The sequence below is a fragment of the Janthinobacterium sp. genome, assembly GCF_031995485.1.
Taxonomy (GTDB): domain Bacteria; phylum Pseudomonadota; class Gammaproteobacteria; order Burkholderiales; family Burkholderiaceae_D; genus Janthinobacterium.
Genome location: NZ_DAMAGB010000025.1, coordinates 1 through 57671, shown reverse-complemented (window position 1 = coordinate 57671; position 57671 = coordinate 1). Strand labels below are relative to the sequence as shown.

Here is a 57671-nt window from a genome sequence, read left to right as displayed (position 1 = left end):
GCGGGAATGCGAAACGACAGTTCCGCATAGCACAGCGCCGTCAGGCCCGCCGTGATGGCGGCGATCAGGAACGACAGGATCACGGATGGGCCCGCCTTGGGGACGGCCTCGACCATGGTAAAGAAAATGCCCGTGCCGATGGTGGCGCCCACGCCGATCATGGTCAGGGAAAACAGGCCGATGGAACGGCTCAAGCCGCTGCTGCTGAGGCCTTCACCAACTTCGGTCGTGGTATCGATCGGTTTGGTGCGGCAGAGTTTCTGGACCAGGGTTTGGCTCACTAGCAATCCTTTTAGGAGGCGGATCATGACAACTGAAAACGCATGAAAATGGTGCATGGTGCTGACCTGGCAAAACCCGGGAAACGATACAGCCCATTTTCAAAACTAAGCGATTATAGGGCTTTCACCGGTCCAGCCAAACAGATCTTTGATGCAAGGAAACAACGGCGCTGCCAATAAAAAAGCGCGCCGCTGCAGTTGCAGCGGGCGCGCCAGCGTATCGCCACCGTGCTTGACCTTATTTCTTGTTATGCAGATTGATCTCCGCCGGCGGCCAGCCCGCCTCGTAGCCTTGCGGCACGTCATCGCCGCGCTCTTTTGGCGCCAGGCCCAGCGCGTAGTACAGCACCGTCAGCAGGATCAGCCAGGCCGGGCCGATCACCAGCGCCACGCGGGTATCGGGGAAATACGCCATCAGGCCGATCACCAGCGCCAGGAAGGCGAGCGAAATCCACGAACCATACGGCGCGAACGGCATGCGGAAGGCCAGGTTTCTGATCTCCAGCGGGCTCAAGGTCTTGCGGAACTTCAGTTGCGTGACCAGGATGATGCCCCAGGTCCAGACGGCGCCAAAGGTGGAAATCGAGGTGACCCAGATAAACACTTTTTCCGGCACCAGATAGTTCAGCAACACGCCGATCAGCAGCGCGAATACCGACACCATGATGGCGCGGCGCGGCACGCCGCTGGACGTGGTTTCGGCAAACGCCTTCGGCGCCTGGCCCTGCAGCGCCAGGTTGTACAGCATGCGGCCGGTGCTGAAGATGCCGCCGTTACACGATGACAAGGCAGCGGTGAGCACCACGAAGTTGATGATGCCGGCGGCCGTCTTGATGCCCAGGCGCTCGAAAGTCATCACGAACGGGCTGCCGGTAGTGCCGATTTCATTCCACGGATAGATCGACAAAATCACGAACAGCGCGCCGACATAGAAAATCAGGATGCGCCAGAACACGGAATTGATCGCGTCGGGGATCGATTTTTTCGGATTGGCCGCTTCGCCGGCGGTCAGCCCGATCATTTCCACGCCCAGGTAGGCGAACATCACCATCTGCAGCGACATCAGCACGCCCTGCGCGCCGTTCGGGAAGAAGCCGCCATGCGTCCACAGGTTGGAAATGCCGATCGCCACGCCATCGTTGCCGAGGCCAAAGATGATCATGCCGGCGCCGCCGACGATCATCAGGATAATCGTGACGACCTTGATCAGCGCAAACCAGAATTCGAATTCGCCATAGGCTTTCACGGCCAGCAGGTTGACGGCGCCCATGGAGCCGAGGGCGGCCAGCGCCCAGATCCAGCGCGGCACATCGGGGAACCAGATGCCCATGTAGATGGCGACGGCGGTAATTTCCGCCACGCAGGTGACCAGCCATAAAAACCAGTAATTCCAGCCGGTCAGGTAGCCCTGCAGCGGCCCCAGGTAATCCTGCGCATAGCGGCTGAAGGAGCCGGCGACGGGATTGTGCACGGCCATTTCGCCCAGTGCGCGCATGATCAAAAAGATGACCGCGCCACCGATAATATAGGACAGCATGATGCCGGGCCCGGCCATGCGGATCGCATTGCCCGATCCCAGGAACAGGCCGACGCCGATTGCGGCGCCCAAGGCCATCAGGCGTATCTGCCGCTCACCGAGGCCACGGTGCAAGCCTTGTTCATTCGATTTCATTACTTCGTCTCCGTCTTTTTTATGATGCACCGGCCGTCTCTGGAGGCCGGTGCAGTTGATGCTTTTACTGCGCCAATTCGGCGATCAATTCGATTTCGACACACGCGCCCAACGGGATTTGCGCCACGCCAAATGCGGAACGGGCATGCTTGCCGCTGTCGCCGAACACCTCGACCAACAGTTCCGAAGCGCCATTGGTAACCAGGTGCTGCTCGGTGAAGTCAGGCGTGGAATTGACCAGGCTCATCACCTTGACGATGCGCTTGACCTTGTTCAGGTCGCCGCCGCAGGCGTCCTGCAGCGTGGCGATCAGTTCGATGGCGATGCCGCGCGCAGCCAGCTTGCCTTCTTCCGTCGTCGTGTCCTTGCCCAGCTGGCCGACCCAGACCTTGCCGTCTTTCTTGGCCAGGTGGCCGGACAGGAAGACGGTATTGCCGGTGCGTGCATGCATCACATAGGCGGCGGCTGGCGCGGCCACGGTCGGCAATGCGATATTCAGGGCTTTGAGTTTTTCGTAAAACGACATGCTGATTCTCCAGGAAGACAAAATGAACAGTGCTGAATCGGCCAGTGACAATATCACTGTGATAACAACGCCAGATTAAACCCCATCATAGGGGCGAATGGACAGTTTAAGTTCACAAATAGGGCCGGTTATTCAGTGGATTATACCGATAATCAAACTATATTCAGTATCCGTTGTCGATTGCCGGGCTCAGCTTGCAGGTCTTGATATGCGTGCTTGCTCAGCACGGTGACATATGCAGCCCGGGCTCGTCCAAGGCCAGCCGGTCGAGGAAAGCCTGGTCGTGCGACACCACCAGCAGGGCGCCCTGATACTGCGCCAGCATCGCTTCGAGTGCCTGCAGGCTGGCCAGGTCCAGGTGATTGTCGGGCTCGTCCAGCAGCAGCAATTGCGGCGGCGCTTCGGCATACAGCTCGGCCGCCAGCGCCACCTTCATCCGCTCGCCACCGCTGAGCAGAGCGCTGGCCATGGTGGCACGCGCACCGGCAATGCCCAGCAGCGCCAGCCGCGTGCGCAGCTCGCCTTCGCCCAGCTTGCTGTTGCGCTGTTGCAGGCGCTGCACGGCGCTCAGCTCGCCATCGAGCAACCCTGCATGCTGGTCCAGCCAGGCCAGGCGTGCATGGCAGTTGACTTCGCCGCTGGCGGGCGCCAGCAGGCCGGCGATTACGCGCAGCAGGGTCGACTTGCCGCTGCCGTTGTCGCCCGTCACCGCCAGCCGGCGCGCGCCGCACAGGATCAGGTCCAGCGGCTGCGCGCTGCCATGCGGCAGGACGATTCCACGCAATTCCAGCAGCAGCTTGCCATTCGGCACCCGGCTATCGGGTGCCAGCAGCAGCCGTTCGGCATCGGGTGCGCAGCGTTCGCTCGCTTCCCTGATCCGCTCCTGGCGCTGCGCCTGCGCCGCCTGCGCGCGCAGGCGCAGCTTGCCCTGGCTGTCCTGGCTGCTTTCCTTGCGCGCATCGAGCAGCAGCTTGCTTTGATTGGCGTCACGGCCATCGCGCTCGCCGCGCGCCACGTTGCGCTGCTGGCGTTCCGCCTGCTTGTGCGCCTCGCGCTGCTCTCGCCGGGCGCCCGCTTTTTCCGCCTGCAGCGCGGCAAGAAAACCCGCTTGTTCCAGGCTGCGTTGTTCGGCATAGAACGCGTAATTGCCGCCATAACTGCGCAAGCCGTGCGACGACAATTCGACGATCTCGTCGACCTGCGCCAGCAGGCTGCGGTCGTGGCTGAGCAGCAGCAAGCCACCCGGCCAGCGCCGGACCTGCTGCACCAGCCGGGCGCGCTGGCTCGCATCGAGATGGTTGCTCGGTTCGTCAAGAATCAGCCAGTCGGCCTGCGACAGCCAGGCGCCGGCCAGCGCAATCCGCTGGCGCTCGCCGCCGCTCAGCGATGCTGCCGGGGTGTCCGGACGCAAGCGGCCCAAGCCGATTTCGTCGAGCGCCTGTTGCAGCCGCGCCGGCGCGTCCCAGGCGTCGCCCACCAGCGCATAGTCCGCCTCATCGATGGAACCGGCAGCGATGCGCTCCAGCGCAGACAGCGTGCCGTCGACGCCGGCCAGCGCGGCTACCGTGGGAAAAATTCCGGGGTCGAGTTCCTGTGCCACATGATGGATGCGACCATCGCAGCGCACGGCGCCGCTGGCAGGCAGCATGCGGCCGGCCAGCAGGCGCGCCAGCACGCTCTTGCCGATACCATTGGCGCCGACCAGGCCCAGACGGCGCGGCGCAAACGCAAACTGCAGATCGTGGAACAGGGTGGTGCCGTCAGGCAAATGGAAGGACAGATGGTCGAGTTGCAGTAATGCAGGCATAGCGATACTCCTTGGGCAAGGCTGGCAAATTCCGCGTCAGCGGGATGGGCTGGGCCGTGCACAAGCACGGCAGTATCAATGGCGCATGTCGGTATCGTCCTGAAGCAACAAGATGAAGAAGCGCGAGTGTAGCAGAGGATGCCGGTTTTTGCAGCGCGGCACCCCCTTGTACTGCTTAGCGCTGGCCCTGCGTGGTATCGCCGAACAGGTTCTTGAATTCGCGCGGCTGCGAGCGCCAGTATTGCGGCGGAGCCTGCACTTGCGCGCCCAGCCGGGCCGCAGCATGCCATGGCCAGCGCGGATCGAACAGCATCGCGCGCGCCAGCGCCACCATGTCGGACTGGCCGCTGGCGACAATCTCTTCGGCGTGCTGCGCCTCCGTGATCAGGCCCACGCTGATGGTCGGCATGCCGACCTCGGCCTTGATGCGCTCGGCAAACGGCACCTGGTAGCCGGGGCTGAGCGCAATCTGCTGCAGTGGCGATACGCCACCACTGGAGACGTGAATGAAGTCGGCGCCGGCGCGCTTGAGTGCATGGGCGAACTGCACGCTCTGCTCGATCTCCCAGCCGCCTTCGACCCAGTCGGTGGCGGAAATGCGCATGCCGACCGCCACGCTGGCCGGCACGGCGGCGCGCACCGCCTCGTAGACTTCGAGCGGAAAGCGCATGCGGTTTTCCAGGCTGCCGCCATACGCATCCGTGCGCTGGTTGGCCAGCGGCGACAGGAATTGATGCAGCAAATAGCCGTGCGCGCCATGCAGTTCGATGCCTTCGATGCCCAGTGCATGCACGCGTTTGGCGGCGGCGACAAACGCGGCCTTGACCTGCAACAGGCCTTCCGCGTCGAGCGCGATCGGCACGGTGTCACCGGCTGCATGCGGCAATGCCGACGGCGCCACCGTCTGCCAGCCGCCTTCCGACAACTGCACGCAGTTGCCACCCTTCCACGGCGCGCGGCTCGACGCCTTGCGTCCCGCATGGCCCAGCTGCACGATCAGCGGCATGCTGGAGTGGCGGCGGATCGCCTGCACCACCTTGCCCAGCGCTTGCTGGTTGTCGTCGGACCACAGGCCCAGGTCGTCAGCCGAAATGCGTCCCTCGGGCGAGACGGCGGTCGCCTCCGTCATCAGCACGCCGGCGCCTGACAGCGCCATGTGGCCCAGATGAATCATGTGCCAGTCGGTGGCGTTGCCGTGCTCGGCCGAGTACTGGCACATCGGCGCGATGGCGATACGGTTGACCAGCGATAAGGGGCCCAGCTGATATGGCGTGAATAACTGACTCATGGATGACTCCGTCTTGATGAAGCCCCGATGGTACCGCGATCAAAAAAACGCTGCATTACACCTGCTTACGTTTGATACAGCGCAAGGGCTAGCCTGGCGCACCATCCATCGATACTCTGGACACATCAGCAATACCAACCAGTTCCAGGAGACAGACATGAACAGCACCACCACCGGCAACACCAGCAACAGCGCCCGCATCCACCCTCTGCTGGCGGGCGCCGCCGTTTCGTTTACCGTGCTGTGCCTGGTCGGCGCGGCGTCGGTGGCCGGCATCCTGCCCAACTCGCGTGCCACGAACACACCAGCGCCGGCCGTGCCGGCCGATCTGATGGCCAGCAATCTGGCGGCGCCCGTGGCCGCCCCGGTGGCCGCCCCTGTGATTGCTCCGGCGCCGGTGGTGGCCCAGACGGCCCCTGCTCCGGCACCGGCGCCGGTGGTGCACAAACGCGTGGTCCATCATGTGGCGCAGGCGCGTCCGGCCAGCCGCAATGACGATTACGCCTACCGCGAACCGGTGCGCCAGCAGCCGGTACAGGCCCAGGCGCCCGCGCAGCCCAACTACGTGGGCATCGGCACGGGCGCCGTGATCGGCGGCTTGATCGGCAATCAGGTGGGTGGCGGTCGCGGCAAGACGCTGGCGACGGTGGCGGGCGTGATCGGCGGCGGCTTCCTGGGCAATGCGGTGCAGAACCAGGTGCAGCAGCCGCAGCGCTGATCAGTCGTAGGAACCGAGGTAGTCGAGCTTGCCGATGGTCACGCCGTTGTTGCGCAGGATGGCGTGCACCATCGAGACGTGGAAGTAGAAATTCGGCAGCGCAAAGCCGAGCAGGTAGTCGTCGCCGGCAAACGTCTTGCCGCCGTCGATCCAGTTCAGCACCACTTCCCGCTGGGCGCTGCCCGCCATCTGACCGGCGCTCACGCCCTCGACATAGGCGAGGGTGTCGGCTATGCGCTGCTGCAGCTGTTCGAACGAGGTTTCATTGTCTTCGAATTTGGGCGCGGCAATCGTGCTCAGGCGCTGTACCGACAGCTTGGCCGTATCGCTGACGCGCTGCACCTGCGCCGTCAAATTCAGCATGTCGGGCGCCAGCTGCGCGCTCAACAGGATGTCGGGCACGATGCCATCCTGCTCGACATGGGCCTGCGCTTTTTCCAGCAAGGACGAGACGACGCGCAAGCCGCGCGCGAACACGGGAATGGTTGCCTGGTACATGGACACTGACATGGTGACTCCTGGGTAAATGACGATAAGCCAGTGTACCCGAGGCAGCCTGGACAGGTGCGCACGCAGCACAGGCTGACGGCTGGGTCTACTTGTCCAGATTGACCTTGCCGTCCGGCGCATGCAGCGGCTGCTCCGCGGATACCGGCAGCGGCACCGGCGGCGTCTGCTTGCGTTTTCCCGTCAACAATTTCCAGATGGCCGTGCCCGCGCCGAACAGCAGCACCAGCAGCACCTTCTTGAAGGCCAGCAGCAGCGCCACCAGCTTGCCGAACAGGCCCAGCTTGCTGGCCACGCCGCCGGCCACCAGCGCCGCCAGGCCATACTCGGCCACCTTGTCGGTCTTGCTGTCGAAGTCCGTATAGCGGTTGCCTGGCGTGAAGTCGGTAAATGCCGTCACCTGCCGCATCTCCTGGCGGATCGCGTCGATCTGGCCCATGCTGGCGATCGCATTGAGGTTCAGCACGCCTTCGCGGCCCAGCACGCGCACGTTGTAGTTCAGCGAATGTTCGCCGCCGTCCGCCATCAGGTCCTTGGCCCAGTACAGTTTATGGCTGTCCTTGGCATAGCTCGGCTTTTCCGCCCAGCCCATCAGGTGGATGGCGGGATAGCCCTGCTGCTTGCGCTCCTTGTTGTTTTCCTGGACCGAGGCCTGCATGTCTTTCAGCAGCTCGTCGTACTTGATGCTGTCCGCATCGTCGTCCTTGATATGGCCTTCTTTTTCATATGTCACGATCACGCCCCAGCTGTCGCGCTCGAGCACGCTGGTCTGGGCCGGCACGATCATGCCCAGCGATTCAAACCCTGGCGGATTGCCCCAGGCATCAACCAGCACGCGCTCGGCGTCCTTCGGCGACAGATAGCGGAAATTGGCGGGCAGATCCAGGGTGGCGATACCGCCTGGCAAAGTGATTTTGCCACGCTGAAATTGCAGTTGCGCCAGGAATTGATCGGCCGTCATTTCCGGACCGGCCGGCTTGTCGTCGGCATGGGCGACGGCCATCAGGCCGGCGAGGGACAGGCACACAATGGCCAGCAATTTTTTCAACATGGGATATCCGCAATGGTGACGATAAAGGAACAGTTATTTTAAATGAAATAATTGCTCGATGGATAATTATTGCCGTGCGGAACTAGCATAAAAAAAGCGCCAGTGCGGCAATGTCCGCACTGGCGCCATCGGCACGTTGCTACCGGTAGAATCAGGCCACGCGCACCACCATCAGCCCCGCGCGCAAACCCACGCGCACGTCCGGGTTGGGGAACACCACCAGCTCTTCCGCATGCCGCACCGTGTACACCGTCTCGCCATCGCTGGCAATCACGGCATGCTGCGGCAACGACGTGAAGTTCTGCGTGCTGCGGTCGAACGCCATGCGGAATTCATCGCTGTGCTTGATGATTTCCTGCGCCACCTTGAATACATGCGGTGCTGTTTTGGAGGGCCTTGCCGGCAAGCCGCGCAGCAAACCATCAAGTGCCAGCGACACCTCGTCGAACAGCGACAGGTCATTTTGCCCCAGGGTGCCAACGCGGCCCAGTTCGACCGTGCTGGCGGCCGCGCCGCAATGCTCGGCCGAGTAGTAGCTGTAGGTGCCGGCCGACTGCGGGTTCATGACGATGGCGCCAATCGCCGCCTGGCCCAGCCAGGCGATCAGTGCCGCCTTGGCGCCCTCTTCCACCAGGTCCGGCACGATGGCAAAGGTCGGGTAGACCGACGGCCGGATGGCCGTATGCAGATCCAGGTGCCAGCGCACGGGTCCCGCATCGCCGAAGAACGCACGGGTCGCGGCGATCATGTCATCGGCGCGCGCGCTTTCCGCCGCCTGCGCCAGCGAACCGCGCACGGGACGGAACATGCGGTTCAGGTCCGCATCGATAAAACGCTTGCCGGCGCGGATCGCATCGACATTGCCGACACACACCAGCAGATCGACCGCCAAGGAATGCGCGTCGCGCGACAGCGCGTCGAGCAGATGGGCCAGCACCTCGATCGGCCCCGTCTCGTCGCCATGCACGCCGACCGACAGCACCACGCTGGCGCGGCTGGCGTCATGCGCGGCGGCTTTTACCTGCAGCATGCCGGGCGCCGGCAGCGCCACCGCAAAGCCGGCGTCGGCGAACAGCTGCGCCACCGCGCCGAAATCCGCCTGCGCCAGCGCCTGCACGGCCGGCGGCAAGCTGCCCGCCGGCATGGCCATCGTCGCGTCGGCCGTCATTACGCGGCCGCTTCCGCTGGCACGCCCTTGTTGACGGTTTCGGACAGGGTCCAGACATCGAGCATCGCCTGTTCCAGTTCCGTTGCCGCCACATAGGCCGACAGGCCCAAGGCGCCGGTGACCGCATCGACGGCATTGTTCTCACCCTGCTCGGCACGCGCCAGCACCTGCGTCAGCAAACGCTGTTGCGTGCGGCGCAGGGCCTGCTGCGCGTAGCTGCGCAGCTGCTCCTGCGATTTGCCTTGCGCCGCCAGCTTCAGGCCGCGCTCGAGCGTATCGATGCCGGCCTGGCTGCGCAGGGCCAGGCCCACCTGCAGGAACGCCGCCAGGTCCATCGAAGCCGGACGCGGCACCGACAGGGCCGGGAACAGGAAGCCTGCCACCACGTCGAGCGCTACCACCGCATCCCAGGCCTCGGCAAACGCCGGCGTCAAACCGGGCACTTGCGCCGCTTCCGAGGGCGCGCCCACGGCCTGCAGCAGGCCGGACTTGGCTTCCTTGCCAAACAGCTGCGTCAGTTCGGCCAGGCCGGCGCCGCGCAATTGCTCGCCCGGCACCGACAGCACGCCGGCGATCATGGTCTTTTGCAGCGCGCGTGTCTGCGCATCGACCTTGATCGACACCTCGCGCGGAATGATCAAGGCCTCCGCATCGAGCGCATCGAACACCGGCGCCAGGTTCAAGGCCACCCATGCCTGGCCCCAGGCCAGGATCACGGCCGACTCTTCGACGCCGTATTCGGTTGCCAGCTCGCGCAGCATCAGCGGACCGCAGCGGTTGACCACTTCATTGGCCAGCACGGTGGCCAGGATGGCGTTGGCCAGCGGATGGTCGAGCGCGGAGCGCGTTGCCACCAGCAGCGACGGGAAGTACGGTTTCAGGACCGGCTCGGCCCAGCTCGCGTCGACCAGTGGCAACGTTGCCAGGATGCGCTTGTAGCGGTTCTTCACGTTGGCGATCACCACCGCCAGTTCCGGCGTGGTCAGGCCACGGCCGTCCACTTTGCGGCGCGCCAGTTCGGCCACCGCCGGCAGCTGCTCCAGGTCGCGCGACAGGGCGCCCTCTTCTTCCAGGCTGGCGATCAGCGCGGCATAGCCGTCCTGCACCGCGTCCTCGCTTTGCGCCTGCAGTTCGCGCACCAGCAAGTGCGTCTGCTGCGTGTTGTCGCGCAGGACCAGGCGCTCGACGTCGTCCGTCATCGCATACAGCTCGCGGTTGCGTTCCTCTTCGGCCAGCTTGCCGGCATTGACTTCCACGTCCAGCCAGATTTTCACGTTGACTTCATGGTCCGAGCAATCCACGCCGGCCGAGTTGTCGATCGCATCGGTAAAGATGCGGCCGCCGGCCAGCGCGAATTCGATGCGGCCCGCCTGCGTCGCACCCAGGTTGCCGCCTTCGGCCACCACTTTCACGCGCAGCTCGTTGCCGTTGACGCGGATATTGTCGTTGGCGCGGTCTTTTACCTGCGCGTGGGTTTCGGTCGAGGCCTTGATGTAGGTGCCGATGCCGCCGTTGTAGAACAGGTCCACCGGCGCTTTCAATATGCGGTGCATCAGCTCTTCCGGCGGCAAGGACGTTTCCGCGATATCGAGTGCGGCGCGGATCTGCGGCGACAGTTCGATCGTGCGCGCAGTGCGTGGATAGACGCCGCCGCCTTCCGAGATCAGCTCCTTGCTGTAGTCTTCCCACGACGAGCGCGGCAGGGCAAACATGCGGGCGCGTTCGTCGAACGAGACGGCGACATCGGGTGTCGGGTCGAGGAAGATATGGCGGTGGTCGAACGCCGCCACCAGTTTCAGCTGGCGCGACAGCAGCACGCCGTTGCCGAACACGTCGCCCGACATGTCGCCCACGCCGACCATGGTGATCGGAGTGGTGTTCATGTCGTGGTCCATTTCATAGAAATGGCGCTTCACGGCTTCGAACGCACCCTTGGCGGTGATGCCCAGTTTCTTGTGGTCGTAGCCGTTCGAGCCGCCCGAGGCAAACGCGTCGCCGAGCCAGAAGCCGCGCTGCACGGCGATGCTGTTGGCGATGTCGGAGAAGGTGGCCGTGCCCTTGTCGGCGGCCACTACCAGGTAGGGGTCGGCTTCATCGAAGCACACGGTGTCTTGTGGCGGCACGATATTGCCCAGCGAGCGGTTGTCCGTCACTTCCAGCAGGCTGGAGATGAACAGGCGGTACACGGCTTCGCCTTCGGCCGCGATGGTTTCACGCACGGCGTCCTTCGGCATCTGCTTGCAGACAAAACCGCCCTTGGCGCCGGCCGGCACGATGACGGCATTCTTGACCATCTGCGCTTTCACCAGGCCCAGCACTTCGGTGCGGTAGTCTTCCATGCGGTCGGACCAGCGCAGGCCGCCACGGGCGACCGGGCCGCCGCGCAGGTGCACGCCTTCGAAGCGGCGCGAGAACACGAAAATCTCGCGGTACGGACGCGGTTCCGGCACCAGCGCCAGGCTGCTGGTGTCGAACTTGAAGATGATCTTGTCGCCGGCCTGCTTGTTCTGGAAGTAGCTGGTGCGCAGGGTGGCCGCCATCAGGTCGGCCAGCGCGGCCAGGATTTCTTCGGTATCGGCATGGTTGACCGACGCCAGCCCGGCCTTGATGCCGGTGATGGTGGCCAGCGCGGCGGCATGCTGCTCGTCCGACAGCGATGGATCGAAACGCTGCAAAAAGGCGTCGACCAGGGCTTTCACCAGCGCCGGCTGGCGGCGCAGGCTTTCGGCGATATAGCGCACCGAGAAGCGGCTGCCGGTCTGGCGCCAGTAGCTGGTATAGGCGCGCACCAGCTGCACTTCGCGCGTCGACAGGCCGCCTTCGATGACCAGGCCATTGAGGCGGCCGTCTTCGGCCGTATCGTTGAACAGCGCGGCAAACAGCTCCTGCGCCACGCTCACCACTGCCGGCTGCGCCAGCTTGGCGGCGCTGTCGGCGTCGACTGTCAGGCTGGTGACGAAATAGCGCGTGCCTTCCGGCGAGAAGATCGAATACGCCTGCTCGCGGTCGATCGCCACGCCCGCGTTATGCAGCGCCGGCAGGATGGTCGACAGCGACGGCACGCGGTTGGCCGAGTACAAACGGATGGTGGTGACGGGGCCGGTCTCGATGCGCACCGCCACGTTGGCCGGATCGGTATTGCGCAGGATGGTGTCGAGGTCGCGGTAGGCGACGGCTGGCGCGGTGGCGGCCACGTAGTCGAGCGGCAAGGTGGCGCACAGCTTGCGCAGGCTGGCCCGCAGGGCGACGTCCGGCACCGCATCGGCGACGGCCGCAAAGCCGTTGTGCCAGCCATCGAGCACGCCCAAGAGCGGCTGTTCGATATCGGTTTCCAGGTCCAGCGGATAGCGCGCGGCGTGGGCGATCAGGTAGACGCGTGCCAGCGGGCCATCGGCCACCAGGGTCTGCGTGCTGACGTGGGTGGCGCCGGAACTGGTTTTCAGGGCTTTGGCCAGCGCGCTGGCGACGCTGGCGCTGTAGCGCTCGCGCGGCAGGTAGACCAGCACATTCAGGTGGCGCGCATACACGTCGCGGCGCGCAAACACCTTGGTGCGCGGCTGCTTGTACAGCGAGACGACGGCGCCGCAGACCTGCGCCAGCCAGTCGAGGTCCGCTTCCAGCGCTTCGGTGCGCGGCAGGGACTCGAGGATTTCACGGAATTTTTCGGCACGGAAGCCCTGCTGGCGCACGCCGGCCAGGCTCAGTACCTTGGTCACGCGGCCGCGCGCAAACGGCAGCGCAGCCAGCGGGGTGGAATTGCCGGCGCGGGTAAACAGGCCGACGAAACAATGTTCGCCGAGGATCGTGCCCTGTGCGTCGGTGTCGCGCACGCCGATGAAGTCGAGCTGCTGGTCGCGGTGCAGGGTGCCGGCCACGTCGGCCTTGACGATGGACAGGGCAGATTCGCGCTTGGCCAGGGTATCGAAGTCGCCCGGGATATTGGCCAGGCTGGTGTCGTAGACCGGATGCGTGGTGTCCTGCAGCACGCCGATGCGGCTGGCCAGGTCTCGCTCCAGTTCACGCACGCCCGGCTTGACGCGGTAATAGCCATAGCCGAACACTTCAAAACCGCCGCTGCGCGCCCATTCCAGGAATGCCGCCACTTCCAGTCCTTCTTCGCCCTGGGTAGCTGCGGCCACGGCGGCCAGGCGTTCGCCCATGGCGGCGCTGTCGCGGCGCACCACGGCGGCGTCGCGCGCCACCATTTCCAGCGCGGCGATCAGCGCGGCCTGCGCGTCCGGCGCCAGCTCTTCGTCCAGCAGCACCAGCACATACGATTCGAGCGGGTCGCCTGGCTGGCGCACCGCTTCCACGCTGCCGTCACCGGCACGGCGTACCGGCAGCACGGTATTCATCACGCCGCGCACGGCCAGGTGCTGGCGGCGCATGGCCATCACGATGGAGTCGACCAGGTAAGGCATGTCCTGGTTCAGGATCAGCAAGGCACTGGCCATGCCGCCACGGCCGTCGGCGTAGCGCAAGGTGGCGATCTGGCAGCCGTCGCTGGTGCGCGTGGCGGCCTGCGTGAAGCCGTCCACCAGCACCGGCGCCAGGCTGTCAGGCGCGATATCGGCCAGGTCTTCCGCGTCGAGCGAGTCGAGCCAGGCCTGTACCAGGTCGGTGACGGGTTGGCTGGCCGCGCTGGCCTGCACCAGTTGCAGCGTTTGCGTGCGCAAATCTTGTGGCGTGTGATTCATCTTGCATCTCCATGTCGGTAGTGTGTGTGCAGCGCCGCCGTGCGGGCTTGTGGCTGGCCGGCGGTGCTGTCAAAGGGCGGGGTTGGCCCGTCCAATTCTTTTATCAGGTAGGGCGTGTCTGGTCTCGGGTGGTGTTTTTCTGCTTGTTGCGTCTTCTACAAATCGTACAATCCCGGTAAGTTGAGGATGACCGTCAATTCTTCAAGCGCGGCGTGCACTTCCAGCGCCAGCTGCGGATCTGCCAGGTCGGACGGCTCCAGATGGTCGCGGTAGTGCTTTTCCACCCACGCCACCAGCCTATGGTACAGCGCTTCCGTCATGATCACACCCTGGTGCATGGCGCGCGCCTCCCGTTCGGACAGGGCGACCCGCAAACGCAGGCAGGCCGGGCCACCGCCATTGCGCATGCTCTGGCGCAGATCGAAATGAATCAGCTCGTCGATCGGCGCGTTGCTGGCCACCAGGCTTTCCAGATAGCGCGACACCGCCTTGTTTTCCTGGCACTCCTGCGGGATCACCAGCGCCATCCGGCCGTCTTCTTTGGTGAGCAGCTGGCTGTTGAACAGGTAGCTGGTTACCGCATCCGTAATCGGCACCTGGCCCGTGTCAACCCGCACCGCCGCCAGGTCTGCACCAACGTCCGCCAGTGCGCGGCGTATCTGCGACAGGCTCGCCTCTTCATCGGCAAACGCCTGCTCGTGGTAGAACAGCACATTGCCGTTGCCGACCGCGATCACGTCGTTGTGGAACACGCCCTGGTCGATCACGTCCGGGTTCTGCTGCACGCAGACCGTGCGTTTCGCCTCCAGCCCGTGCAGGCGCGCCACGGCCTGCGACGCTTCCAGCGTCTGGCGTGCCGGATAGCGTTTCGGGCTGGGCGCCGACGGGTCGAACTCCACCCGGCCATACACGAACAGCTCCACCGACGCGGCGCCGTGCGAGGCGCCCAGGCGTGTGTGGTTGGCCGCGCCTTCGTCGCCAAACGCCGGCGTCGAGGGCAGCGCGTCGTGCACGGCAAAGTGCTGCTCGTCGCCGAAGATGGCGCGCAGGCTGCGCGCCGACTGCGCATGCTCGAAGGCGCGGTGCAGCTTGTTGTTCAGGTTGGCAGCCGTAAAGTGCACCCGCCCGTCGGCGGTATCGGCCGACGGGCTGACGGTGGCGGCGTTCGCCGTCCACATGGGCGACGCGGAATACGCGCAAGCCAGGATCACCGGCGACTCCCTGTAGGCGCGCGCCAGTACTTCGGCGTCGCTGCCGGTAAAACCGATCGCGCGCAGCAGGCGGAAGTTGGGCCGGTCCTGCGGCGGCAGCAGCGCCTGCGCAAAGCCGCGCGCGGCCAGCGCGCGCATCTTGGCCAGGCCCTGCAGGGCGGCCTGCTTCGGGTTCGACGCGCTCTTTACATTGCTGAACGAGGCGACATTGCCGAACGAGAGTCCCGCGTAGTTGTGCGAGGGGCCGACCAGGCCGTCAAAATTGTATTCGCGCGTGCCGTGCATGGAAACTCCTTAGAAATTCAGACCGGGCGACAGCTTGGCCGGCATGGCCAGCGTGCTGTTCTCGATCGAGGCGACCGGATAGGCGCAGTAATCGGCCGCGTAATAGGCGCTCGGACGGTGGTTGCCGGACTGGCCGATGCCGCCGAACGGCGCCGTGCTGGCCGCGCCCGTGGTCGGGCGGTTCCAGTTGATGATGCCGGCGCGCGCGCGCGTCTGGAAGCGCTGCCACAGCGCCGCGTCGTCCGACAGCAGCGCCGCCGCCAGGCCGAAGTCGGTGGCGTTGGCCACCTTCAGGGCCGCGTCGAAACTGCTCACGCGGATCACCTGCAGCAGGGGGCCGAACCACTCTTCGTCAGGGATGCCTTTCGCGTGGGTGACATCGACGATGCCGGCCGTGACAAAGCCTGCCTCGGGGTTCAGCTGGCGCATCTGCAGCAGCGTGGTGCCGCCCCTGGCCACCATGTCGGCCTGCGCCTGCACCAGGCGTTTGGCGACCGCGGCGGAGACCACGGGGCCCATGAACGGTTCGGGCTGGGCGTTCGAGGCGCCCAGGCCCAGCTTGCCCGCCACTTCCACCAGGCGTTCAACAAACGCGGCGCCGGCAGCGTTGTCCTGCACCACCAGGCGGCGCGCGCAGGTGCAGCGCTGGCCGGCCGAGACGAATGCGGAAAAAATCGCGTGGTGGACGGCCGCGTCCACATCCTCGATATCCCACACCACCAGCGCATTGTTGCCGCCCATTTCCAGCGCCAGCATCTTGCCCGGCTGGCCGCCGAACTGGCGGTGCAAACTCACGCCGGTCTGGCAGGACCCCGTAAACAGCACGCCGTCGAGCAAGGCGTTGGCGCCCAGCGCCACGCCGGTATCGCGCGCGCCGTTGACCAGGTTGAGCACGCCATCTGGCAAGCCGGCCTGCTGCCACAGCTGCACGGTCTTGATGGCGGTGCGCGGCGCGTATTCGCTGGGCTTGAAGACGATGGTGTTACCGGCGATCAGGGCCGGCACGATGTGGCCGTTGGGCAGGTGGCCCGGGAAATTGTACGGACCGAACACGCCGAATACGCCATGCGGGCGGTGGCGCAGCACCGCGTCGCCATCGGCGATCTTGCTCTGCGTGACGCCGGTGCGCGCGTGATACGACTGCACCGAGATATCGATCTTGTTGGCCATGGTGGCCACTTCCGTGCGCGACTCCCACAGCGGCTTGCCGACTTCTTCGGAAATCAGGAAAGCCAGTTCTTCGGCATTGGTTTTCAGCAGGGCGCGAAAGCGCACGCAGATGGCGATGCGCTCATCTAACGCGGTGTCGGCCCAGGCCTCGAACGCGTCACGCGCGGCGCGGCAGGCCTGTTCCACGTCGGCTTCGCTGGCAGCCAGGCTGGCCCAGGTCTGGCGCCCGTCCGACGGATCGATGGTGACCAGTTCGGCGCCGCTGCCTGGCAGCCAGGCGCCGTTGATGAAGTTCGATGGTGCGGCGGATGCGTTGAATTTTTCAGACATGGGTATGCTTCCTCGGGTTGAGTGACAGCGTGCGCACAGTGTCGCCGTGCTGGCAGCGCAGCAGATGCAGTTCATCGTCACTGAGTGCCAGCTTGCCGCCCTGCGGCGTGGCTTCGGTGACGATCATGCGGAAATCCTTCAGATCGGTGTTCGACACCAGGTAAGGCTCGCTCTCGGCCGGCATCGCGCAGTCCGCGCCGGCCTGCGCGTCGAGCACGGCCGGCAGGCTGTCGCGCATGGCGCGCAGTTCCGACACGCGCGCCTGCAGCACCGGGCCGGCGTCGAAAATGTCGACATAGCCTTCGAAGTGCAAGCCCTCCTGCTCCAGCAGGCGGCGCGCCGGCGCCGTGCTCAGATGAACCTTGCCGATCACCTCCTGCGCTTCGTCGGGCAGGTAGGCCACGTACATCGGCTGGCGCGGCATCAGCTCGGCGATAAACGATTTCTTGCCCAGGCTGGTCAGATCGTCGACATGATGGAAATCCATCTTGAAAAAGTGACGGCCCAGGCCTTCGTAGAACGGCGAGCTGCCGTCCTGGGCCTGGTAGCCGCGCATTTCGGCGATCAGCTTTTCCGTGAACAGCTGCGGGAACTGGGCGATGAACAGGAAACGGCTTTTCGACAGCAGCTTGCCGTTGTTGCCGCTGCGGTAGTCGGGGTGCAAAAACAGCGAACACAGTTCGGTACTGCCCGTCAGGTCGTTCGACAGGTACAGCGTTTCCATGCGCGTAAAGACATCGAGTTCGCGGCTGGAATGGACCAGCGTGCCGATGCGGTAGTTATAGAACGGCTCGTCCAGGCCGACCGCGCCCTTGATCGCGCACACGCCAGCCAGGCGGCCCGTGTCGGTGTCCTCCATGACGAACATATAGTCGCGCTTTTCGGGCGGGATGGTGCCGGCAAACGAGGCGCAGGCAATCGCCAGCCGGTCGCCCAGCATGGTCATGTCGGGCTTCAGGGTGGTCATGCCGGTGCCGACTTCGCTGGCCAGGCCGTACAGGGCGTCGAGGTCGGAGGCATTGATGGCGCGAACTACTAGCATAGGATTCCTCGGTTAGATGCGCACGCAGATGACGCTGTCGCCGGCGGCTACCGCCAGGGCATCGAGCAGCTCGGCGGGCAGGCCCACCGTCTCTTGCGCTTCGAGCGCATCGCAGGCAAACGTGACGGCGCGGAAGTTGTGCTCGGCGCCGGACGCGATCGCGTAATTGACTTTCAGGCCGGTGCGGCTGGGGGTGATGCCTTGCGTGACCTTGCGCGTGAGCGAACCCGTAAACGAGCGCAGCGAATTCTTGTGCGCTTGCAGGATCGGGCCGCCGTCGAAAATGTCGATATAGTCGTCCGCTTCAAAGCCTTCTTCGGTCAGCAGGTTGAACGCCAGTTCGCCGCTCGGATGGATCTGGCCCATGGCCGCCTGCGCGTCGCCGGGCAGCAGCGGCACATACACCGGGTAATGCGGCATCAGCTCGACAATCAGGGTGCGGTTGCGCGCGCCGCCGATGACTTTTTCCGCATCGAGAAAATCCATCTGGAAGAACTTGCGGCCCAGCGCATCCCAGAACGGCGACTGGCCGTCGCCATCGGTGATGCCGGCCAGCGGCACGAAGAAGCGGTCGCCGAAACGGTGCGGCGCCAGCACGGCAAACAGCAGCCGCGCGCGCGACAGCAGCGCCGCTTCCAGGCCCGCCTGCTCCATGTTGCGCACATAGAAGCCGGACAGCTGCGAGTACGCCGTCAGCTCCGAACACAGCGTCAGCGCATGCACGCTGTGGCTGATGTTCAGGTCGCGCGAGACTTGCTGGATGACGTCGTTGCGAAAGGAAAAATAGGTGCCGTTCGAGCCGGCCGAAGCAAAGATGGCGGCCGTGCCGAAGATGGTGTTGTCGGCCAGCGATTCGAGCACGAACAGATACGATTCTTCGCTGGGGATGTCGACATGGGCGGCAAACGAGGCGATGGAGCGCTCGACGGAAGCGGCGATTTTCTCGCGCGTCTTCGGCAGGGTATGGACACCCGGCATGGTGATCGCGGCCAGCGCTTCGAGGGCTGCAATATCCGCAATTTCTACCGGACGGACAACATACATGGAGACTCCTTAATCACAGGGTAAAACCGGGCCGGCCCGCGGCAAAGGCGGCGGGCCGGTGAAGTGATGCTGCGGTGTCTGGCCGGCTTACGCCTTGAGCAGGCCGTCGATGCCGGCGCGCAGCAGGCGGCCCGCCTCGGCAATCTGTTCATCCGACACGATCAGCGCCGGCGCCAGGCGCACCACGTCCATGCCGGCGATCAAGACCATCAGGCCCTGTGCTTCGGCGGCCTTCTGGATGTCCTTGGCGCGGCCTTTCCAGGCATCGCTGACGACCAGGCCCAGCAGCAAGCCGCTGCCGCGCACCGCCGAAAATACTTGCGGGTAGTCGTTGATCAGGCCTTCGAGCATGGCGATGGTATTGACGCTGGCCTCTTTCACGCGCGCCAAAAAGGCCGGCGTGTTGATCGTTTCCAGCACTTTCAACGCCACGGTGGTGGCCAGCGGGTTGCCGCCGTAGGTGGTGCCATGGGTGCCGACGCCCAGCGTCTGCGCCAGCTCGTCGGTGGTCAGCATGGCGCCGATCGGGTAGCCGTTGCCCAGCGCCTTGGCGGCCGTCAGGATGTCCGGCGTGACGCCATAGCCCATATAGGCGAACAGCGCGCCGGTACGACCCATGCCGCACTGCACTTCGTCGAAAATCAGCAGGGCGCCGGTCTTGTCGCACAGCGCGCGCAGTTCCTTGAGGAATTCCGGATTGCCTGGCACCACGCCGCCTTCGCCTTGCACCGGCTCGACGATCACCGCGCACACATCGTCACCGATGGCGGCGCGCGCCGCTTCGATATCGTTGTAGGCGATATGGTCGATCGATGGCGGCAGCGGCTCGAAGCCTTCCGTGTATTTGGACTGGCCGCCCACGGACACCGTGAACAGTGTGCGGCCGTGGAAGGAGCTGAAGCACGAGATGATGCGCGACTTGTGCGCACCAAACTTGGTGTGCGCATATTTGCGCGCCAGTTTCAGCGCCGCTTCATTGGCTTCCGCGCCCGAGTTGCAGAAGAAGGCGCGGTCGGCAAAGGTCGCTTCCGTCAGCGCTTGCGCCAGGCGCAGCACCGGCTCGTTGGTATAGCCATTGCCCAGGTGCCACAGGGTATTGATCTGTTTGGTCAGCACTTCGACCAGTGCCGGATGGCAGTGGCCGAGGCTGTTGACGGCGATGCCGGAGGTGAAATCGAGGTAATGCTTGCCGGACTGGTCCCACAGATCGAGGCCGGCGCCGCGCACGGGTACCATGGCAGCGGGAGCGTAGGTGGGAACGAGAACCTGATCATAGGTTTCGCGGGTGACTGGACGAGCCGTTACGGTCGAATCAAGCTTGGCATTCATAGCATTCCCCATCAATATGTTAGGTACTCCCGCAGCTACGACAGCTGCGCGTGTACTGCATTATAAAAAGCGGGATGCTAAAACTCTTTTGAATCTGCGACAAGGATTTTCACAATTCATCACATCAAAAACCCGTGGCAGCCCTGATGAAATCTATCCTGGCGGCATCAGTTTGCGTTGTCGCTCTTCGCGCGGGGTATTGCCGAACAGGGTACCGAACGCGGTGGAAAAATGCGAACCCGACGAAAAGCCGCACATCAGCCCTACCTGCACGATGGAATAATGCGTATCCAACAACAGTTGCCGTGCGCGCTGCAGCCGCAGCTCCAGGTAGTAGCGCGACGGCAGGCTGCCCAGGTACTGCTTGAACAGCCGTTCCAGCTGGCGCCGCGACAGGCCGACCAGGCTGGCGATATCGTCAGTGGACAGCGGTTCCTCGATATTGGTTTCCATTAACGTCACCGCTTCCGACAGTTTCGGCTGCAGCACGCCGAAGCGCGCCTGCAGCGCCACCCGCTGGCGCTCCTCCTTGCCACGCACCTTGTCCACGCACAGCGCTTCCTTGACCAATGCCTGGGCGTCGGCGCCAAAGATGGTGTCGATCAGGGTCAGTGAAAAATCGATGCTGGCCGCGCCGCCGCAGCAGGTGACATGGGGGCCGTCGATATCGAACAGATGCGGCGTCAGGATGGCGCGCTCGGCCTTGGCCTCCGCATCGGCGTACAGCGCCCATGGCAGCGCGATGCGCACGCCGTCCATCACGCCCGCGTCGGCCAGCCACAGCACGGCTGCGCCCACCCCGCCCCAGAACGGCGCCGAGCGGCAGCGCTCGATCACGGCGCGGCACAGCTCGGCCGGCAACGGCGCTTCGGTCTCGTCGGCCACCAGCAGCGCCACATGCCAGTTGCCGCCCTGCGCCGCCACCTGTTCGGGGGTGCGGATCTCGAGCTGGAACGCTTGCGGACCCAGCGCCCGCGCGCACAGGCGCAGCGGCTGCACCAGGCCCGCCCACGTGATCGACGCGGCATCGCCGGCATGGATCAGCAGCAGGCGCAACGGTTTGTCGAGGCCGATACGGGAGAGATTGGCAAAGGACATCGGCAGATGGAGTCAGGGCAAGAGCTGGAGTGCCCACATGATACCGGAGTTCGGGGGTGCCGGAAAAAAGCCGGACAGAAGGATATAATCACGGCCTATGGGTGAACGATATTTAAAAAGTATCCGGCTGCTGGCCGAATGCATGCAAGGCTTCGAGCGCTTTTCGAGCGACTTCGTGCGCCAGTACGGCCTGACGCATGCGCAGTTCGACATTATCGCCACGCTGGGCAATACCTGCGGCATGCCCTACAAGGAACTGGGGCAGAAAACCCTGATTACCAAGGGCACGCTGACAGGCGTCATTGAACGCCTGGAACAAAAAGGACTGGTCCGGCGCGAACGCTGCCCGCACGACAAGCGCTCGTACTCGGTGCGCCTGAGCGATGAAGGCGAGCAAGTATTTCATGACGTGTTTCCCAAGCTGACAAAGCAAGGGCAACGCCTGTTTGACGGCTATACCGAAGACGATTTCGTTCGACTGGAAACCACCCTGGCGGGACTGAAACAGGCCATAGCAAACGGCCACAGCTGAAAACTCATCAAGCAAGCATCCAAAAAATATCCAAAGGAAATCAAGTTGAAAACCTCCCTGCTCGACGGCAAAAAACCCGCGCATTTCGATAAACACATCATCGGCAACCTGCTGCTCAACGCCAGCACGCCGGAACTGGTACGCCAGGAAAAACTGATCATCGGCGTGCGCAACGAAGACGGCGAAATCTACCGCCTGATCGGCGCAACCAAACACAACAGCTTCATGAACGCGGTCGAGGAACTGTTCGACCTGGGGCTGACGGACGAGCTGGAAGACAGCGATGAGCTGGTCGAAGGCTGCGATGCGATCTTTTCCGAGGTCCTGGAGTAAGGTGCAGGCGTAGGTCGGATGAGCGGCGAAGCCGCGTAATCCGACAACAGCGGAGACGCCAACAATGTTGTCGGATTACGGGCTTCGCCCTAATCCGACCTACGGCCTGTTTGCGAAAAAATCAAGTTGAAAAAGTTCCGCAAAGAAATATTGCGAGTATAATTTTTTCGATGAACAGACTCGACGCCTTTAAAAGTATCGCCGCACTCGCTGGCCGTGGCGAGCTCACTTTCCCTGCCAACGTGGACGCTTCGCTCAAGCTGCAGCAGGCGCTGGCCGATCCCGAATGCCATATCGAAGCGGCCGCCAAGCTGGTGCAGGCCGACCCGCTGCTGGCCGCGCGCACGGTGGCGATCGCCAATTCGGCTGCCTTCAACCGCTCCGGCATCGAAATTACCAGCGTGCGCAATGCCGTGCAGCGCCTTGGCGTGCGCACCTTGCAATCGGTGGTGGCCTCCCTGATCGTGCGCCAGCTGGGCAGCACGATTACCGACCCGGTGCTGCAAGCGAAAGCCGCCCAGCTGTGGGAGCATACGGCCCACGTGGCGGCGCTGTCGCAGGTGATCGCGCGGCGCGTGACCCGTGTCGATGCCGACACCGCCCTGTTTTCCGGCATCATGCATGAAGTGGGCGGCTTTTATCTGCTGTCGCGCGCGGCCGAATTTCCGGGCCTGCTCGATGGCGAACCGCAGGAATGGATCGAACATGGCGAGCAGGCGATCGGCCATGGCGTGCTGTCCAAGCTGAAAGTACCGGAGGCGGTCATGAATGCCATCGGCTCGCTGTGGGAAGGCCTGCGCGCAATTCCCCCCGAATCGCTGGGCGACACCCTGCTGCTGGCCAACGACCTGGCGCCGGTGGCGTCACCGCTCAATGAAAGCCCGGCTGCGATTGCGGTGCGCAACGCCCGCGCTGCGCGCAGCATCGACTGCCTGATCGGCGACCAGGAAACGCTGTCGAGCATCCTGGCCGATGCCGACGAGGAAGTGCAGTCGCTGCTGCACGTGCTGGTTCACTGATCTTTCTTGACCGGCGCCACTGGCGCCGGTACTGCCTTGGCGGTCTCGACAATCAATACATGTTTGTCCACCGCCGGCGTGCGCTGCCGCTGTTGCACCACTTGCGTGGCGACGGCCTTGGTACTGAGCAGGGGTTTGGGATGGCGTGGAAAGAACATGGCATTCCTTGTCGTGGTCGAATGCTGCCCAGATGCAGGCACTTGTCAACTTTTCAAGCAGCAAAAAAAAAGCCCGCTCGAAAGCGGGCAAAGTCCAAAGCTAGGGATGTCCTGAAAGAGACAGTTCCATCTTAGGCGCGGGCTTGGGTGCGCTCCGTGCGCTGCCTCACTTAAAGCAACAGTATCGTCTCACCACAGCGGATTGGTCTCCTGCCACGCCGGCAGCTGCTGCACGCGCGCGAACCAGGCTTGCAGATGGTCGTACTGTGCCAGCGGCAATGCGACCTTGTCGCTGTACATCATCGGTGCGGCCAGCGCGAAGTCGGCCAGAGTCAGGCTGTCGCCGCAGACCCAGCTGCGTCCGGCCAGGTGATTGTCCAGCACGAAGGCGCATTCGGCCAGTTCGCGTTCGCCGCGCGCCACCTCCAGCGGATCGGCGTCGCCGCAGCCCGTCATGCCCTTCCATGCCCGTTCCCAGGTCAACACGGCAATCGCGGGCGCGAAATGCTGCGCACACCAGAACATCCAGCGGTCGACATCGGCGCGCGCCTGGGCCGCTTCCGGGTACAGGGTCTGGCCCGGCGCCTTGCCGGCCAGGTAGTGCATGATGGCGCACGATTCCCACAGCAAAAAGGTGCCGTCGGCCAGCACCGGCACCTTGACGTTGGGATTGAGTTCGCCCAGGCGGCGGCGGTCGTCCATGTTCATCAGGTCGACCTCGGCCAGTTCCACCGGCAGGTCGAGGTGGATCGCCGTCATCAGGGTGCGGCGGGCATTGGACGACATGGGGTTGTGATACAGGCGCATGGTGGACACTCCGGTCAGTGAAGAAGTCACCATGGTACGAGCGGGCACTGACAGTTTTTGTCAGTAGCCCACACTATGTTTCAGGGTCGATATCGTACATCTTGCGCCACACTGTCAGCAGTTCATGCCGGCGCCGGGTGTAGCGCTCGCCACTGTCCACACTGGCGATGCGGTCGATGCGGAAATGGCGGTAGTCGCGGCGCAGTTCGCACCAGGCCGCCAGCAGGCGCTTGCCCTCGAAATAGGCCAGCGCAAACGGCCACACGGTACGTGCCGTGACGCTGCCGTGCTCGTCCTGATAGCCCAGGGTGAGCTTGCATTCATGGCGGATCGCCTCGCGCACCGGCTGCACGAAGCGGTCGGCCGGGGCACCGCCATGGGCCGCCGGTCCCAGCGGCACCCACAGGCTGGTCTCGGCCATGCTGTCGCGCAAGTCGCGCGGCGAAGCGGCGGCGATCTTGGCCAGCGCATTGCTGGCCGCCTGCGACAGCGCCGCATCGCCCTGGCGGCGCACCCAGCGCGCGCCCAGCACCAGCGCTTCAAGCTCGTCCGCATCGAACATCAGGGGTGGCAAGAAGGCGCCGCGGCGCAGCACATAGCCGATGCCGGCCTCGCCCTGCAGCGGCGCGCCCAGTTCGGCCAGGGTCTGGATATCGCGGTAGATGGTGCGTTCGGAAACATTCAGCTGCTGCGCCAGCTGCGCCGCCGTGACCGGCACCCGTTTTGCGCGCATGGCGTCCATCAGCAAGATCAAACGGCTGCTGCGGCTCATGGTAGGTACTCCCAAAAAAAACGGCCACCCTGCGGTGACCGTTCTGGCAAATCAAGATTGAAGGCTTACACCACGGCGCCGTCGGTTTCGTCTTTTTCCTTGACCGGCTTGATCAGGTCTTCGCGCTTGACGCCCAGCCACATGGCGATCGCGGCGGCCACGAATACGGACGAATAAATACCGAAGCAGATACCGATGGTCAGCGCGATGGCGAAATGGTGCAGGGTCTGGCCGCCGAAGAACAGCATCGACAGCACCATCATCTGGGTACAGCCGTGGGTGATGATGGTACGCGAGATGGTACTGGTGATCGCGTTGTCAATCACTTCATGCACCGACGCCTTGCGCTGCTTGCGGAAGTTTTCGCGGATACGGTCAAAGATCACCACCGATTCATTGACGGAGTAGCCGAGCACGGCCAGGATCGCCGCCAGTACCGTCAGCGAGAATTCCCACTGGAAGAAGGCGAAGAAGCCCAGGATGATCACCACGTCGTGCAGGTTGGCGACGATGGCCGACACCGCGTACTTCCATTCGAAGCGGATCGCCAGGTAGATCATGACGCCGATAATTACCATCACCAGCGCGTTCAGGCCGTTCTGCGCCAGTTCCTCGCCCACTTGCGGGCCGACGAATTCAACCTTTTGCATCACCAGCGCTTCACTGCCGGCCGCATCCACGCAGGCGCTTTTCAGCACATGCTCGCCTTTTTCGGTGACGGTGTCGATGGCCTTGGTGCTGCCCTGCTCGACCTTGCACAGCGTTTCGAACACGCGCAGCGAGGTATTGGCGGCGGACACGCCTTTTTCCACCGGCAGGCGGATCATCACGTCGCGCGCCGTGTCGAAGCTGGTCACGCCCGGCTCTTCATAGCCCATCTTGATCAAGGTCTGGCGAATGCCTTCCAGGTTGGCCGCTTTCGGGTACTTGACCTCCATCACCGTGCCGCCCTTGAATTCGACCGACAGGTGCAAGCCCTTGTGCACCAGGAAGAACACGGCAGCCACAAATGTCAGGGCCGAAATCACGTTGAAAATCAACGCATGGCGCATGAAGGGAATATCTTTTTTGATCCGGAAAAATTCCATGAAATCCTCTGAGTTCTATTCTGTGCGTCCGGCGGCTGGGCCACCGGACGCTTTCGCTATGACGCTATTGGCAGGATGGGCTGGCTTATTTGCTCAGGCCTGGTACCCAGACCGTGCCGATCGACAGCGTGGTCAGCTTTTTCTTGCGGCCATACCAGAGGTTGACCACGCCGCGCGACACGAACACGGCCGAGAACATCGAGGTCAGGATGCCCAGGCAGTGCACCACGGCAAAGCCGCGCACGGGACCGCTGCCGAAGGCCAGCAGCGCCACGCCGACGATCAGGGTGGTGACGTTCGAGTCCAGGATGGTGGCCCAGGCGCGGTCGAAGCCGGCGGCAATCGCCGCCTGCGGCGTACTGCCGGCACGCAGCTCTTCACGGATACGTTCATTGATCAGCACGTTGGCGTCAATCGCCATGCCCAGCGCCAGCGCAATTGCGGCAATACCAGGCAAGGTCAGGGTGATCTGGATCATCGACAGCAGGGCGATCAGCAGCAGCAGGTTGCAGGCCAGGGCCAGCACGCTGAAGGCGCCGAACATCATGTAATAGGCGATCATGAAGATGGCGATCGCGAGGAAGCCGTACATGGTCGAATGCAGGCCCTTGGCGATGTTTTCCGCGCCCAGTTGCGGTCCGATCGTGCGTTCTTCGATCACCGTCATCGGCGCCGACAGGGCGCCCGAGCGCAGCAGCAGCGACAGTTCGTTGGCGTTCTCCGCGCCGCCCATGCCGGTAATCTGGAAGCGCGAACCGAGTTCCTGCTGGATGGTGGCAACCGACAGGACTTCCGGCTTGCCTTTTTCGAACAGCACGATGGCCATGCGCTTGCCCACGCGTTCACGGGTCGCTTCACGCATCTTGCGGCCACCGTCGCCGTTCAGGTCGATCGAGACGGCTGCCTGCTGGTTCTGGTCGAAGCTGGCGGTGGCGCTGGAGATATAGTCGCCGGTCAGGATCACGTCTTTCGACAGCACCACGGGTACGCCTTTGCCGACGGTGAACAGTTCGGAGTTGAATGGAATCGCGCTCGACATTTCGGTGCCCGGCACGATGGTTTCGTCGACCAGGCGCACTTCCAGGGTGGCGGTGCGGCCGATGATGGCTTTCGCGCGGGCCACGTCCTGCACGCCAGGCAGTTGCACCACGATGCGGTCAGGACCTTGCTGCTGGATCAGCGGCTCGGCCACGCCCAGCTCGTTGACGCGCTTGGACAGGGTGGAGATATTCTGTTTCACGCCTTCGTCGACGGTCGCTTTCAGGGCGGCCGGTTTCAGGGTCACCACCAGTTTCAGGTCGCTGCCGCTGCCGGTGTCGGCAAACGCCAGTTCGCTCATCTGGTCGGACAGGGTATTTTTGGCCTTCAGGCGCGTATCGGCGTCGCGGAAGTTGATTTCAATGCTGTCGCCCACGCGGTCGATGCCGGCATGGCGGATATTCTTGTCACGCAGTATGCTGCGCGCGGCGGACTGGATGCCCTGCACCTTTTTGGTCAGCACGGCTTTCGCGTCGACCTGCATCAGGAAGTGCACGCCACCGCGCAAGTCCAGGCCCAGGAACATCGGCAGGGCATGGATTTTTTGCAGCCAGTGCGGCGTATTGGCCTGCAGGTTGACCGTCACCACATAGGTCGGGTCGGTCGGATCCGTGTTCAGATCCTTTTCCAGCACCAGCTTGGCCTTGAACTGGGTATCGGGATCGGCAAAGCGCACGCGCACGGAGGCGAGATTGCCGACGCCGTCATAGGTGATGGCCTCGGACTTGACGTTCTCTTTCGTCAACACCTGCTCGACTTGCGTCATCAGCTCGCTGGTCACCTTGACGGTAGACTTGCCGCTGGTTACCTGCAACGCCGGTGATTCACCGAAATAATTGGGCACCGTATAAAGTATGCCCAGCAATAAGGCGACGGCGATGAGTATGTATTTCCAGACAGGGTAGCGATTCATATTGATTCAGCGTTCAGTGTTGAGCGTCGGAGGCGTCGGAGGCATCAAAGGGGCGGCGGGTGGCCACCCCGGAGCAGGATTACAGCGCCTTCAGGGTGCCTTTGGGCAGCAAGGTGGTGATGGAGCTCTTTTGCACCGTGATTTCGGTGTTGGTGGCCACTTCGATGGTGACGTAAGCGTCCACTACCTTGACAACGCGGCCAAGCATGCCACCGGCGGTGACGACTTCGTCACCCTTGGCCAGCGCATCCATCATTGCCCGCTGTTCTTTGGCGCGTTTTTGCTGTGGACGGATCATCAGGAAATACATGACCACGAACATCAATACCAGTGGCAAAAAGCTGGTCAGGTTGCCGCCGAGGCCCATGGCATCGGTAGGGGCGGCGTAAGCGTTGGAAATGAAAAACACGGTGACTCCAGTTCTAATCAGTTTGGAAAAATAGCGCTGTATTCTAGCATCGGCTGTCGTCTGCCCTGCCCAAATGCAGGCATGGCAGCTTCAAATGGGGCTAAAAAAGCATTATGCAATGCTTTCCCGCCCCCACCAAGCGGCAAGACAGAAAACATACGGCCTGGCCGATGTTGCCGTTGCTCTAAGGATTTCTTAAGCTCCGCGTGCCCGTTCCGCATGGAACTGCAGCGTAAATGCATGGAAACGGTCTTCATCGAGCGCTTCGCGCATCTGGCGCATCAGGTCCAGGTAGTAATGCAGGTTGTGGATGGTGTTCAGGCGCGCGCCGAGGATTTCCTTCGAGCGGTGCAGGTGATGCAGATAGGCGCGCGAAAAATTGCGGCAGGCGTAGCAGCTGCAGGTCTCGTCGAGTGGCGCCTGGTCTTCCTTGTACTTGGCGTTCTTGATCTTGATGTCGCCAAAGCGCGTAAACAGCCAGCCATTCCTCGCATTGCGGGTCGGCATCACGCAGTCGAACATGTCGATGCCGTTCGACACGCCAGCCACCAGGTCTTCCGGCGTGCCGACACCCATCAGGTAGTGCGGCTTGTTGGCCGGCAGGCGCGGGCCGACGTGGGCCAGCATGCGCATCATGTCTTCCTTCGGCTCGCCGACCGACAGGCCGCCGATGGCAATGCCGGGGAAATCGATCTCTTCGAGCTTGGCCAGCGACTCGTCGCGCAGCATTTCGAACATGCCGCCCTGCACGATGCCGAACAGCGCATTCGGGTTTTCGCCGCGGTGGAACTCGTCCTTCGAGCGCTGCGCCCAGCGCAGCGACATGCGCATCGACTTGGCCGCTTCTTCCAGCGTGGCCGGGCGACCCTGGATTTCATACGGCGTGCATTCGTCGAACTGCATCACGATGTCGGAATTCAAGACGCGCTGCACCTGCATCGACACTTCCGGCGACAGGAACAGCTTGTCGCCGTTGATGGGCGAATTGAAATGCACGCCCTCTTCCGTGATCTTGCGCATGGCGCCCAGCGAGAACACCTGGAAACCGCCCGAGTCGGTCAGGATCGGCTTGTTCCAGCCCATGAAGCCGTGCAGGCCACCGAATTTTTCCATCACGGTGTTGCCAGGACGCAACCACAGGTGGAACGTATTGCCCAAAATAATCTGTGCATCGATCTCGTTCAGTTCCAGCGGCGACATCGCCTTGACGGAACCGTAGGTGCCCACCGGCATGAAGATCGGCGTCTGCACGACGCCATGGTTCAGTTTCAAGGTGCCGCGGCGTGCCTTGGTCAAGCCGCTCGTGTCGGTCTTGAGTAAAGTAAATTCCAGCATGTCAGTCTTTCACGGAAGGGGTGATATTCAACGGAGCGCGCGATTGCGTGGTGAGCAGCATCGCGTCGCCATAGCTGAAGAAACGGTAGTTCTGGGCGATCGCATGCGCATACGCGGTACGGATCGGCTGATAGCCGGCAAACGCCGACACCAGCATCAGCAGAGTGGACTTGGGCAAATGGAAATTGGTAATCAGGCGCGTGACGGTCTTGAACTGATAGCCGGGCGTGATGAACAGGGCCGTATCGGCACTGCCCGCTTCCAGTTGGCCGCTTTGCGAGGCCGATTCCAGCGCGCGCAGGCTGGTGGTGCCGACCGCCACCACGTCGCGCCCGGCTTGCTGCGCTGCGCGCACGGCGTCCACGGTTTCCTGCGGCATGGTGTACCACTCGGTATGCATCTTGTGTTCGGCCAGCACCTCGGTGCGCACGGGCTGGAAGGTGCCGGCACCCACGTGCAGGGTCACATAGGCGAAGTGGACGCCTTTTGCCTTCAGCTGGTCGAGCAGGGCCTGGTCGAAATGCAGGCCGGCGGTGGGCGCGGCAACGGCGCCCGGCACCTTGTTGAAGACCGTCTGGTAGCGCGTTTCGTCGAACTCGTCGGCATCGTGCTCGATATACGGCGGCAGCGGCAGGCGGCCGTGCGCTTCGATCAGCTCGAACACGTCGGCTTCGAAGTGCAGGGTGAAAAATTCGCCGGCGCGCTGGCCGACCGTGACGTCAAAGGCGTCGGCCAGGCGGATGCGGCAGCCCGGTGGCGGCGACTTCGAGGCGCGCACCTGGGCCAGCACGGTGCGCTCATCGAGCACGCGCTCGACCAGCGCCTCGATCTTGCCGCCGCTTTCCTTGACGCCGAAGAAACGCGCCTTCAATACGCGCGTATCGTTCATCACCAGCAGGTCGCCCGCCTGCAGCAGGTTGACGATATCGGCAAAGCTGCGGTCAAACAGGGTGTCGCCGTCCAGGTGCAACAGGCGCGACGCGCTGCGTTCGGCCAGGGGAGTTTGCGCAATATTTTCTTGCGGCAAATTGAAATCGAAATCGGAAAGCGAATACATGCGTTTTGCTTGAAAAGTACGTCAACTATGATTAGGAGTGCGCAATGCGGCGTGTGGCACTATACTGTGCGCCCATACAGGCATTACAATAATCCGCCGCAATATTGTTTCTGCGGTATGCACAGGGTGTGCCGGACAACCCTCTATTTTACGCTAGCGGCAACAAAACATCCTATATGCCTGATTTCACGTCCGCAACGCCAGATCTGCCGCCTGCGCCCAAGCCTGCCCAGAAGCCCAAAGCCGTCAAGAAAGTGGTCAGCACGGAAACGAAGCTGGCGCGGCTGGGCCTGCGCACCGATATGGACCTGGTGCTGCACCTGCCGATGCGCTACGAGGACGAGACCAAGGTGTACACCATACGCGACGCCTGTCTGCGCGGCGGCGAATCGTGGCAGGTCGAAGGCGTGGTCACCAAATGCGAAGTGAGCTTCAAGCCGCGCAAGCAGCTGCTGGTCACCATCGCCGACGAGACGGGCGATTTACTGCTGCGCTTCATGAACTTCTACGGCAGCCAGGTCAAGCAGCTGGCCGAAGGCACGCGGGTGCGCGCGCGCGCCGAACTCAAGCATGGATTCTTTGGCGCCGAGATGGTGCATCCGGTCTACAAGGTCGTCAACGAGGGCGCGCCGCTGCCCACGGCCCTGACGCCCGTGTATCCGTCCGGCGAAGGGCTGTCGCAGCATGTGCTGCGCCGGGCAATCAGCGATGCGATGAAGCGCATCGACTGGACCGATACCCTGCCCGACTCGCTGCTGCGCCAGATGCAGCTCGCGCCCTTCCAGTCCTGCGTGCGCCTGCTGCATTATCCGCCGCAGCAGATCGACGAGAGCGCGCTGATGGACCGCTCGCATCCGGCCTGGGTGCGCATGAAGTTCGATGAGCTGCTGGCGCAACAGCTGTCGCTCAAACGCGCCCAATACGCGCGCCGCTCGAAGGGCGCCGCCGCCCTGCCCTTTGTCGGCAGCCTGTCGATGGCGTTTCAGGCCGCGCTGCCGTTCAAGCTGACGGGCGCGCAGGCGCGCGTGCTCGATGAAATCCGCGCCGACCTGCGCCAGCCATATCCGATGCAGCGATTGCTGCAGGGCGATGTCGGCAGCGGCAAGACGGTGGTGGCGGCGCTGTCCGCCACGCAGGCGATCGACAGCGGCTACCAGGCCGCATTGATGGCACCGACCGAGATCCTGGCCGAGCAGCACTTCCGCAAGATCGCCGCCTGGATGGAGCCGCTGGGCGTGAAAGTGGCCTGGCTGACGGGCAGCCTGAAGAAAAAGGAAAAGACGGCCTCGCTGGCCCTGATCGAATCGGGCGAAGCGCAGCTGGTGATCGGCACGCATGCGCTGATCCAGGATAACGTGCAGTTTGCGAAACTGGGCCTGGTGATCGTCGATGAGCAGCACCGCTTCGGCGTCGGCCAGCGCCTGACCCTGCGCAACAAGGGCGACAGCGCGGCCGTGCCGCACCAGCTGATGATGTCGGCCACGCCGATTCCGCGCACGCTGGCCATGACTTATTATGCCGACCTGGAAGTGTCGGTGATCGACGAGCTGCCGCCCGGCCGCAGCCCGATCGTCACGCGCGCCATCGACCAGAACCGGCGCGACGAAGTGATCGCCCGCGTGTATGCGGCCGCGCTCGAAGGCCGGCAGGTGTACTGGGTCTGCCCGCTGATCGAGGAGTCGGAAGCGCTGCAGCTGCAAACGGCCACCGACACCTACATGATGCTGGCCGAAGCGCTGCCCGCGCTGCAGGTGGGGCTGGTGCACGGCCGCCTGAAGCCGGCCGAAAAGCAGGAAGTGATGGACGCGTTTATCGCCGGCCAGCTGCACGTGCTGGTGGCCACCACCGTGATCGAGGTGGGCGTTGACGTGCCCAACGCCTCGCTGATGGTGATCGAGCATGCCGAGCGCTTCGGCCTGTCGCAGCTGCACCAGCTGCGCGGGCGCGTCGGCCGCGGCTCGGCCGCCAGCGTCTGCCTGCTGCTGTACCAAGGCCCGCTGGGCGGCGTGGCGCGCCAGCGTTTGATGACCATGCGCGAAACCACCGACGGCTTTGAAATCGCCCGCCGCGACCTGGAAATCCGCGGCCCCGGCGAATTCCTCGGCGCGCGCCAGTCCGGCCAGGCCATGCTGCGCTTTGCCGACCTGGAAACGGATCAATGGCTGGTGGACCAGGCGCGCGACGTGGCGCACGACCTGCTGCACGCCACCGATCCTGTCAGCATCGCCACCGTGGAAGCCCACCTGGCGCGCTGGCTGGGCAACAAGGAAGAATTCCTCAAGGTGTAGGCCGTAGGTCGGATTAGCGCAGCGTAATCCGACAACTGTGTTGACATCATTCGCTCCCCACCCCCACCCTCTCCAAAAACTCCCCACCCCAATCCGCTCTATAAATCCCCCGCGCCACATACCGGTGAAAACTGGAATACGGCCAGTCAACGACGCTGTCAACCAGCCCGTGCCTGACCGGATTGAAATGGATAGAGTCGACGTGATGTTCAACATCGCGTTCATCGCGCAGCACATGCTCCCAGTACCGCTGCTGCCAGATATTCCTGATTTCGGCATGCTTGCCGAACCACGTTTTGATGAGCCGCCAGCGCGTCATGAAATCGGCATCGCCATCGGGCAGGGTCCAGATGCAGTGCAGGTGATCGGGCAGGATGACGATGGCGTCGATATCGAACGGGCGCGCTTTGCGTACCGCTCGAAACGACTCGCGCAGAAGGGCGACGGCAGTTGCCGAAGCAAAAACGGGCCGGCGATGCGACGTCACCACCGTAAAGAAAAAGCTGCCGCCTGGCTGGAAGGAGCGTCGGTATCGCATGGGTTCGGGTGTTGTCGGGTGTTGTCGGATTACGGCCTTTGGCCTAATCCGACCTACGCGAATATGACGGGTAGGTCGGGTAGGTCGGATTAGCGTAGCGTAATCCGACGTTCAGCATAATCCGACTTTGCAGCATGCCATTTGTGGCCCGACAATCTACATGCACATCCAGAACCGGTTCGCCAGGTCGAGCATGAAGTCCGGCCGCAGATACGCCATGAATACAAACGCCAGCACCACGGCGCCAGCCAATCTCCACAGCCACATGCGCCGCGTGGCCATCAGGCCGCCACCGCGCGCCGGGCGGCGCGTTCGTCGATCGGCAGGTTGATCAGCGCGGCCAGCAGGCCCAGGCCGATGGTGATGAGCCACACCGCGTTGTAATTGCCCGTGCGCTCGTACAAAAAGCCACCCAGCCACGCCCCCAGGAAGCTGCCCACCTGGTGCGAGAAGAACACCATCCCGGCCAGCATCGACAGATGGCGCACGCCGAAGATGCCGGCGATGATGCCGTTCGTCAGCGGCACGGTCGACAGCCACAGTACGCCCATGCCGGCGGCAAAAATGTATACCGACCATGCCGACAGGGGTGCGACCAGGAACAGGGCGATGACGGCCGCGCGCGCCAGATAGATGGCGGCCAGCAGGTGGCGCTTGGCGAATTTGCCACCCAGCTTGCCCGCGTAATACGAGCCGAAGATATTGAACAGGCCAATCAGCGCCAGCGCCGTCACCGCGATATTCGGATTGATCAGGCCATGGTCTTTCAGGTATGCCGGCAGGTGCACGCCGATAAACACCAGCTGGAAGCCGCACACGAAATAGCCGGCCAGCAGCAGCCAGAACGAGCGGTTGCCGATCGCTTCGCCGAACGCCTCGCCCACGCTTTGCTGCGCGCCGCCGCCATGACTGACGGGCGGCTCGCGCAGGCAGAACGCCATCGGGATCATGGCCGCCACCACCAGCGCGGCCAGCGTATAGAAGGCGTTCTGCCAGCCGATGGCGGAGATCAGTTGCTGCTCGATCGGCATCATCAGGAACTGGCCGAACGAGCCTGCCGCCGACGAAATGCCGAAGGCCCACGAGCGCTGCTCGGGCGGCGCGCTGCGTCCGATAATGCCGCTGATGGCGCCAAACGCGGTGCAGGCCAGCGCCAGGCCGATCAACACGCCCGAGCCGATAATGAACAGTGTCGGCTCGGTCACCACCGCCATCCACACCAGGCCGGCCATATAGCTGATGGAACCGAGTATGACGACGCGCATGGTACCGAAGCGGTCGGCCGCCATGCCGGCAAACGGGCCGAACACGCCCCACATCAGGTTCTGCATGGCCAGCGCCAGCGAGTAGGTTTCGCGCGTCCAGCCATTCGCTTGCGAGATCGGCTGCATCCAGAAACCCAGGCCATGGCGCACGCCCATCGCCAGCGTCAAGACGACACCGCTGGCGATCAGGACGGTTTTCAGGCTGGGACGCGAAGCGGCAGTCATGCCGCCACGCTGCGGTCGGCGTCATACACCAGGCCCACCTGCGCGCGCATGGTGTCGAGCACCGCCATCAGGTCCAGTGTTTCCGCATGCGGCATCAAGGGGCTTTCCAGCAGGCCGGCGCGGATGCAGCGCATCGCTTCCATCGCCTCGTGCGTGTAGCCGTTGCCGAGGTATGGCGCGGCCACCACGCGGCGCTCGCCATGCATCGGTTCGACAATCAGGTGATCGGGCTTGTAGAAGCGGCCCGGCAGGCGGATGCGGCCCAGGGTGCCGGTAATCGTCAGTTCCGTTGGGCTCAAGGCACGCATGGTGCAGGCGCACGATGAACTGCCGCCGCCCTGGTGCAGCAGCGAAAACACGGCCTGCTCGTCGACGCCGGTCGGGCCCATTTCGGCCAGGGTCTGCACCTGCGTCACCGGCCCCAGAAAGAAGGCGGCCATCGACAGCGGATAGATGCCGATGTCGAGCAGCGCGCCGCCCCCCAGCGCAGGATTGAGCAGCCGGTGTTCAGGCGGGAAATCGGCGATAAAGCCGATATCGGCTTGCAGCTGCTGCAGCGTGCCGATCGCGCCGCTGGCGATCAGGCGCCGCGCTTCCTGCACGGCAGGCAGGAAACGGCTCCACATGGCTTCCATCAAAAACAGCTGCTTTTCATGCGCCAGCTTGACGACGGTTTGAGCCTCGCGCGCGTTCATGGTGAACGGTTTTTCGCACAGCACGTGCTTGCCGGCGGCCAGGCACATCAGAGCGTTGTCGGCATGCAGCGTGTGCGGCGTGGCGATATACACGACATCGACACCGGCGTCATCGGCCAGCGCCTGGTACGAGGCATGACAGCGTTCAATAGCGAACTGCGCGCCGAATCGTTCGGCACTCTCACGCGTGCGCGAGGCGACCGCCACCAGCTGGGCGCCGGGCACATCGCGCAAGGCCGTCGCCATCGCCTGGGCGATCTTGCCGGTACCGAGTATGCCCCACCGAATTACCTTGTCCATGCGTCTGTCTCCATGCGCCGCTGCTGCGGCTTGTCAGTTGTCGTTTGACGGCTTGCGCTTTGGCCGGAACACCGCCGTGTCATCGTAAAACGCCTGGTCCTGCTGCTCGCTCCAGCCGGGAATGCCCAGCACCGGCAGCGGCGTGAAGTCGGCCGTGGTCAAGCCCTGCCGCGCCAGGTCGTCTGCCACCTGCTGGTCGAGCCAGGCGCGCCGCGCCATCTCGTCCCGCGCAAAATAGGCGTCGCCGGCAAACACCACGCGCGTATGCGCCGTGATGGCCTTGTAGGGTGCCACCAGTTTTTCCATCAGCGCGTGGCCGAACAGCCACACGTCGGCGTCGCCGCCGGGACTGAACTTGTCGCGCTGTTCGACAAACACGCTGTGCCAGTCATGGCCGCGCAGCGCCGCTTCCAGCGCGCGCCCGCTGTCGCTGTCGCGCAGCACCAGCAGCGCCGAATTTTCATCGAAAATCGTGGCGCCGTCGCGCGCGGGGCCGCGCGATTTTCCCACGCCCGACAGCGCGATCTGCGCCGCCTGCAGCGCATTCAACTGCCGCTTGATGCGCGGGAAGGTCAGCCACACCAGCGCATTGAAAAAGTCGTGCAGGTTGTCGCGCGTGGGCACGCCGCCGGTGGCGCCGATGAACTCTTCATACGCCACGCCCTCGGGCAGGTCGGCCTGCGGCACGAAACCCAGCGGCAGGCCGGACGGATTGCGCAAGTCCAGCGCGCGCGCCTGCAGGTTCAGCGCTTCGATCACCGTATGGCGCTGCAGATCCAGCCGTCCCCGCGCCGGCAGCACCGTGGCATACCAGGGGCGGGTCCAGTCTATCGATGGCAGCATCGGTGCTTACACCATCTTCCAGTTGATCTGCTCGCCGGCATTGAGCGGAACCACATGGCTGTCGCCCAGCGGCAGCGAGTCCGGCAGGGTCCAGCTTTCGCGTTTCAGGGTAATGGTGCCGGTATTGCGCGGCAGGCCGTAGAAAGCCGGGCCGTGGAAACTGGCAAACGCTTCCAGCTTGTCGAGCGCGCCGGCGCGTTCGAACGCTTCGGCATACAGCTCCATCGCGTGCAGGGCCGTATAGCAGCCGGCGCAGCCGCAGGCCGCTTCCTTGGCGCCCTGCGCATGCGGCGCCGAGTCGGTACCGAGGAAGAAGCGCTCGTCGCCGCTGGCGGCCGCCGTCATCAGGGCCAGGCGGTGTTCTTCGCGTTTCAGGATCGGCAGGCAGTAGTAGTGCGGGCGGATGCCGCCCTTGAATATCTCGTTGCGGTTGTACAGCAGGTGGTGCGCGGTGATGGTGGCGGCGATCGGGCCTTCCGCTTCGGCCACGTACTGCGCCGCATCCTTGGTGGTGATGTGTTCGAACACCACGGACAAAGCCGGGAAGCTGCTGCGCAGCGGGCGCATCACGCGTTCGATAAAGACGGCTTCGCGGTCGAAAATATCGATCTCGGGATCGGTCACTTCGCCGTGCACCAGGAAGGGCATGCCCACTTCCTGCATTACTTCGAGCACCTTGTAGCAGTTCTTCAGGTCGGTCACGCCCAGGTCGGAATTGGTGGTGGCGCCGGCCGGATACAGTTTCACGGCCTGCACGATGCCGCTGTCCTGCGCGCGGCGGATTTCGTCGGGCGAGGTGTTGTTCGTCAGGTACAGCACCATCAGCGGATCGAACTTCACGCCGGCCGGCACGGCGGCCAGGATGCGCTCGCGGTAGGCGCTGGCATCGGCCGTGGTGGTGACCGGCGGCTTCAGGTTCGGCATGACGATGGCGCGGCCGAACTGGCGCGCGCTGTGCGGCAGCACGCTGGCCATGGTGGCGCCATCGCGCAGGTGCAGGTGCCAGTCATCCGGGCGGGTGATGGTAATCGAGGAAGGAACGGCGCTTGGGGTCTGATCGGGTGTGGACATGGCGGCTGCTTTCGGGCGGTCATTGCGGATGCCGCCATTTTACCAGCCGCCAGGCTGTCTTTGCGGCCTGGCGGCCCGAGGCAAAGCGGGTGCAGGCCTGCCGCCAACGCAAAAACGGCCGGTGGAGGCCGGCCATTTCTCATGGGAAAAGCAAAAACTTAGTGAATGATTTTCGCCAGGAAATCGCGCGCGCGGTCCGAGCGCGTGGTGGTAAAGAATTCGTCCTTGCTGCAGTCTTCGATGATCTTGCCCTGGTCCATGAAGACGATGCGGTTGGCCACGCGCTTGGCGAAGCCCATCTCGTGCGTGACGACCATCATCGTCATGCCTTCCTGCGCCAGGCCCACCATCACGTCGAGCACTTCGTTGATCATTTCCGGATCGAGCGCCGAGGTCGGCTCATCGAACAGCATGGCGATCGGGTCCATCGACAGCGCGCGGGCGATCGCCACGCGCTGCTGCTGGCCGCCCGACAGCTGGCCGGGGAACTTGTCCTGCTGCGACAGCAGGCCCACGCGGTCCAGGTATTTCAGGCCCTTGGCATTGGCCTCGTCGGCGCTGCGGCCCAGCACCTTGATCTGGCCGATGGTCAGGTTTTCGCGGATGGTCAGGTGCGGAAAAAGCTCGAAATTCTGGAACACCATGCCGATGCGCGCGCGCAGTTTCGACAGATTCGTCTTCGGATCGTTGACGGCGATATTGTCGACGATAATCTGTCCCTGCTGTATCGGTTCGAGGCCGTTGACGGTCTTGATCAGGGTCGACTTGCCCGAACCCGACGGGCCGCAGATAACCATCACGTCGCCTTTCGACACTTCGGTACTGCAGTCGGTCAGTACCTGGAATTGGCCATACCATTTGCTTACATTTTTCAGTTCGATCATATTTTCTTTCTGATTGCGTCAGCGCCGGGCTGCCAGGATTAACGGATGATGGCGACGCGCTTTTGCAGGCGTTTCACCAGGAACGACAAGGCGTAGCACAGCACGAAATACACGACGGCCACGAACACATACATTTCCACCAGGCGACCATCGCGCTGGGCGATTTTCGAGGCGGCGCCAACGAAATCGGGGATCGACAGCACATACACCAGCGACACGTCCTGGAACAGCACGATGGTCTGCGTCAGCAGCACCGGGATCATGTTGCGGAAGGCCTGCGGCAGCACGATATTGGCCATGGTCTGCCAGTAATTCATGCCCAGCGCCTGGCCGGCCCATACCTGGCCGCGCGGAATCGACTGTATGCCGCTGCGCATGATCTCGCAATAGTAGGCCGCCTCGAACATGATAAAGGTGATCAGGGCGGACGAAAACGCGCCCACCTTGACAGGTTCATCGGCGCCGATGATCCAGGCGGCGATATACGGTACCAAAAAATAAAACCAGAAGATCACCAGCACCAGCGGGATCGAGCGGATCAGGTTGACATAGCTGGACGCCACGCCCGACAGAATACGGCTGCTGGACAGGCGCATCAGCGCCAGCAGGGTACCCAGCACGATGCCGCCGACCATCGCCAGCGCCGTCAGCTTGAGGGTAAACACCATGCCGACCTGGAACAGGTAGACCCAGGAACGCGAGATGACATCGAAGTCGAAATTGCCGAACATATCAGTGTCCTCCCGCCTTGGAACCGGCAACGATAAAGCCGGGGATACGGATCTTTCTCTCGATCAGCGCCATCAGGATCACCACCAGCAGGTTGACGGCGATATAGATGATGGTGGCGGCCGAGAACGCCTCGAACACCTGGAACGAAAACTCCTGGATGGCGCGCGCGCTGGCCGTCAGTTCCACCAGGCCGATGGTCAGTGCGACCGAGCTGTTCTTGATGATGTTCAAGAATTCGCTGGTCAGCGGCGGCATGATCACGCGCGCGGCCATCGGCAGCAGGATGAAACGGTAGGTTTGCGGCAGGGTCAGGCCCAGCGCCGTGCCGGCCAGTTTCTGTCCGCGCGGCAGCGCTTCGATGCCGGTGGTAACTTGCACCGCCACCCGCGAAGAGGTAAAGAAGCCCAGGCACAGCACGGCCGTGACGAACGGCGCATTGGGCAGCGACTTGACCCAGGCGCCGAGTTCCGCCGGCAGCAGTTCCGGCATCACGAAATACCACAGGAACATCTGCACCAGCAGCGGCACGTTGCGAAACAGTTCGACGTACGCGTTGGCCACCGCCACCACATACTTGTTGGGCAGGGTGCGGATGGTGCCGATCACCAGGCCCAGCGCCAATGCCATGATCCAGGCCGCGCCGGCCGTGGCCAGGGTCCAGGTCAGCCCGGACCACAGCGTGTCCATATACGTGCCGACGCCATCGGGAGAGGTCTCCCAGAAGATGCGCCAATTCCAGTTGTAATTCATGTTCATCCTTCCCGTGCCGCCTTGAAAGGGCCGCCAGCTGGCAGCCCGGACGCAAATGAAACGGGAGGCTTGCGCCTCCCGGTTTGTCTACGCAGTGCTGTTATTTTTTCTTTTTGTCCGACGTCTTCTGCGCTTCCGGCACGGCCGCATAGGCCGCCGGGTCGCCGGAGTCGGTCGGGTTCATGAACACCGCTTTCAGTTGCGGCGGCATCGGGAAATTCAGGTTGATGTTTTTAGGCGGAATATTCGAGGTAAACCATTTCGCATAGATGCGGTTGATGTCGTCGCTCTTGTACAGGCGCGTCAGTGCATCGTCGACCACTTTCTTGAAGGCCGGGTCGCCCTTGCGCATCATGATGCCGTACGGTTCGACCGACAGCGCTTCCTTGGTGATTTCGTAGTCGTTCGGATTCTTCGAATTGGCCACTTGCGAAGCGAGCAGGATGTCGTCATTCGCTTCGGCCACCGCGCGTCCCGTTTCCAGCATCAGGAACGATTCAGGATGATCCTTGGCAATAGCGATATTCATGCCCAGGTTTTTTTCCTTGTTCAAAATCGTCATCTGCTTGACGGTCGAGGTGCCCGCGGTGGCGACCAGGGTCTTGCCACGCAAGTCTTCCAGCGTCTTGATGTTCGAGCTTTTCTTGGCCAGCACGCGGTTGGCAATCACGAACATGGTCGGCGCGAACGCGACCTGCTGCTGGCGTTCCAGGTTGTTGGTAGTCGAACCGCATTCGAGGTCGATGGTACCGTTGGCCATCAGCGGAATCCGGTTGGCCGAGGTGACAGGACTCATCACCACTTTCAGTTCGCTCAGGCCCAGATGCTTCTGCAAGGCGGTGACCACCTTCATGCACAGGTCGATCGAGTATCCCTGGTACTGCTGCTTGTCGTCAAGATAGGAAAACGGCACGGAGCCGTCGCGCACGCCGAGCGTGACGGAGCCGGCTTTTTTGATCTTGGCCAAGGTGCCGGTCAATTCCTGGGCCTGGACTGGCGCCATGCTGCTGATGACACCGACGCTGAGCAGCGTGGCGATAATTTTGGTCAATTTCATAAATTCTCCTGAGCGGACAAACCAGGCCGGGCCTGGACGAAACAACTGGGGTGCACACGCCACCGTTGAATGAATTTTATTTCATTTTCCGCGCCAGACCAGCCGTTTTCTTCGATTGCCCATCAGTTTCACCGGAATAGGGATGGCGCGCACCAGCGAAGTGCCATCGCTGTAGCATTTTCCCTACTGTTTTCCGCCGCTGCACTTATTTGGCCAGCTCCAGAGCCGCCAATTCGCTCTGCGCATCGCGCTCGGCATCGTCGTCGATCTGGCTGGCCTGCTGGCGTTGCCACATCTGCGCGTACAGTCCGTCCGCCGCCAGCAACTGCGGATGGGTGCCCCGCTCGACGATGCGGCCATGATCGAGCACCAGGATCTGCTGTGCATCGGCCACCGTCGACAGGCGGTGCGCAATCACCAGGGTCGTGCGGTTTTTCGCGATATCTTTCAGCTGCGCCTGGATCGCCTGCTCCGCTTTCGAGTCGAGCGCCGAGGTCGCCTCATCGAAAATCAGGATGGCCGGGTCTTTCAGCAAGGTGCGCGCGATCGCCACGCGCTGCTTTTCGCCGCCCGACAGTTTCAGCCCGCGCTCGCCCACCATCGACGCGTAGCCGTCCGGCAGGCTTTCGATAAAGTCGTGGATCGAGGCAGCCTTGGCCGCCGCCACGATGGCTTCCTTGCTGGCGCCCGGCTTGCCGTAGGCGATGTTGTATTCGATGGTGTCGTTGAACAGCACGGTATCCTGCGGCACGATGCCGATCGCCGCGCGCAAGCTGTCCTGGGTGATGGCGCGCAAGTCCTGGCCATCGATCGTGATACTGCCATCGTTGACTTCATAGAAACGGAACAGCAGCCGCGACAGGGTCGACTTGCCCGAGCCGCTGTGGCCGACCACCGCCGTGGTGGTGCCGGCGGCGATCTCGAAATCGACGTCGAACAGGATCTGGCGCTTGGCTTCATAGCTGAAGTCCACATGCGCGAAGCGCACGGCGGCACCTTGCGTGGCCAGCGGCTGGGCAGCAGGCGTATCGGCGATTTCGCGGTTTTCGTCGAGCAGCGAGAACAGCCGCTCCATGTCGGCCAGGCTCTGCTTGATCTCGCGGTAGATCACGCCGAGGAAATTGAGCGGAATATACAGCTGGATCATGAAGGCATTGACCAGCACCAGGTCGCCCAGGGTCATGGTGCCGGCGATCACGCCGACCGTGGCGCGCCACAGGATCAACGTGACGGCGGTGGCGATGATCAGCGACTGGCCCGTGTTCAGCAGCGACAATGAGGTCTGCGACTTGACGGCCGCCGATTCATAGCGCTGCAGGCCCTCGTCATAGCGGCGCGCCTCGTAATCCTCATTGCCGAAATATTTCACGGTTTCATAGTTGATCAGCGAATCGATGGCTTTCGTGTTGGCTTTCGAATCGAGGTCGTTCATGGTGCGGCGGAAATGCGTGCGCCAGTTCGTCACCAGCACGGTAAACGCGATATACGACACCAGCGCCACGGCGGTAATGACAGTAAACCAGATGTCGTAATGCAGCACCAGGTAGGCCAGCACCAGCGTAATTTCCACCAGCGTTGGCAGGATATTGAACAGCGTGTAGGAAATCAGCGAGCCGACACTGCGCGTGCCGCGTTCGATATCGCGCGTCATGCCGCCCGTCTGGCGGTTCAGGTGAAAGCGCAGCGACAGCGCATGCAGATGGCGGAACACCTGCAGCGCGATGGTGCGCACGGCGCGCTGCGTGACGCGGGCAAACAGGAATTCGCGCAATTCGGTAAACAGCGTGGTCGACACGCGCAGCAGCCCGTAGGCCACCAGCAATGCGACCGGCAACACCAGCAGCGCCTGCGGATGGGCCGGCGTGATGGTCATCGCATCGACCAGTTTTTTCAGGATCAGCGGCACGCCGACATTGGCCAGCTTGGCGCCTACCAGGCACAGCAGCGCCAGCAGGACGCGCCATTTGTAGACCCACAAATACGGCAACAGTGTTTTCAGGGTGGCAAAATCGCTGCGGCTGGCGGCGGCGGGCGGGCGAGGTGGGGGGGGTGTCTGGGAGCGGCGCATGGCGAAGGTCGGCTTTTTATGGTTCAATCGGGGCAATTGTAGCCTTTCATGAGAATAAACGATGAGCACCTCCCCAGCACGCCCCGACAACTGCCTCGCCTCCGGCCTGCCCGCCGGCAAAATGCCCGAACTGCGCATGATGCCGGCCCCTTCGGACGCCAACGTATATGGCGACGTGTTCGGCGGCTGGATCATGGCGCAAGTCGATATCGCCGGCTCGCTGCCGGCCACGCGGCGCGCCAACGGCCGTGTCGCCACGATTGCCGTCAACTCCTTCGTCTTCAAAAACCCTGTCTTTGTCGGCGATCTGCTGTCGTTCTACGCCGAGATCGTCAAGGTCGGCAATACCTCGATCACCGTCAACGTCGAAGTCTATGCCGAGCGCAACCGCCTGCAAGCCTGCATCGTGAAGGTGACGGAAGCCACGCTGATCTATGTGGCCACCGACTCCGACCGCAAGCCGCGCCAGGTGCCGCCGATCGAAACGCTGCTGTCTCAGTAATGTCCTGAATGGATAGCCAGCGCCGCATCTTTCTCGCCAGCGCTGCACGCATCGCCGCGCTGACGGCCGCCGGCAGCGCGCTGACCGGTTCCAGCGCCGGCGCAGCCACGCGCCTGAATGGCGCCGGCTATCCGTTTGCGCTCGGCGTCGCGTCCGGCTCGCCGCTGCCCGACGCGGTGCTGCTGTGGACACGCATCAGCTACGACCCGCTGCACGCATCGGCGACGCCAGCCGTGGCGCTGAGCGTGCGCTGGGAAGTGGCCGACGACGAGGCTTTTCGCCGCATCGTCGCCAAGGGCCAAGCCATTGCCACGCCGGAGCTCGCGCACAGCGTGCATGTCGATGTGGAAGGCCTGGCGCCCGGGCGCTGGTACTGGTATCGTTTCATTTTCGGCGACGCCGTCAGCCCGGTCGGGCGCACCCGCACCGCACCGGCACCCTCTTCCATGCCCGCATCGCTGAAACTGGCGGTGGCCTCGTGCCAGCACTGGGAGTTCGGCAGCTATGCGGCGCACCGGCACCTGGCCGCGGCCGCGCCCGATCTGGTGGCGTTTCTCGGCGACTATATCTATGAATGGGGCGCCTATCAGTTGCAGCACCCGCAGCGGGCCGTGCGGCGCGACGAGAGCTTTACCCTAGAGCAGTACCGCGCCCGTTATGCGCAATACAAAAGCGATGCCGACCTGCAAGGCGCCCATCTGGTGGCGCCGTGGATCGTCACCTGGGATGACCATGAAGTGGCCAACGATTACGGCAACGAGCGCGACGAGCTGCTAACCGCCACCTTCTTGCAGCGCCGCGCGGCCGCCTACCAGGCGTTCTATGAGCATATGCCGCTGCGCCTGCTGCCGCTGGGCCGGCGCGGCTTTGTCGACATGCGCATCTACCAGCGCTACGACTGGGGCCGGCTGGCGCGTTTTCACGTGCTCGACGACCGCCAGTACCGCGCCAATCACGCTTGCCCGAAACCGAACCGGGGCGGCTCGAATTCCGTTACCACGCACAACTGCCCGGATTTGCTGAAACCCGAGCGCAGCATGCTGGGTGCGGCGCAGGAAAACTGGCTGGCGCAAGGCTTGAGCAAATCGCCCGCGCGCTGGAATATCCTGGCGCAGCAGACGCTGATGGCCCAGTCGAGCCAGGTCCCCATCATCCGGCCAGGTGACGAACGCATCTGGACCGACGGCTGGGACGGCTACCCGATGGCGCGCCAGCACCTGCTGGACGCCCTGCAAGGCAGCGGCGCACGCAATCCGCTGGTGCTGTCGGGCGACGTGCATACGTTTTATGCGACCGAGCTGAGCCGCGACGCCATGCGCCCCACCTCGCGCGCCAACCCGGTGCTGGCCACCGAGTTTTGCGGCACCTCGATCACGTCCAGTTCGCGCCCGCAATCGCGCACCGACGAGTACGTGGCGATGAATCCGCATATCCGCTACGGACGCAGCGACAAGCGCGGCTATATGCTGATGCAGATTACCCCCGATAACACCACCACCTGGTTCCAGGGCCTGGACAATGTGCGCGACAGCGCGTCGAATATCGCCACGCTGGCCAGCTTTACCGTCAGGGACGGCAAGGCCGGCTTGCAGCAGAGCTGATCAGGCTACCGCAACTTTTTTCAAGGAGTCACGGTAGCGCCGGCTGACCGGCACTTCGCCACCGGTCGTCAGCATGGCACGCGCGTCACCCGACTCCAGCGGCACGATGCTCTGGACGAAATCGAGGTTGACGATATGGCTGCGGTGCACGCGCACAAAGCGCTGGCCGTCGAGCCGGCGCTCGATGGCCGCCATGGTCGAGCGCAGCGGATAGTCGTGGCCGCGCACATGCAGGTTCACATAATTGCCCCAGGCCTGTATCCATTCGATGTCCGCCGCCGGCAGCAGGAAATCCTTGCCCAGTTTGCGTACCAGGAAACGCTCGGGCTGCTCCACCGACTCTACCGCCGGCCCCTGGTCCGGCTCGCCCAGCAAGGTCGCCTCCCCCTGCCAGCGCCGCAGCAGCAGCTGGTAGAAGGCGAGGAACAGTAAAATCGAGAAGTAAGTACGCACATCCTTCATGTATTCATACGGCAGTTCGCGCCACCAGTTGCCGAAATCGTAGTCGCCGCCCTGGGTCCAGTAGACCAGTTTGCGCAGGCCCACCATCGCCAGCACATGCACCAGGCTGTAGACGATGGACGCCATCAGGTGCCAGCCCAGGTGCCGACGCTGGAACACCAGCTGCAGCGGCCGCAGCTGGTTGGCGAAAATGACCACGGGCACCAGCGCCAGCAGCACCAGGTTGCTGCTCCACTCCCACACTGCCACTTCCCAGAACGCGGTATCGACGCCGGTACGCACGCGATCCAGCCAGCTGATCCAGCAGTTGAGCGAGGTTTGCAGCAGATACAGGAGGATCCAGAATCCCGGCTCGGCGACCCGGCGCCAGCGCTGATATCGTTGCAGCAAGTCGGTGGAAGACAGGTTCATGGTGGCAGAGGTGAAATGAGTTGCATGATTGTACGATCCACCGCCCGTCCCGGGGCCGCCACTGGTCACAAACAGCCTTCCATTGGTCACTTTTTGCTGGTTTGCCCCGGTGCAGCTGCCTATGCTGGGACCATCCCATCACAACCAGCCAACGACCATGTCCCATGCACCCCGCCGTCACGATATCGACGCCCTGCGCTTTCTTGTCTTCAGCCTGCTGATCGTCTACCACACCGCCATGCTGTACCTGGCCGGCGCCGACTTCCACATGAAAAGCACCTACCTGACGGAGAGCCTGAATTTTCCGATGGTGTTCATCAACCGCTGGCGCATGGAGATCGTGTTTATCATTTCCGGCGTGTCATGCGCCATGATGACGCAGACCACGCGCGGCGCCTTCCTGTGGCGCCGGATGCAGCGATTGCTGCTGCCGCTGGTCTTCGGCCTGCTGGTCATCATTCCCGTGCAGCCATATTGCGAAGGCGTCAGCAACGGCCTGGTGGCACCCGGTTATGGCCAGTTCCTGCTCGACTATTTTGGCCACCGCGCCTGGCCGGCCGGCGCCTTTACGGGCTGGAAGACCAGTTTTACCTGGAATCACCTGTGGTACCTGGTGTACCTGCTGCTGTACACCGTCGCGGTGGTGGCGCTGCAACCGCTGCTGGCCAGGATGCGGCCGCTGTTGACCGGCCTGCGCGGCTGGCGCCTGCTGGTGCTGCCTGCCCTGCCGGCGCTGGCGGCCACCGCCTTCCTGAAGCTGCGCTATCCGGAAACCCATGCGCTGGTCAAGGACTGGTACGCACACGCCATCTATTTCACCATGTACCTGTATGGCTGGTGGCTGGGCAATGACAAGGGACTGTGGCAGGAACTGGCGCGGCTGCGCTGGCACGCGCTGCTGCTGGCGCCGTGCGCGTTTGCCGTGTATATCGGGTTTGACTTGATCTATTCGGAAAACCTGCTGACCTGGGCCTCGACCGGCTCCTGGCCGATGCGCAACCTGTACATGTGGCTGGCCATCTGCGCCATACTCGGCTGGTCGCACACCCTGCTGAACCGCCCGTTTGCCTGGCTGGCATGGGGCCGGCAGGCCGTCTACCCCTGGTACATCCTGCACCAGAGCGCGATCGTGCTGCTGGCCTACTGGCTGGTGCCGCTGAAGCTCGGCCCGGTGCGCGAACCCGTGCTGATCCTGGCGGGCACGGTGGCGATCTGCTGGGGCCTGACCTCGCTGGTGATCAGCAAGGTGAACTGGCTGCGCCCGTGCTTCGGCCTGCCCGCCAGGCCAAATCTGGCGGCGGGCGCAGCCATGTCGGCAGCTTAGGCCACCTTTTTCTCATCGCGCAACTGACGGCGCAGGATCTTGCCCACATTCGTCTTCGGCAATTCATCGCGGAACTCGATGTATTTCGGCTTTTTATACGCCGTCAGTTCATGCTTGCAGTGCTCGCGGATCTGTTCCACTGTCAGGTTCGGATCCTTGCGTACCACAAACACCTTCACGGCTTCGCCCGAATTACCGTCCGGCACACCGATGCAGGCGCATTCCAGCACGCCAGGGCACGAGGCGACCACGTCCTCCACCTCGTTCGGATACACATTGAAGCCCGAGACGATGATCATGTCCTTCTTGCGGTCGACGATGCGCACATAGCCGCGCTCGTCCATGATGCCCACGTCGCCCGTCTTGAAGTAGCCGTCGGCCGTCATCGACTTGGCGGTTTCATCGGGACGCTGCCAGTAGCCGGCCATCACTTGCGGGCCTTTCACGGCGATTTCGCCCGGCTGGCCCAGCGGCACTTCCACGCCATCGTCGTCGATGATGGCCACGTCGGTCGACGGAATCGGCATGCCGATAGTGCCCGTAAATTCGGTGATATCGACGCGGTTGCCGGTCACCACCGGCGAGGTCTCCGACATGCCATAGCCTTCGATCAGCGGGCAGCCAGTCACTTTCAGCCAGCGCTCGGCCACGTTGCGCTGCAGCGCCATGCCGCCGCCGTTACACACCTTGTAGCTGGAGAAATCGAGCTTGGCAAAGTCGGCATTGTTGAGCAAGGCGTTGTACAAGGTATTAACGGCCGGGAACACGACGATCTTGTACTTGGCCAGTTCCTTCACGAAACCGGGAATATCGCGCGGGTTCGGCACCAGCACGTTCAGGCCGCCCAGGCGCATGCCCATCAGCGCGCTGACCGTCAGCGAATAGATGTGATACAGCGGCAAGGCGCACACGAAGCCCATCGAGGTGGCGCGCATCTCTTTGGTCATTACCGGCGCCATCCATGCCTCGTTTTGCAGCACATTGGCGATCACGTTACGGTGCAGCAGCATCGCGCCTTTCGACACGCCCGTGGTGCCGCCCGTGTACTGCAGGAAGACGATATCGTCATGGCCCTGCTGCACCGGTTTCAAGGTCAGGCGCGCGCCTTCGGCCAGCATCTTGTTGAAGCCGATGGCGCCCGGCAGCGAAAACGCCGGCACCATTTTCTTGATCTTGCGCACCACGAAATTGACGATGGTGCCCTTCAGGCCGCCCAGCAAATCGCCCATGGTGGCGACGATCACATGCTTGACCTGGGTGCGCGGCAATACCTGCTCGACCGTGGTGGCAAAATTTTCCAGCACGATAATCGCCTCGCTGCCCGAGTCGGTCAGCTGGTGCTCGAGTTCACGCGGCGTGTACAGCGGATTGACGTTCACCACCGTATAGCCGGCGCGCAAGATCGCCGCCATCGCCACCGGATACTGCAGCACGTTCGGCAGCATGATGGCGACGCGCGCGCCGGGCGACAAGCCCTTGCCTTGCAGCCAGGCGCCCATGTGCAGCGACAGCTTGTCGAGCTCGCGGTAGGTCAGGAATTTATCCATGCAGACGAACGCATTGCGGTCCGCGTACTTCTGGAACGATTCTTCCAGCAAATGCGTGACCGAGCGGTATTGCGTGCAATCGATCTCGTGCGGAACGCTGTCCGGGTATGACTTCAACCAAATCTTGTCCATCTATGCCTCATCTTTATCTGTATAAAGGGACGCGCCTCCTGGCACGTCCCGTGCCATTACTATGCTGCCACTTTCTGCTCGTCCCGCAACGCGCGACGCAAAATCTTGCCGACGTTGGTCTTCGGCAGTTCATCCCTGAATTCGATATATTTCGGCCGCTTGTAGCCCGTGAATTGCTCCTTGCAGTACGCCATCAGGGCGTCCACCGTCAGGTTCGGATCCTTGCGCACCACAAACACTTTCACGGCCTCGCCCGAATGCTCGTCCGGCACGCCCACGCACGCGCATTCGAGCACGCCCGGATGGGCCGCGATCACGCCTTCGAGTTCGTTCGGATATACGTTGAAGCCGGACACCAGGATCATGTCCTTCTTGCGGTCGACAATTTTCACAAAGCCGCGCTCGTCCATGATGCCCACGTCGCCGGACTTGAAGTAGCCGTCGGCCGTCATCACCTTGGCCGTCTCGTCGGGGCGGTTCCAGTAGCCGCTCATTACTTGCGGGCCGCGGATGGCGATCTCGCCGGCCTGGCCCAGCGCCACTTCGTTGCCGTCGTCGTCGAGAATGGCGATCTCGGTCGACGGTATAGGCAGGCCGATGGTGCCGGAAAACGCCGTGCTGTCGGCGCGGTTGCAGGTGGCCACCGGCGACGTTTCCGACAAACCATAGCCCTCGATGATGGACACGCCCGTCGCCTGCTGCCACTTGTCGTTGACGGATTTCTGCACCGCCATGCCGCCGCCGTTGGCGATTTTCAAACCCGAGAAATCGAGACGCGCAAAGTCGGGGTGGTTCACCAGCGCATTGTATAAAGTATTGACCGCCGGCAGCAGATTGAACTTGTACTTGCCCAGCTCCTTGATCAAACCCGGGATATCGCGCGGATTCGGTATCAGGATATTGAGGCCGCCGACGCGCGTGCCCCACAGCGCGCAGGCCGTCAGCGCAAAGATATGGTACAGCGGCAAGGCGCAGACGATGATCATCTGTTCCTGGTTGGCCGGATCGAGTGCGGCCGACGACCACGCTTCGCTCTGCAGCACATTGGCGATCACGTTGCGGTGGCTGAGCGTCGCGCCTTTCGACACGCCCGTGGTGCCGCCCGTATATTGCAGGAAAGCCGGCTCGTTGATATGCAGCTCGACCGGCGTCAGTTTCATGCGGCTGCCGTGCGACAGGGCGCTCTTGAAGCGCATCGCGTTCGGCAGCGAAAACGCCGGCACCAGTTTCTTGACGTTGCGCACCACGAAATTGACGATGGCGCCCTTCAGGCCGCCCAGCATCTCGCCCATGCTGGCAACGATGATGTGCTTGACGGCCGTCTTGCTCAGCACCTGCTCCAGTGTATGGGCAAAGTTTTCCAGCACGATGATGGCCTCGCTGCCCGAATCGTTGAGCTGGTGTTCCAGTTCGCGCGGCGTATACAGCGGATTGACATTGACCACCGTATAGCCGGCGCGCAGCACGGCCGCGATCGCGATCGGATATTGCAGCACATTGGGCATCATCAGCGCCACGCGCGCGCCCTTTTTGAGACCACGGCTTTGCAGAAAGGCACCCAGCTGCCGCGAATACGTGTCGAGTTCGGCATAGGTGAGAAATTTGTCCATGCAGACATAGGCATTGCGATCCGCATATTTTGTAAACGCTTCTTCGAGCAAGTGCACCAGCGACCGGTATTGATCGGGATCGATGTCGGCGGGTACGCCGGGCGGATACGACTGCAGCCAAATTTTTTCCATGCTGTGCCTCTTGTCTCGAATAATCACGGGGGAGCCGGCGGGGTGACCTGGCCGGTGCTGATTACTGCTGCGGATTCTCGTGTCCTGCAGTCATATTGAGCATTCTGGCGAGCAATTGCTCCATGCTACTAACGCGATGCTATCGGGCGCGGCGCTTCCATGCAAGCGCTTTCAGCAGGTTTAGAACAGGAACTCCAGGGGCATTTTGTGCTGCAATGCAGCATACAAAATACGGCGTTGCAGGAACAGAGGGCTTGGTGAAGCTGACAATCTTTACGGGTCAGGGGCTGGCTAATTGCTGCAGGCGGCGGCGGCGCTCAGGCGAATCCAGCCGGGACATTGTGTGCACTGCAGCATAAAAAGCACGAAAGTTCTTTTTTTCTTCCAGCAATTTTTTGAAGGCCGGCAAAAATTCATTGTAGGTGGCCACTGAAGCGAAGTGGGCATTGCTTAACGGCTGCTCGAACCAGCGGTCATAACCGGCATAGCCCCCCCATTGCTGCTTCAGTACCTGGTACTCATTCTGCAAGGCGGCAAACACCAGCGCCTTGCGCACGCGCTTGTCCGCGTCCGGCGCATCGCTCGCATACAGCACCTCCAGCTGCGTCCGGTATTTGCGCAGCAGGGCCAGGAAATCCTGGCGCCGGCCCGTATATTGCAAATAAGCGGCTTGCATCGCCTCGTTGCCATCGTGCGCCAGCCAGCGCTGTACGCCGGCCTCTTCCACGGCAACGGCAAACGATTCGTTGAAAGCCGAGTCGCCGGGCACATACACCACCTGATGCGCCAGCTCATGGAAGATCATGCGCGCCAGTTCGGCATCGTTATAGTTGATAAAAGTCGACAGCAGCGGATCGTCGAACCAGCCCAGCGTCGAATAGGCCGGCACACCGCCCACCTGCACATCGTAGCGCTGGGCGCGCAAGGTATCGGCATAGGCCTGCGCCTCGTCCTTGCTGTAATAGCCGCGGTAGGTGACGCAGCCGGCAATCGGGAAACACCATTGCAAAGGCTGCAGCGACAATTCCGGCGTGGCCACCACGTTCCACAGCACGAACGGACGCGGCAGCGCCGCATACCGCTTGTAACTGCCATTGTCGGGCAGACCCAGCTCGCTGACGGCAAAACGGCGGATCTGCTGTGCCTTGTTCAGGCGCGCTTTCAGACGTGGCTCGGTGACCGGGTCACTCAGCCAGTCATCGACCGGGCGCGCGGCCGACCACAGCGAATATTGTCCCTGCGCCGCCTGCGTGTAATAGCGCAGCTGGGTGCAGCCGCCCAGCAGGCACAGCATGCCCAGCACCACGGTGGCGGGCATGCGCCGCATGTCAGGCGGCCTTTTCCACTTCGACCAGCGTATCGTAGAAGGTCGGCGCGCGGCCCATGTCGGTCAGGCGCTGGCTGGTCACTTCATTGGCGTTCTTGCCGTCGCTGGCCAGTTTTTTCCACCACACCGACAGGCCCACCACCAGGCCGCGCCGCGCCTTGTCCGTCACGCGCGCCTTGGCCACAAAGCTGCCGCGGTCATTAAAGATGCGCACCATGTCGCCGGCCACGATGCCACGTGCGGCGCAATCGTCCGGATGGATATCGAGGTGCGGCTCGCCTTCGGCCGCGCGCAGGCTTTTCACGTTGACAAAAGTGGAGTTCAAAAAGTTGCGCGCCGGTGGCGAAATCATCGCCAGCGGATACCGCGCCGCCAGCTCCGGATTGCTGGCCGGTGATTCGTACGGCGCAATATAGGTGGGCAACGGGTCGAGCCCGGCGTCGAGCATGGCCTGCGAATAGAACTCGCATTTGCCCGAGGGCGTCGGGAAGCCGCCCTGGGCAAACGGCGCGTCAGGCATGCTGAGCTTTTGCCAGCCCGTCCGTTTCAGCGATTCCCAGTCGAAATGCACGGCGCGCGCGTCGGTGGCGTCGAACGCTTGCGCCGCCAGCGCATCGTCGCTGTCCCGGAAGCATGGATCATCAAAGCCCATGCGCTGCGCCAGCAGGCGGAAGATTTCCGTATTGGCCTTGGCTTCGCCCAGCGGCGCCACGGCGGCGTTATTGGCCATCATGTACAGGTGGCCATAGGTGGAGTGCGCATCGACATGTTCAAGCTGGGTGGTGGCCGGCAGCACGATGTCGGCATAGTCGACCGTGTCGGTCTGGAAGTGTTCCAGCACGACTGTAAACAGGTCCTCGCGCGCAAAGCCCTGCTCCACTTTCGATGAATCCGGCGCCACCGCCAGCGGGTTCGAGTTGTAGACGATCACCGCTTCCACCTGCGGGCCGAATTCGGCCGAGCCTGGTTTGAGCAGATCGTCGCCGATGGTGCTCATGTTGATGGTGCGCGGCATGCCCTTCATCAGATCGGGCCGCTGCAGTGCCTTGCGGTTGACAGGAAACGATCCCGAGCTCGACAGCTGCATGCCGCCGGCCGCATGGCGCCAGGCGCCTGTCAGGGCCGGCAGACAGGCGATATTGCGCACCGCCATGCCGCCGCCGCGCACGCGCTGCACGCCGTAGTTGGCGCGGATCGCGGCGCCCTCGCCGCTGCGGCAGGCCTGGCCATACAGCCGCGCCAGCTCGACCACTTCGGTCACGCTGATGCCGCACACTTCGGCCGTACGCTCCGGTGTCCATTCGGCCGCGCGCTGTTTCAGCGCTTCGTAGCCCAGCGTGTATTGCGCGATATAGTCGTGGTCGACCAGGTCTTCCGCAATCAGCACCTGCATCAGCCCCAGTGCCAGCGCCGCATCGGTGCCGGGCAGCAGGGCGATATGCTGGTGGCATTTCTCGGCCGTCAGCGAGCGGTACGGGTCGATCGCGATCAGGGTGGCGCCATTGCGCTTGGCTTCCTGCGCCCGCATCCAGAAATGCAGGTTGGAGGCGATCGGATTGCCGCCCCAGATAATGATCAGCTTGGCATTCTGGAACTGTTCCATGTCGGTGCCGATGCTGGCGCCCACCGTGTAGCGGTAGCCGGTGGCGCCAGCCGAGGCGCAGATGGTGCGGTCGAGCAGGGACGCTCCCAGCTGGTTGAAAAAGCGCGACGACATCGATTCGCCCTGCACCAGGCCCATGGTGCCGCAATAGCTGTACGGCAAAATCGCCTGTGGATTGCGCGCCGCAATCGGTGTCAACCGGGCGGCGATGAGATCGAGCGCCTCGTCCCAGCTGATGCGCTCGAACTTGCCTTCGCCCTTCTTGCCCACGCGGCGCAGCGGATGGAGCAGGCGGTCCGCATGATAGGTGCGCTCGGTAAAGCGCGACACCTTGGTGCACAGCACGCCAGCCGTGGTCGGATGATCGGGATCGCCCTTGACAGCGGTGGCTACCCCGTCAGTGACCGTCACCAGCAAGGCGCAGGTATCAGGGCAGTCGAGCGGGCAGGTCGCGCGCACTTGTGTGGTGGTCATGGTGCAGTCCAGAAAAGCGTCGGGGAAAGACGATACTGTAAACCATCGCGCCCGTGTCAGCCAGCCATCGCTCCGCTGGCAAGCTGTGCGCTGGATTTCCCAGCGGGACACCGGCTACAATGAACCTATCCCGCACATGTTTTCGATCAAACATGCCAGGCCTGGCGTGCCCTACACTGATGCGCGCCTGCATCTACAGGAGAATACGATGAAACTAGTTGAACCCATCTTGGCGTTTCAATCCGAACTGCGACGTATCCGCCGCGACCTGCACGCCCATCCCGAACTGTGCTACGAAGAACAGCGCACCTCCGACGTCGTTGCCGCCAAGCTGACCGAATGGGGCATTCCCGTCGTGCGCGGCCTGGGCCGTACCGGCGTGGTCGGCATCATCCGGAACGGCACCTCCAAGCGCGCGATCGGCATCCGCGCCGACATGGATGCGCTGCCAATGCAGGAAGTCAATACGTTTGAGCATGCCTCGCGCCATCCGGGCAAGATGCACGCCTGCGGTCATGACGGCCATACCGCCATGCTGCTGGGCGCGGCGCATCACCTGGCGCACAACCGCAACTTCGACGGCACCGTGTATGTGATCTTCCAGCCGGCCGAAGAAGGCGGCGCAGGCGCGCGCGAAATGATCGCCGACGGCCTGTTTACACAATTTCCGATGGATGCCATCTATGGCATGCATAACTGGCCAGGCGCCCCTGCCGGCACCCTGAGCGTGGTGCCCGGCCCGATGATGGCGTCGAGCAATGAATTTCATGTCACCGTGAAGGGCAAGGGCGCGCATGCGGCCCAGCCGCACAAGGGCATCGACCCGGTGATGGTGGCGGTGCAGATCGCGCAAAGCTGGCAGACCGTGATTACCCGCAACAAGAGCCCGCTCGACACGGCCGTGCTGTCGATCACGCAGATCCATGCCGGCAGCGCCACCAATGTGATCCCCGACGACGCCAGCCTGGTCGGTACCGTGCGCACGTTTACCACGCCGGTGCTGGACCTGATCGAGGAACGCATGCGCGAAATCGCCGTGCATACTGCGGCCGCCTTTGGCGCCGAGGTTGACTTCAAGTTCAAGCGCAACTATCCGCCGCTGGTCAACCATGCGAAAGAAACCGCATTTGCCGTGGAAGTGATGAAACAGGTGGTCGGTGCCGACAAGGTCAATGACAATGTCGAGCCCACCATGGGTGCGGAAGACTTTGCCTTCTTCCTGCAGGAAAAAGCCGGCTGCTACATCTTTATCGGCAACGGAGATGGCGACCACCGCGACGGTGGCCATGGCCTGGGCCCGTGCGTGCTGCACAACGGCAGCTACGACTTCAACGACAACCTGCTGCCGATCGGCGCCAGCTTCTGGGTCAAGCTGGCCGAGACCAGCCTGCCGCTGGCTTAACCGAGTTTATCCGGACCGCTTCCCACGCGGTGGCCCGGATTCAGTTCTTCCAGGGCCAGCAGGGCGGCGGCGTGGTCGGCCGTCGCATGGGTGGTGGCGATGGTTTCATAACGCTGCGTCACCAGCTGCGTCACCGGCAGCGTGATATGGGCCGCCTCGGCTGCCGCCAGGATATTGTGCAGGTCCTTCACCTGGCTTTTGACTTGTCCGCCCGCCACGAAATTGCGCTCCAGCATGCGCTGGCCATGCACTTCCAGGATGCGGCTCTCGGCAAAGCCGCCCCGGATCGCCGCGCGCACGGCGGCCGCATCGGCGCCTGCCGCTTGGGCCAGCAGCAACGCTTCGGCCACGATATTGAGAGTGGCGCCGACGATCAATTGATTGCACAGCTTGGCAACCTGGCCGCTGCCGGCCGGGCCTACCAGAGTAGGCCGGCCCATCGCCTTGAATATTTCTTCCACCTTGGCGTAATCTTCCTTGTTGCCGCCCGCCATAATGGCCAGGCTACCGCCCTGCGCGCCGCCGACGCCGCCCGAGACAGGCGCGTCGACAAAGCCATGGCCGGCGTCTTGCAGCGTCACATGAAACTGCTGCGCTTCCGATTGTTTCGTCGAACTCATGTCGACCCACAAGGTGCCCGATGGCAGGGACGTCAAGGCGTCGTGCAGCACCTGCGCCACGATCGGCCCCGCTTCCAGCATCGAGATCACCACCTGTGCATCGGCAACGGCTTCGCTCAGCGATGCGACCGCCCTGGCCCCTGCCGCGCTCAATACCTGGGCCTTGCTGTGCGTGCGATTCCAAACTGTGACAGAATAACCAGCCTGCAGCAGGCGCCGGACCATTGGATCCCCCATCAGGCCAGTACCGAGAAATGCGATTTTTGTAGAGAATGTCAATTGAACCCCTGAATATCGAGTGGCGAGAATGGCGGCAGCAACGCATGCCTGTGCAACCAAGACAACAGCCTCACGGCCAATTTTACGATGAAAGCCTCTATGTTCTTCAAGAAGAATCTCCTTACCCTTGCCGCGGCCGCTGCCGCGCTGATGGCCGCCAGCTCCAGCTTTGCCGCTGACGACAAACTGATCGACTCCGTCTATGGCGAATACGCCAAGGGCGTGAAAATCCAGATGGTGCGCGCCGGCGTAACCTCGAACTGGGACAAAGCCTGGTTCGTCTCGAACGGTACCCAACTGAGCGGTTACTGGGATGCCAGCATCGGCGGCTGGGATGGCAAGAGCTATCGCAACGTCCCTGGCCAGCATCAGAAGCTGTGGGACCTGGGCCTGACGCCAGTGTTCCGCTTTGAAAACACAAGCAAGCGCGGCTTCTACGCAGAAGCCGGCATTGGCGTACACATGCTGTCGAAGCTGTACAACAACGACGACGACCGCCTGTCGACCCACTTCCAGTTTGGCGACCACGCCGGTATCGGCTATGTGTTCGACAACAACTGGGAAGTCAGCGCCAAGATCCAGCACTTCTCGAACGGCGGCTACAAGAAGCCGAACAGCGGCGTCAACTACGGCGTGGTCAAAGTGGCTTACCACTTCTGATCTGCCGCCTGAAATGACAAAGCCCTGCGCGTAGCGCAGGGCTTTTTTTCGTCTGTTGGTTGCGGTATGCGTTAACCATGTTGTCGGATTACGTTACGCTCATCCGACCTGCGCAGCGGTTGACGCGGATGGTAATGGCAGATGACGCGGCCGCACACGACCGTAGGTCGGATCAGGGCCGCAG

The 57671-nt window shown here is 63.0% G+C and carries 50 protein-coding genes (1 of these 50 running past the window's edge); 10 read left to right on the top strand and 40 right to left on the bottom strand.

What is annotated here, in order from left to right; all coding sequences use genetic code 11:
- The 5 genes from RTQ46_RS15100 to RTQ46_RS15080 form a co-directional block, all read right to left on the bottom strand.
- On the bottom strand, positions 1–281 hold the 5' portion of the coding sequence (locus tag RTQ46_RS15100; protein WP_312437779.1) for an amino acid permease. Its footprint begins 1192 nt before the window's first position; 281 of the gene's 1473 nt are visible here — the first part of the coding sequence; it begins with the start codon at positions 279–281; its stop codon lies beyond the left edge, outside the window.
- A gap of 238 nt (positions 282–519) precedes the next feature.
- On the bottom strand, positions 520–1953 hold the full coding sequence (locus tag RTQ46_RS15095) for an amino acid permease (protein ID WP_312437778.1): 1434 nt from the start codon (positions 1951–1953) through the stop codon (positions 520–522).
- 64 nt (positions 1954–2017) lie between these two features.
- Positions 2018–2479, bottom strand: coding sequence for a RidA family protein (locus RTQ46_RS15090; protein WP_312437777.1), 462 nt, complete (start codon positions 2477–2479; stop codon positions 2018–2020).
- A 220-nt stretch (positions 2480–2699) separates the two neighbouring features.
- Positions 2700–4286, bottom strand: coding sequence for an ABC-F family ATP-binding cassette domain-containing protein (locus RTQ46_RS15085; protein WP_312437776.1), 1587 nt, complete (start codon positions 4284–4286; stop codon positions 2700–2702).
- Positions 4287–4461: 175 nt separating this feature from the next.
- On the bottom strand, positions 4462–5574 hold the full coding sequence (locus RTQ46_RS15080; RefSeq protein ID WP_312437775.1) for an NADH:flavin oxidoreductase/NADH oxidase: 1113 nt from the start codon (positions 5572–5574) through the stop codon (positions 4462–4464).
- A gap of 157 nt (positions 5575–5731) precedes the next feature.
- Here RTQ46_RS15080 and RTQ46_RS15075 point away from each other — a divergent pair, with 157 nt between their 5' ends.
- Complete coding sequence (locus tag RTQ46_RS15075) at positions 5732–6292, top strand: glycine zipper 2TM domain-containing protein (protein ID WP_312437773.1); 561 nt, start codon at positions 5732–5734, stop codon at positions 6290–6292.
- Here the strand turns inward: RTQ46_RS15075 and RTQ46_RS15070 are convergent, their stop codons facing one another.
- The 10 genes from RTQ46_RS15070 to RTQ46_RS15025 form a co-directional block, all read right to left on the bottom strand.
- Complete coding sequence (locus tag RTQ46_RS15070) at positions 6293–6802, bottom strand: DUF1993 domain-containing protein (RefSeq protein ID WP_312437771.1); 510 nt, start codon at positions 6800–6802, stop codon at positions 6293–6295.
- A gap of 85 nt (positions 6803–6887) precedes the next feature.
- Positions 6888–7850 (bottom strand): DUF2167 domain-containing protein, encoded by a 963-nt coding sequence (locus RTQ46_RS15065; protein ID WP_312437770.1) that lies wholly within the window; start codon positions 7848–7850, stop codon positions 6888–6890.
- A gap of 151 nt (positions 7851–8001) precedes the next feature.
- Positions 8002–9018, bottom strand: a complete 1017-nt coding sequence (locus RTQ46_RS15060; RefSeq protein ID WP_312437768.1) for a succinylglutamate desuccinylase — start codon at positions 9016–9018, stop codon at positions 8002–8004.
- Positions 9018–13715 (bottom strand): NAD-glutamate dehydrogenase domain-containing protein, encoded by a 4698-nt coding sequence (locus tag RTQ46_RS15055; protein WP_312437766.1) that lies wholly within the window; start codon positions 13713–13715, stop codon positions 9018–9020. The genes RTQ46_RS15060 and RTQ46_RS15055 overlap by 1 nt, the downstream gene beginning before the upstream one ends.
- A 155-nt stretch (positions 13716–13870) precedes the next feature.
- Positions 13871–15211, bottom strand: a complete 1341-nt coding sequence (gene astB, locus RTQ46_RS15050) for an N-succinylarginine dihydrolase (protein ID WP_312437765.1) — start codon at positions 15209–15211, stop codon at positions 13871–13873.
- A gap of 9 nt (positions 15212–15220) precedes the next feature.
- Complete coding sequence (astD, locus tag RTQ46_RS15045) at positions 15221–16711, bottom strand: succinylglutamate-semialdehyde dehydrogenase (protein WP_312437763.1); 1491 nt, start codon at positions 16709–16711, stop codon at positions 15221–15223.
- Positions 16704–17753 (bottom strand): arginine N-succinyltransferase, encoded by a 1050-nt coding sequence (gene astA, locus RTQ46_RS15040; protein ID WP_312437761.1) that lies wholly within the window; start codon positions 17751–17753, stop codon positions 16704–16706. The genes astD and astA overlap by 8 nt, the downstream gene beginning before the upstream one ends.
- Positions 17754–17765: 12 nt before the next feature.
- Positions 17766–18797 carry an arginine N-succinyltransferase gene (locus tag RTQ46_RS15035; RefSeq protein WP_312437759.1) on the bottom strand — a complete coding sequence of 344 codons (1032 nt, stop codon included), beginning with the start codon at positions 18795–18797 and terminating at the stop codon, positions 17766–17768.
- Positions 18798–18884: 87 nt separating this feature from the next.
- A complete protein-coding gene (astC, locus tag RTQ46_RS15030; protein ID WP_312437757.1) occupies positions 18885–20126 on the bottom strand; it encodes an acetylornithine/succinylornithine family transaminase in 1242 nt (413 codons plus the stop codon).
- A 153-nt stretch (positions 20127–20279) separates the two neighbouring features.
- Positions 20280–21224 carry a helix-turn-helix domain-containing protein gene (locus RTQ46_RS15025; protein WP_312437756.1) on the bottom strand — a complete coding sequence of 315 codons (945 nt, stop codon included), beginning with the start codon at positions 21222–21224 and terminating at the stop codon, positions 20280–20282.
- A gap of 142 nt (positions 21225–21366) precedes the next feature.
- Between RTQ46_RS15025 and RTQ46_RS15020 the strand changes: the two genes are divergently transcribed.
- From RTQ46_RS15020 to RTQ46_RS15010, 3 genes are all read left to right on the top strand, one after another.
- Entirely contained in the window at positions 21367–21756 is a 390-nt protein-coding gene (locus RTQ46_RS15020) for a MarR family transcriptional regulator (RefSeq protein WP_312437754.1), read from the top strand.
- Between the two features lie 45 nt (positions 21757–21801).
- Positions 21802–22089, top strand: a complete 288-nt coding sequence (locus RTQ46_RS15015) for a hypothetical protein (RefSeq protein WP_312437753.1) — start codon at positions 21802–21804, stop codon at positions 22087–22089.
- Positions 22090–22259: 170 nt separating this feature from the next.
- The gene (locus RTQ46_RS15010) at positions 22260–23108 is read left to right on the top strand and encodes an HDOD domain-containing protein (protein WP_312437751.1); all 849 of its coding nucleotides are present in this window, start codon (positions 22260–22262) and stop codon (positions 23106–23108) included.
- On the opposite strand, the gene RTQ46_RS15005 is transcribed toward RTQ46_RS15010, so the two are convergent.
- The 8 genes from RTQ46_RS15005 to queA all read right to left on the bottom strand — a co-directional run bounded on the left by RTQ46_RS15005 (position 23102) and on the right by queA (position 30685).
- Positions 23102–23266, bottom strand: coding sequence for a hypothetical protein (locus RTQ46_RS15005; protein ID WP_312437749.1), 165 nt, complete (start codon positions 23264–23266; stop codon positions 23102–23104). The genes RTQ46_RS15010 and RTQ46_RS15005 overlap by 7 nt on opposite strands.
- A gap of 189 nt (positions 23267–23455) precedes the next feature.
- Complete coding sequence (locus RTQ46_RS15000) at positions 23456–24073, bottom strand: glutathione S-transferase family protein (protein ID WP_312437747.1); 618 nt, start codon at positions 24071–24073, stop codon at positions 23456–23458.
- 73 nt (positions 24074–24146) lie between these two features.
- A complete protein-coding gene (locus RTQ46_RS14995; RefSeq protein ID WP_312437746.1) occupies positions 24147–24845 on the bottom strand; it encodes a YafY family protein in 699 nt (232 codons plus the stop codon).
- A 65-nt stretch (positions 24846–24910) separates the two neighbouring features.
- Positions 24911–25933 (bottom strand): protein translocase subunit SecF, encoded by a 1023-nt coding sequence (secF, locus tag RTQ46_RS14990; RefSeq protein WP_312437745.1) that lies wholly within the window; start codon positions 25931–25933, stop codon positions 24911–24913.
- 85 nt (positions 25934–26018) lie between these two features.
- Positions 26019–27884, bottom strand: coding sequence for a protein translocase subunit SecD (gene secD / locus RTQ46_RS14985; protein ID WP_312437744.1), 1866 nt, complete (start codon positions 27882–27884; stop codon positions 26019–26021).
- A 79-nt stretch (positions 27885–27963) separates the two neighbouring features.
- Entirely contained in the window at positions 27964–28251 is a 288-nt protein-coding gene (gene yajC / locus RTQ46_RS14980; RefSeq protein ID WP_312437803.1) for a preprotein translocase subunit YajC, read from the bottom strand.
- Between the two features lie 237 nt (positions 28252–28488).
- Positions 28489–29628, bottom strand: a complete 1140-nt coding sequence (gene tgt / locus RTQ46_RS14975; protein ID WP_312437743.1) for a tRNA guanosine(34) transglycosylase Tgt — start codon at positions 29626–29628, stop codon at positions 28489–28491.
- 1 nt (position 29629) lies between these two features.
- On the bottom strand, positions 29630–30685 hold the full coding sequence (gene queA / locus RTQ46_RS14970) for a tRNA preQ1(34) S-adenosylmethionine ribosyltransferase-isomerase QueA (RefSeq protein ID WP_312437742.1): 1056 nt from the start codon (positions 30683–30685) through the stop codon (positions 29630–29632).
- Positions 30686–30861: 176 nt separating this feature from the next.
- Between queA and recG the strand changes: the two genes are divergently transcribed.
- A complete protein-coding gene (recG, locus tag RTQ46_RS14965; RefSeq protein WP_312437741.1) occupies positions 30862–32973 on the top strand; it encodes an ATP-dependent DNA helicase RecG in 2112 nt (703 codons plus the stop codon).
- Positions 32974–33019: 46 nt separating this feature from the next.
- On the opposite strand, the gene RTQ46_RS14960 is transcribed toward recG, so the two are convergent.
- From RTQ46_RS14960 to RTQ46_RS14910, 11 genes are all read right to left on the bottom strand, one after another.
- The gene (locus RTQ46_RS14960; RefSeq protein ID WP_312437740.1) at positions 33020–33511 is read right to left on the bottom strand and encodes an REP-associated tyrosine transposase; all 492 of its coding nucleotides are present in this window, start codon (positions 33509–33511) and stop codon (positions 33020–33022) included.
- Positions 33512–33667: 156 nt separating this feature from the next.
- Positions 33668–33793, bottom strand: coding sequence for a hypothetical protein (locus tag RTQ46_RS14955; RefSeq protein ID WP_312437738.1), 126 nt, complete (start codon positions 33791–33793; stop codon positions 33668–33670).
- Positions 33793–35001 (bottom strand): MFS transporter, encoded by a 1209-nt coding sequence (locus tag RTQ46_RS14950; protein WP_312437737.1) that lies wholly within the window; start codon positions 34999–35001, stop codon positions 33793–33795. The genes RTQ46_RS14955 and RTQ46_RS14950 overlap by 1 nt, the downstream gene beginning before the upstream one ends.
- Positions 34998–35996, bottom strand: a complete 999-nt coding sequence (locus RTQ46_RS14945) for a Gfo/Idh/MocA family oxidoreductase (RefSeq protein WP_312437736.1) — start codon at positions 35994–35996, stop codon at positions 34998–35000. The genes RTQ46_RS14950 and RTQ46_RS14945 overlap by 4 nt, the downstream gene beginning before the upstream one ends.
- Positions 35997–36029: 33 nt before the next feature.
- Complete coding sequence (locus tag RTQ46_RS14940; protein WP_312437735.1) at positions 36030–36839, bottom strand: DUF3025 domain-containing protein; 810 nt, start codon at positions 36837–36839, stop codon at positions 36030–36032.
- Positions 36840–36845: 6 nt separating this feature from the next.
- A complete protein-coding gene (gene pyrC / locus RTQ46_RS14935) occupies positions 36846–37910 on the bottom strand; it encodes a dihydroorotase (protein WP_312437733.1) in 1065 nt (354 codons plus the stop codon).
- 158 nt (positions 37911–38068) lie between these two features.
- Entirely contained in the window at positions 38069–38794 is a 726-nt protein-coding gene (locus RTQ46_RS14930) for an amino acid ABC transporter ATP-binding protein (protein WP_312437731.1), read from the bottom strand.
- Positions 38795–38832: 38 nt separating this feature from the next.
- On the bottom strand, positions 38833–39525 hold the full coding sequence (locus RTQ46_RS14925) for an ABC transporter permease subunit (RefSeq protein ID WP_312437729.1): 693 nt from the start codon (positions 39523–39525) through the stop codon (positions 38833–38835).
- A 1-nt stretch (position 39526) separates the two neighbouring features.
- On the bottom strand, positions 39527–40276 hold the full coding sequence (locus tag RTQ46_RS14920; RefSeq protein WP_312437728.1) for an amino acid ABC transporter permease: 750 nt from the start codon (positions 40274–40276) through the stop codon (positions 39527–39529).
- Between the two features lie 100 nt (positions 40277–40376).
- The gene (locus RTQ46_RS14915; protein ID WP_312437726.1) at positions 40377–41333 is read right to left on the bottom strand and encodes an amino acid ABC transporter substrate-binding protein; all 957 of its coding nucleotides are present in this window, start codon (positions 41331–41333) and stop codon (positions 40377–40379) included.
- 205 nt (positions 41334–41538) lie between these two features.
- Positions 41539–43401, bottom strand: coding sequence for an ABC transporter ATP-binding protein/permease (locus RTQ46_RS14910; RefSeq protein ID WP_312437724.1), 1863 nt, complete (start codon positions 43399–43401; stop codon positions 41539–41541).
- A gap of 61 nt (positions 43402–43462) precedes the next feature.
- On the opposite strand from RTQ46_RS14910, the gene RTQ46_RS14905 reads away from it, so the two are divergent.
- Positions 43463–43903 (top strand): acyl-CoA thioesterase, encoded by a 441-nt coding sequence (locus RTQ46_RS14905; RefSeq protein ID WP_312437723.1) that lies wholly within the window; start codon positions 43463–43465, stop codon positions 43901–43903.
- 8 nt (positions 43904–43911) lie between these two features.
- The gene (locus tag RTQ46_RS14900; protein ID WP_312437721.1) at positions 43912–45504 is read left to right on the top strand and encodes an alkaline phosphatase D family protein; all 1593 of its coding nucleotides are present in this window, start codon (positions 43912–43914) and stop codon (positions 45502–45504) included.
- Here RTQ46_RS14900 and RTQ46_RS14895 read toward each other — a convergent pair whose 3' ends face one another.
- Positions 45505–46377, bottom strand: a complete 873-nt coding sequence (locus tag RTQ46_RS14895) for a LytTR family DNA-binding domain-containing protein (RefSeq protein WP_312437720.1) — start codon at positions 46375–46377, stop codon at positions 45505–45507.
- Between the two features lie 157 nt (positions 46378–46534).
- On the opposite strand from RTQ46_RS14895, the gene RTQ46_RS14890 reads away from it, so the two are divergent.
- Positions 46535–47701, top strand: coding sequence for an acyltransferase family protein (locus tag RTQ46_RS14890; protein ID WP_312437718.1), 1167 nt, complete (start codon positions 46535–46537; stop codon positions 47699–47701).
- Here the strand turns inward: RTQ46_RS14890 and RTQ46_RS14885 are convergent.
- The 4 genes from RTQ46_RS14885 to RTQ46_RS14870 form a co-directional block, all read right to left on the bottom strand.
- Positions 47698–49380, bottom strand: a complete 1683-nt coding sequence (locus RTQ46_RS14885; RefSeq protein WP_312437716.1) for a long-chain fatty acid--CoA ligase — start codon at positions 49378–49380, stop codon at positions 47698–47700. The genes RTQ46_RS14890 and RTQ46_RS14885 overlap by 4 nt on opposite strands.
- Positions 49381–49439: 59 nt before the next feature.
- Positions 49440–51122: a long-chain fatty acid--CoA ligase gene (locus RTQ46_RS14880; protein ID WP_312437715.1), complete on the bottom strand. Its 1683-nt coding sequence runs from the start codon at positions 51120–51122 to the stop codon at positions 49440–49442.
- A 280-nt stretch (positions 51123–51402) separates the two neighbouring features.
- Positions 51403–52449, bottom strand: coding sequence for an aminopeptidase (locus tag RTQ46_RS14875; RefSeq protein ID WP_312437714.1), 1047 nt, complete (start codon positions 52447–52449; stop codon positions 51403–51405).
- A 1-nt stretch (position 52450) separates the two neighbouring features.
- Positions 52451–54526, bottom strand: a complete 2076-nt coding sequence (locus RTQ46_RS14870) for a molybdopterin oxidoreductase family protein (RefSeq protein WP_312437713.1) — start codon at positions 54524–54526, stop codon at positions 52451–52453.
- A 208-nt stretch (positions 54527–54734) separates the two neighbouring features.
- Here RTQ46_RS14870 and RTQ46_RS14865 point away from each other — a divergent pair, with 208 nt between their 5' ends.
- Positions 54735–55928, top strand: a complete 1194-nt coding sequence (locus tag RTQ46_RS14865) for a M20 aminoacylase family protein (RefSeq protein ID WP_312437711.1) — start codon at positions 54735–54737, stop codon at positions 55926–55928.
- On the opposite strand, the gene RTQ46_RS14860 is transcribed toward RTQ46_RS14865, so the two are convergent.
- Positions 55925–56809: an NAD(P)-dependent oxidoreductase gene (locus RTQ46_RS14860; protein ID WP_312437802.1), complete on the bottom strand. Its 885-nt coding sequence runs from the start codon at positions 56807–56809 to the stop codon at positions 55925–55927. The two genes, RTQ46_RS14865 and RTQ46_RS14860, sit on opposite strands and share 4 nt — an antisense overlap.
- Before the next feature lie 117 nt (positions 56810–56926).
- Here RTQ46_RS14860 and RTQ46_RS14855 point away from each other — a divergent pair, with 117 nt between their 5' ends.
- Complete coding sequence (locus tag RTQ46_RS14855; protein WP_409518340.1) at positions 56927–57487, top strand: acyloxyacyl hydrolase; 561 nt, start codon at positions 56927–56929, stop codon at positions 57485–57487.
- Positions 57488–57671 lie beyond the last annotated feature (184 nt).

Coding starts and splice junctions, on each gene's coding strand:
- RTQ46_RS15090 (WP_312437777.1), bottom strand. CDS start 2,479: ATGTCGTTTTACGAAAAACTCAAAGCCCTGAATATCGCATTGCCGACC.
- recG (WP_312437741.1), top strand. CDS start 30,862: ATGCCTGATTTCACGTCCGCAACGCCAGATCTGCCGCCTGCGCCCAAG.
- RTQ46_RS14880 (WP_312437715.1), bottom strand. CDS start 51,122: ATGGAAAAAATTTGGCTGCAGTCGTATCCGCCCGGCGTACCCGCCGAC.
- RTQ46_RS14995 (WP_312437746.1), bottom strand. CDS start 24,845: ATGAGCCGCAGCAGCCGTTTGATCTTGCTGATGGACGCCATGCGCGCA.
- RTQ46_RS14930 (WP_312437731.1), bottom strand. CDS start 38,794: ATGATCGAACTGAAAAATGTAAGCAAATGGTATGGCCAATTCCAGGTA.
- RTQ46_RS14915 (WP_312437726.1), bottom strand. CDS start 41,333: ATGAAATTGACCAAAATTATCGCCACGCTGCTCAGCGTCGGTGTCATC.
- RTQ46_RS15060 (WP_312437768.1), bottom strand. CDS start 9,018: ATGACGGCCGACGCGACGATGGCCATGCCGGCGGGCAGCTTGCCGCCG.
- RTQ46_RS14885 (WP_312437716.1), bottom strand. CDS start 49,380: ATGGACAAGATTTGGTTGAAGTCATACCCGGACAGCGTTCCGCACGAG.
- astD (WP_312437763.1), bottom strand. CDS start 16,711: ATGTCTGAAAAATTCAACGCATCCGCCGCACCATCGAACTTCATCAAC.
- RTQ46_RS14905 (WP_312437723.1), top strand. CDS start 43,463: ATGAGCACCTCCCCAGCACGCCCCGACAACTGCCTCGCCTCCGGCCTG.
- RTQ46_RS14900 (WP_312437721.1), top strand. CDS start 43,912: ATGGATAGCCAGCGCCGCATCTTTCTCGCCAGCGCTGCACGCATCGCC.
- RTQ46_RS14910 (WP_312437724.1), bottom strand. CDS start 43,401: ATGCGCCGCTCCCAGACACCCCCCCCACCTCGCCCGCCCGCCGCCGCC.
- RTQ46_RS15070 (WP_312437771.1), bottom strand. CDS start 6,802: ATGTCAGTGTCCATGTACCAGGCAACCATTCCCGTGTTCGCGCGCGGC.
- RTQ46_RS15000 (WP_312437747.1), bottom strand. CDS start 24,073: ATGCGCCTGTATCACAACCCCATGTCGTCCAATGCCCGCCGCACCCTG.
- RTQ46_RS14890 (WP_312437718.1), top strand. CDS start 46,535: ATGTCCCATGCACCCCGCCGTCACGATATCGACGCCCTGCGCTTTCTT.
- astA (WP_312437761.1), bottom strand. CDS start 17,753: ATGCTAGTAGTTCGCGCCATCAATGCCTCCGACCTCGACGCCCTGTAC.
- RTQ46_RS14895 (WP_312437720.1), bottom strand. CDS start 46,377: ATGAACCTGTCTTCCACCGACTTGCTGCAACGATATCAGCGCTGGCGC.
- RTQ46_RS14865 (WP_312437711.1), top strand. CDS start 54,735: ATGAAACTAGTTGAACCCATCTTGGCGTTTCAATCCGAACTGCGACGT.
- RTQ46_RS15005 (WP_312437749.1), bottom strand. CDS start 23,266: ATGTTCTTTCCACGCCATCCCAAACCCCTGCTCAGTACCAAGGCCGTC.
- RTQ46_RS15025 (WP_312437756.1), bottom strand. CDS start 21,224: ATGTCCTTTGCCAATCTCTCCCGTATCGGCCTCGACAAACCGTTGCGC.
- RTQ46_RS15075 (WP_312437773.1), top strand. CDS start 5,732: ATGAACAGCACCACCACCGGCAACACCAGCAACAGCGCCCGCATCCAC.
- RTQ46_RS14960 (WP_312437740.1), bottom strand. CDS start 33,511: ATGCGATACCGACGCTCCTTCCAGCCAGGCGGCAGCTTTTTCTTTACG.
- RTQ46_RS15010 (WP_312437751.1), top strand. CDS start 22,260: ATGAACAGACTCGACGCCTTTAAAAGTATCGCCGCACTCGCTGGCCGT.
- astB (WP_312437765.1), bottom strand. CDS start 15,211: ATGCACGGCACGCGCGAATACAATTTTGACGGCCTGGTCGGCCCCTCG.
- secD (WP_312437744.1), bottom strand. CDS start 27,884: ATGAATCGCTACCCTGTCTGGAAATACATACTCATCGCCGTCGCCTTA.
- RTQ46_RS14945 (WP_312437736.1), bottom strand. CDS start 35,996: ATGGACAAGGTAATTCGGTGGGGCATACTCGGTACCGGCAAGATCGCC.
- RTQ46_RS15055 (WP_312437766.1), bottom strand. CDS start 13,715: ATGAATCACACGCCACAAGATTTGCGCACGCAAACGCTGCAACTGGTG.
- RTQ46_RS14955 (WP_312437738.1), bottom strand. CDS start 33,793: ATGGCCACGCGGCGCATGTGGCTGTGGAGATTGGCTGGCGCCGTGGTG.
- RTQ46_RS14920 (WP_312437728.1), bottom strand. CDS start 40,276: ATGAATTACAACTGGAATTGGCGCATCTTCTGGGAGACCTCTCCCGAT.
- astC (WP_312437757.1), bottom strand. CDS start 20,126: ATGAATGCCAAGCTTGATTCGACCGTAACGGCTCGTCCAGTCACCCGC.
- secF (WP_312437745.1), bottom strand. CDS start 25,933: ATGGAATTTTTCCGGATCAAAAAAGATATTCCCTTCATGCGCCATGCG.
- RTQ46_RS15020 (WP_312437754.1), top strand. CDS start 21,367: ATGCAAGGCTTCGAGCGCTTTTCGAGCGACTTCGTGCGCCAGTACGGC.
- RTQ46_RS14875 (WP_312437714.1), bottom strand. CDS start 52,449: ATGCGGCGCATGCCCGCCACCGTGGTGCTGGGCATGCTGTGCCTGCTG.
- RTQ46_RS14925 (WP_312437729.1), bottom strand. CDS start 39,525: ATGTTCGGCAATTTCGACTTCGATGTCATCTCGCGTTCCTGGGTCTAC.
- RTQ46_RS15065 (WP_312437770.1), bottom strand. CDS start 7,850: ATGTTGAAAAAATTGCTGGCCATTGTGTGCCTGTCCCTCGCCGGCCTG.
- tgt (WP_312437743.1), bottom strand. CDS start 29,628: ATGCTGGAATTTACTTTACTCAAGACCGACACGAGCGGCTTGACCAAG.
- RTQ46_RS14950 (WP_312437737.1), bottom strand. CDS start 35,001: ATGACTGCCGCTTCGCGTCCCAGCCTGAAAACCGTCCTGATCGCCAGC.
- RTQ46_RS14855 (WP_409518340.1), top strand. CDS start 56,927: ATGTTCTTCAAGAAGAATCTCCTTACCCTTGCCGCGGCCGCTGCCGCG.
- RTQ46_RS14940 (WP_312437735.1), bottom strand. CDS start 36,839: ATGCTGCCATCGATAGACTGGACCCGCCCCTGGTATGCCACGGTGCTG.
- RTQ46_RS15035 (WP_312437759.1), bottom strand. CDS start 18,797: ATGTATGTTGTCCGTCCGGTAGAAATTGCGGATATTGCAGCCCTCGAA.
- yajC (WP_312437803.1), bottom strand. CDS start 28,251: ATGGGCCTCGGCGGCAACCTGACCAGCTTTTTGCCACTGGTATTGATG.
- RTQ46_RS14870 (WP_312437713.1), bottom strand. CDS start 54,526: ATGACCACCACACAAGTGCGCGCGACCTGCCCGCTCGACTGCCCTGAT.
- RTQ46_RS15085 (WP_312437776.1), bottom strand. CDS start 4,286: ATGCCTGCATTACTGCAACTCGACCATCTGTCCTTCCATTTGCCTGAC.
- RTQ46_RS15080 (WP_312437775.1), bottom strand. CDS start 5,574: ATGAGTCAGTTATTCACGCCATATCAGCTGGGCCCCTTATCGCTGGTC.
- pyrC (WP_312437733.1), bottom strand. CDS start 37,910: ATGTCCACACCCGATCAGACCCCAAGCGCCGTTCCTTCCTCGATTACC.
- queA (WP_312437742.1), bottom strand. CDS start 30,685: ATGTATTCGCTTTCCGATTTCGATTTCAATTTGCCGCAAGAAAATATT.
- RTQ46_RS15095 (WP_312437778.1), bottom strand. CDS start 1,953: ATGAAATCGAATGAACAAGGCTTGCACCGTGGCCTCGGTGAGCGGCAG.